The sequence below is a fragment of the Komagataeibacter nataicola genome (genome assembly GCF_003207795.1).
Classification (GTDB): domain Bacteria; phylum Pseudomonadota; class Alphaproteobacteria; order Acetobacterales; family Acetobacteraceae; genus Komagataeibacter; species Komagataeibacter nataicola.
The window spans coordinates 1-56,663 of the sequence record NZ_NIRT01000021.1 but is presented as its reverse complement, the minus strand read 5'-3'; the positions used below and the strand labels follow the sequence as shown (position 1 = coordinate 56,663).

The 56,663-nt window shown below is 64.4% G+C and carries 46 protein-coding genes and 3 tRNA genes; 25 read left to right on the top strand and 24 right to left on the bottom strand.

What is annotated here, in order from left to right; all coding sequences use genetic code 11:
• The first annotated feature begins 146 nt into the window (after positions 1 to 146).
• Positions 147 to 836 (top strand): TetR/AcrR family transcriptional regulator, encoded by a 690-nt coding sequence (locus CDI09_RS11790; RefSeq protein WP_078525138.1) that lies wholly within the window; start codon positions 147 to 149, stop codon positions 834 to 836.
• Positions 837 to 1,111: 275 nt separating this feature from the next.
• On the opposite strand, the gene CDI09_RS11785 is transcribed toward CDI09_RS11790, so the two are convergent.
• Positions 1,112 to 2,167 (bottom strand): YwqG family protein, encoded by a 1,056-nt coding sequence (locus tag CDI09_RS11785; RefSeq protein ID WP_078525136.1) that lies wholly within the window; start codon positions 2,165 to 2,167, stop codon positions 1,112 to 1,114.
• Positions 2,168 to 2,579: 412 nt separating this feature from the next.
• On the opposite strand from CDI09_RS11785, the gene CDI09_RS11780 reads away from it, so the two are divergent.
• The gene (locus tag CDI09_RS11780) at positions 2,580 to 4,799 is read left to right on the top strand and encodes a TonB-dependent receptor (RefSeq protein WP_078525135.1); all 2,220 of its coding nucleotides are present in this window, start codon (positions 2,580 to 2,582) and stop codon (positions 4,797 to 4,799) included.
• A gap of 149 nt (positions 4,800 to 4,948) precedes the next feature.
• Here CDI09_RS11780 and CDI09_RS11775 read toward each other — a convergent pair whose 3' ends face one another.
• The 3 genes from CDI09_RS11775 to CDI09_RS11765 all read right to left on the bottom strand — a co-directional run bounded on the left by CDI09_RS11775 (position 4,949) and on the right by CDI09_RS11765 (position 7,425).
• Positions 4,949 to 5,530 (bottom strand): hypothetical protein, encoded by a 582-nt coding sequence (locus CDI09_RS11775; RefSeq protein ID WP_110571336.1) that lies wholly within the window; start codon positions 5,528 to 5,530, stop codon positions 4,949 to 4,951.
• 183 nt (positions 5,531 to 5,713) lie between these two features.
• Positions 5,714 to 7,090: an ammonium transporter gene (locus tag CDI09_RS11770; RefSeq protein ID WP_078525132.1), complete on the bottom strand. Its 1,377-nt coding sequence runs from the start codon at positions 7,088 to 7,090 to the stop codon at positions 5,714 to 5,716.
• Positions 7,087 to 7,425, bottom strand: coding sequence for a P-II family nitrogen regulator (locus CDI09_RS11765; protein ID WP_061273594.1), 339 nt, complete (start codon positions 7,423 to 7,425; stop codon positions 7,087 to 7,089). Before CDI09_RS11765 ends, CDI09_RS11770 begins: the two co-directional genes overlap by 4 nt.
• Before the next feature lie 397 nt (positions 7,426 to 7,822).
• Between CDI09_RS11765 and CDI09_RS11760 the strand changes: the two genes are divergently transcribed.
• Positions 7,823 to 9,097 carry a chloride channel protein gene (locus CDI09_RS11760; protein WP_078525130.1) on the top strand — a complete coding sequence of 425 codons (1,275 nt, stop codon included), beginning with the start codon at positions 7,823 to 7,825 and terminating at the stop codon, positions 9,095 to 9,097.
• A gap of 164 nt (positions 9,098 to 9,261) precedes the next feature.
• On the opposite strand, the gene CDI09_RS11755 is transcribed toward CDI09_RS11760, so the two are convergent.
• From CDI09_RS11755 to CDI09_RS11730, 6 genes are all read right to left on the bottom strand, one after another.
• Positions 9,262 to 10,611 (bottom strand): GntT/GntP/DsdX family permease, encoded by a 1,350-nt coding sequence (locus tag CDI09_RS11755; RefSeq protein WP_078525128.1) that lies wholly within the window; start codon positions 10,609 to 10,611, stop codon positions 9,262 to 9,264.
• Between the two features lie 27 nt (positions 10,612 to 10,638).
• Positions 10,639 to 12,075, bottom strand: coding sequence for a TolC family protein (locus tag CDI09_RS11750; RefSeq protein ID WP_078525126.1), 1,437 nt, complete (start codon positions 12,073 to 12,075; stop codon positions 10,639 to 10,641).
• On the bottom strand, positions 12,075 to 13,202 hold the full coding sequence (locus CDI09_RS11745; RefSeq protein ID WP_078525124.1) for an ABC transporter permease: 1,128 nt from the start codon (positions 13,200 to 13,202) through the stop codon (positions 12,075 to 12,077). Before CDI09_RS11745 ends, CDI09_RS11750 begins: the two co-directional genes overlap by 1 nt.
• Positions 13,203 to 13,206: 4 nt before the next feature.
• Entirely contained in the window at positions 13,207 to 15,987 is a 2,781-nt protein-coding gene (gene rbbA / locus CDI09_RS11740) for a ribosome-associated ATPase/putative transporter RbbA (RefSeq protein WP_078525122.1), read from the bottom strand.
• Positions 15,984 to 16,970, bottom strand: a complete 987-nt coding sequence (locus CDI09_RS11735) for an HlyD family secretion protein (RefSeq protein WP_078525120.1) — start codon at positions 16,968 to 16,970, stop codon at positions 15,984 to 15,986. The genes rbbA and CDI09_RS11735 overlap by 4 nt, the downstream gene beginning before the upstream one ends.
• Before the next feature lie 151 nt (positions 16,971 to 17,121).
• A complete protein-coding gene (locus CDI09_RS11730; RefSeq protein ID WP_236944647.1) occupies positions 17,122 to 17,631 on the bottom strand; it encodes a MarR family winged helix-turn-helix transcriptional regulator in 510 nt (169 codons plus the stop codon).
• A gap of 193 nt (positions 17,632 to 17,824) precedes the next feature.
• Here CDI09_RS11730 and CDI09_RS11725 point away from each other — a divergent pair, with 193 nt between their 5' ends.
• Entirely contained in the window at positions 17,825 to 20,029 is a 2,205-nt protein-coding gene (locus CDI09_RS11725) for an FUSC family protein (protein WP_078525118.1), read from the top strand.
• Here CDI09_RS11725 and CDI09_RS11720 read toward each other — a convergent pair.
• Positions 20,010 to 20,600, bottom strand: coding sequence for a preprotein translocase subunit YajC (locus tag CDI09_RS11720; RefSeq protein ID WP_078525116.1), 591 nt, complete (start codon positions 20,598 to 20,600; stop codon positions 20,010 to 20,012). The two genes, CDI09_RS11725 and CDI09_RS11720, sit on opposite strands and share 20 nt — an antisense overlap.
• 252 nt (positions 20,601 to 20,852) lie before the next feature.
• Here CDI09_RS11720 and CDI09_RS18195 point away from each other — a divergent pair, with 252 nt between their 5' ends.
• The gene (locus CDI09_RS18195; protein ID WP_167370183.1) at positions 20,853 to 21,029 is read left to right on the top strand and encodes a hypothetical protein; all 177 of its coding nucleotides are present in this window, start codon (positions 20,853 to 20,855) and stop codon (positions 21,027 to 21,029) included.
• A 304-nt stretch (positions 21,030 to 21,333) separates the two neighbouring features.
• Here CDI09_RS18195 and CDI09_RS11715 read toward each other — a convergent pair.
• Positions 21,334 to 21,408, bottom strand: a tRNA-Thr gene (locus CDI09_RS11715).
• A 94-nt stretch (positions 21,409 to 21,502) separates the two neighbouring features.
• On the opposite strand from CDI09_RS11715, the gene CDI09_RS11710 reads away from it, so the two are divergent.
• Genes CDI09_RS11710 through CDI09_RS11700 form a run of 3 tightly spaced genes read left to right on the top strand, consistent with a single transcriptional unit; the run spans position 21,503 to position 25,294 of the window.
• Positions 21,503 to 22,981, top strand: a complete 1,479-nt coding sequence (locus CDI09_RS11710; RefSeq protein WP_078525114.1) for a paraquat-inducible protein A — start codon at positions 21,503 to 21,505, stop codon at positions 22,979 to 22,981.
• Positions 22,978 to 24,642 (top strand): PqiB family protein, encoded by a 1,665-nt coding sequence (locus CDI09_RS11705; protein ID WP_110571335.1) that lies wholly within the window; start codon positions 22,978 to 22,980, stop codon positions 24,640 to 24,642. Before CDI09_RS11710 ends, CDI09_RS11705 begins: the two co-directional genes overlap by 4 nt.
• Positions 24,643 to 24,646: 4 nt before the next feature.
• Positions 24,647 to 25,294: a PqiC family protein gene (locus tag CDI09_RS11700; protein WP_078525110.1), complete on the top strand. Its 648-nt coding sequence runs from the start codon at positions 24,647 to 24,649 to the stop codon at positions 25,292 to 25,294.
• 138 nt (positions 25,295 to 25,432) lie between these two features.
• Here CDI09_RS11700 and nusG read toward each other — a convergent pair whose 3' ends face one another.
• From nusG to CDI09_RS11685, 3 genes are all read right to left on the bottom strand, one after another.
• Positions 25,433 to 25,963, bottom strand: coding sequence for a transcription termination/antitermination protein NusG (gene nusG, locus CDI09_RS11695; RefSeq protein WP_061275675.1), 531 nt, complete (start codon positions 25,961 to 25,963; stop codon positions 25,433 to 25,435).
• A gap of 8 nt (positions 25,964 to 25,971) precedes the next feature.
• The gene (gene secE, locus CDI09_RS11690) at positions 25,972 to 26,247 is read right to left on the bottom strand and encodes a preprotein translocase subunit SecE (RefSeq protein ID WP_167370182.1); all 276 of its coding nucleotides are present in this window, start codon (positions 26,245 to 26,247) and stop codon (positions 25,972 to 25,974) included.
• Between the two features lie 55 nt (positions 26,248 to 26,302).
• Positions 26,303 to 26,379 (bottom strand) — tRNA-Trp (locus CDI09_RS11685).
• A gap of 225 nt (positions 26,380 to 26,604) precedes the next feature.
• Here CDI09_RS11685 and CDI09_RS11680 point away from each other — a divergent pair.
• The 7 genes from CDI09_RS11680 (at position 26,605) to atpC (ending at position 33,496) form a co-directional block, all read left to right on the top strand.
• Positions 26,605 to 26,678: transfer RNA gene (locus tag CDI09_RS11680), tRNA-Gly, on the top strand.
• Between the two features lie 89 nt (positions 26,679 to 26,767).
• Positions 26,768 to 28,198, top strand: a complete 1,431-nt coding sequence (locus CDI09_RS11675) for an MFS transporter (protein ID WP_205836678.1) — start codon at positions 26,768 to 26,770, stop codon at positions 28,196 to 28,198.
• Between the two features lie 300 nt (positions 28,199 to 28,498).
• Positions 28,499 to 29,095, top strand: coding sequence for a F0F1 ATP synthase subunit delta (locus CDI09_RS11670; RefSeq protein ID WP_078525106.1), 597 nt, complete (start codon positions 28,499 to 28,501; stop codon positions 29,093 to 29,095).
• The gene (gene atpA, locus CDI09_RS11665; RefSeq protein ID WP_061275671.1) at positions 29,095 to 30,633 is read left to right on the top strand and encodes a F0F1 ATP synthase subunit alpha; all 1,539 of its coding nucleotides are present in this window, start codon (positions 29,095 to 29,097) and stop codon (positions 30,631 to 30,633) included. Before CDI09_RS11670 ends, atpA begins: the two co-directional genes overlap by 1 nt.
• A 16-nt stretch (positions 30,634 to 30,649) precedes the next feature.
• Positions 30,650 to 31,531, top strand: coding sequence for a F0F1 ATP synthase subunit gamma (locus tag CDI09_RS11660; RefSeq protein WP_078525104.1), 882 nt, complete (start codon positions 30,650 to 30,652; stop codon positions 31,529 to 31,531).
• A gap of 32 nt (positions 31,532 to 31,563) precedes the next feature.
• A complete protein-coding gene (atpD, locus tag CDI09_RS11655) occupies positions 31,564 to 33,039 on the top strand; it encodes a F0F1 ATP synthase subunit beta (protein WP_078525102.1) in 1,476 nt (491 codons plus the stop codon).
• A 31-nt stretch (positions 33,040 to 33,070) separates the two neighbouring features.
• Positions 33,071 to 33,496, top strand: coding sequence for an ATP synthase F1 subunit epsilon (atpC, locus tag CDI09_RS11650; RefSeq protein ID WP_078525100.1), 426 nt, complete (start codon positions 33,071 to 33,073; stop codon positions 33,494 to 33,496).
• Between the two features lie 236 nt (positions 33,497 to 33,732).
• Here atpC and queF read toward each other — a convergent pair whose 3' ends face one another.
• The gene (queF, locus tag CDI09_RS11645) at positions 33,733 to 34,212 is read right to left on the bottom strand and encodes a preQ(1) synthase (RefSeq protein ID WP_078527819.1); all 480 of its coding nucleotides are present in this window, start codon (positions 34,210 to 34,212) and stop codon (positions 33,733 to 33,735) included.
• A gap of 140 nt (positions 34,213 to 34,352) precedes the next feature.
• Between queF and rnd the strand changes: the two genes are divergently transcribed.
• The gene (rnd, locus tag CDI09_RS11640) at positions 34,353 to 35,540 is read left to right on the top strand and encodes a ribonuclease D (RefSeq protein WP_078525098.1); all 1,188 of its coding nucleotides are present in this window, start codon (positions 34,353 to 34,355) and stop codon (positions 35,538 to 35,540) included.
• A 143-nt stretch (positions 35,541 to 35,683) separates the two neighbouring features.
• Complete coding sequence (locus tag CDI09_RS11635; protein ID WP_078525096.1) at positions 35,684 to 36,298, top strand: GcrA family cell cycle regulator; 615 nt, start codon at positions 35,684 to 35,686, stop codon at positions 36,296 to 36,298.
• Between the two features lie 193 nt (positions 36,299 to 36,491).
• Here the strand turns inward: CDI09_RS11635 and CDI09_RS11630 are convergent, their stop codons facing one another.
• Complete coding sequence (locus CDI09_RS11630; RefSeq protein ID WP_078525094.1) at positions 36,492 to 36,980, bottom strand: bactofilin family protein; 489 nt, start codon at positions 36,978 to 36,980, stop codon at positions 36,492 to 36,494.
• A 430-nt stretch (positions 36,981 to 37,410) separates the two neighbouring features.
• On the opposite strand from CDI09_RS11630, the gene CDI09_RS11625 reads away from it, so the two are divergent.
• The 3 genes from CDI09_RS11625 to CDI09_RS11615 all read left to right on the top strand — a co-directional run bounded on the left by CDI09_RS11625 (position 37,411) and on the right by CDI09_RS11615 (position 40,924).
• The gene (locus CDI09_RS11625; protein WP_078525093.1) at positions 37,411 to 38,421 is read left to right on the top strand and encodes an adenosine kinase; all 1,011 of its coding nucleotides are present in this window, start codon (positions 37,411 to 37,413) and stop codon (positions 38,419 to 38,421) included.
• A gap of 188 nt (positions 38,422 to 38,609) precedes the next feature.
• Entirely contained in the window at positions 38,610 to 40,433 is a 1,824-nt protein-coding gene (typA, locus tag CDI09_RS11620; RefSeq protein ID WP_078525091.1) for a translational GTPase TypA, read from the top strand.
• A 224-nt stretch (positions 40,434 to 40,657) separates the two neighbouring features.
• On the top strand, positions 40,658 to 40,924 hold the full coding sequence (locus CDI09_RS11615) for a hypothetical protein (protein WP_110571334.1): 267 nt from the start codon (positions 40,658 to 40,660) through the stop codon (positions 40,922 to 40,924).
• Positions 40,925 to 41,066: 142 nt separating this feature from the next.
• Here CDI09_RS11615 and CDI09_RS11610 read toward each other — a convergent pair whose 3' ends face one another.
• Together CDI09_RS11610 and CDI09_RS11605 are read right to left on the bottom strand one after the other, a co-directional pair.
• A complete protein-coding gene (locus tag CDI09_RS11610; protein ID WP_078525089.1) occupies positions 41,067 to 42,332 on the bottom strand; it encodes a D-amino acid dehydrogenase in 1,266 nt (421 codons plus the stop codon).
• 109 nt (positions 42,333 to 42,441) lie between these two features.
• Positions 42,442 to 43,467: an NAD(P)/FAD-dependent oxidoreductase gene (locus CDI09_RS11605; protein ID WP_078525087.1), complete on the bottom strand. Its 1,026-nt coding sequence runs from the start codon at positions 43,465 to 43,467 to the stop codon at positions 42,442 to 42,444.
• 252 nt (positions 43,468 to 43,719) lie between these two features.
• Between CDI09_RS11605 and tsaE the strand changes: the two genes are divergently transcribed.
• The 5 genes from tsaE to trxA all read left to right on the top strand — a co-directional run bounded on the left by tsaE (position 43,720) and on the right by trxA (position 52,009).
• Entirely contained in the window at positions 43,720 to 44,205 is a 486-nt protein-coding gene (tsaE, locus tag CDI09_RS11600) for a tRNA (adenosine(37)-N6)-threonylcarbamoyltransferase complex ATPase subunit type 1 TsaE (protein ID WP_167370181.1), read from the top strand.
• Entirely contained in the window at positions 44,202 to 44,963 is a 762-nt protein-coding gene (locus CDI09_RS11595) for a nucleotidyltransferase family protein (protein ID WP_078525085.1), read from the top strand. The genes tsaE and CDI09_RS11595 overlap by 4 nt, the downstream gene beginning before the upstream one ends.
• Positions 44,960 to 48,013, top strand: coding sequence for a double-strand break repair protein AddB (addB, locus tag CDI09_RS11590; RefSeq protein WP_078525083.1), 3,054 nt, complete (start codon positions 44,960 to 44,962; stop codon positions 48,011 to 48,013). The genes CDI09_RS11595 and addB overlap by 4 nt, the downstream gene beginning before the upstream one ends.
• Positions 48,010 to 51,600 (top strand): double-strand break repair helicase AddA, encoded by a 3,591-nt coding sequence (gene addA, locus CDI09_RS11585; protein WP_078525081.1) that lies wholly within the window; start codon positions 48,010 to 48,012, stop codon positions 51,598 to 51,600. The genes addB and addA overlap by 4 nt, the downstream gene beginning before the upstream one ends.
• Positions 51,601 to 51,679: 79 nt before the next feature.
• Positions 51,680 to 52,009 carry a thioredoxin gene (gene trxA / locus CDI09_RS11580; protein WP_078525079.1) on the top strand — a complete coding sequence of 110 codons (330 nt, stop codon included), beginning with the start codon at positions 51,680 to 51,682 and terminating at the stop codon, positions 52,007 to 52,009.
• 105 nt (positions 52,010 to 52,114) lie between these two features.
• On the opposite strand, the gene hpnK is transcribed toward trxA, so the two are convergent.
• The 5 genes from hpnK to CDI09_RS11555 all read right to left on the bottom strand — a co-directional run.
• Entirely contained in the window at positions 52,115 to 52,969 is an 855-nt protein-coding gene (gene hpnK, locus CDI09_RS11575) for a hopanoid biosynthesis-associated protein HpnK (protein WP_078525077.1), read from the bottom strand.
• A gap of 70 nt (positions 52,970 to 53,039) precedes the next feature.
• On the bottom strand, positions 53,040 to 54,464 hold the full coding sequence (gene hpnJ / locus CDI09_RS11570; RefSeq protein WP_078525075.1) for a hopanoid biosynthesis associated radical SAM protein HpnJ: 1,425 nt from the start codon (positions 54,462 to 54,464) through the stop codon (positions 53,040 to 53,042).
• Between the two features lie 106 nt (positions 54,465 to 54,570).
• Positions 54,571 to 55,749, bottom strand: coding sequence for a bacteriohopanetetrol glucosamine biosynthesis glycosyltransferase HpnI (gene hpnI, locus CDI09_RS11565; protein ID WP_078525073.1), 1,179 nt, complete (start codon positions 55,747 to 55,749; stop codon positions 54,571 to 54,573).
• 63 nt (positions 55,750 to 55,812) lie between these two features.
• Positions 55,813 to 56,475, bottom strand: coding sequence for an ABC transporter substrate-binding protein (locus CDI09_RS11560; protein ID WP_078525071.1), 663 nt, complete (start codon positions 56,473 to 56,475; stop codon positions 55,813 to 55,815).
• The coding region (locus tag CDI09_RS11555) for a hypothetical protein (protein ID WP_146220876.1) at positions 56,472 to 56,663 on the bottom strand (192 nt) is incomplete at its 5' end. The genes CDI09_RS11555 and CDI09_RS11560, both read right to left, overlap by 4 nt.

Sequence of the window (56,663 nt, the reverse complement as noted above, 5' to 3'; positions counted from 1 at the left end):
ATCCTTCATCTGCCGTCCTTTCGCGCAGTCGTTTCTTCCAACGACCATTCTGGCACATTGCGATGCCGTGCGGGGAGGACGGCAACCACCCCATCTCACGGGGTCAATCGAAAGTACGCGTCAACCGCGGGAGCAGGATGATTTCAATGGGCACCACGCCAGGTCAGTCAGCCAAAATGCACGCCGGTGAGAGTCTGCCCCCGGGCGCCTCCGCTGCCAAGCGGCAGCAGATCCTGGCTGGCGCGGCGCGTGTCTTTGCCCAAAATGGCTACGAGGGGGCCAGCATGTCGGGCATCGCGCGGGATGCCGGGGTGTCAAAAGGCACGCTGTACAATTACTTCGATAGCAAGGCCACGCTGTTCTCCGCCTTTGTGGAGCAGTGCGCGTGCGAGAAGATGCCGCTCCTGTTCAGCCGCATTGATGAAGGAGCGAACCTTACGGAATCGCTCGAGCATCTGGCCGTGGCCATGATCAGGCTGCTCACCTCGCCGCTATCGCTCATGCTCAATCGCATCATCATTTCCGAGGCCGGCAATTTTCCCGAACTGGCCGAGACGTTCTGGAAACATGGCCCGCAGAAGGCCATCAACATCCTTTCAGTCTGGCTGATGCAGCATAATGATTCCGGTGTGCTGAACATTCCCGACCCGGTTTTTGCCGCCGAGCAGTTCTACGCCCTGTGCCAGACCCGCATTACCGCGCGCTCGCGCCTGCAACTGCCGGTCAGCACTGACCAGGCGCATATTGATTTCATTGCGCGTTCGGCAGTGCGTACCTTTCTCAACGCCTATCTGCGCGAAGGGCCGCGCCTGCCGCCGGTGGTGATGCAGGGGTAAGGTAAGGGCGTGCTCTGACAGGGCTTTTTGAAAAAAGCTGCGCCAGAAACATTCCCTGCCCGTGCCTTGCTACGGACCCGGACGATGAGCCTTTTGCGATGGCGTAAAGAGGGGCAGGTAGAAGGGCATTCTGGTTGGTAGTTTCTTTGACCGTAAAATAAGGCTGTGGAATCAGTCTGTTCCACGAAGAGTGTTCCCCGCACACGCGGGGATAAGCCAAAACGCCTTATCCTGCGCCTGAACCGTCAATCGATATTTTCTGCCCCGGCAGGGATCTAGCCGCACTGATAGACGACACGTGCCCGGTCGAACCGGCGGGCCGCGATATCAGCCTCACGCATCATCACGTAATAGGCCCCCACATCCGCAAACCGGGCATGTGAGTCAGCCCCGATCTGTACGACAAGCCGCCATTCCCCTGCGGCTTGCAGCAGCACCTTCGCCTCTGGCGTGTTCCACACAGCTCCGCCCCCGCAGTTCAGGCCGTTGGCGGCAAGCTGGCTGCGGGCCTGAAGGCCGTTCTGTAACGGTTGCGGAAAACCGCCAAACTGGTGGTTATCACGTCCTTTTTCATCGGGCGTGCCGAAGGCGCAGAACCACTCGTCATAGGCCGAGAGTTTCGCATTATCATCAAGGCAGAAGGCATCCCATCCCTTGTCATTGAGCGGCATGGGCGTGAGGACAGAGCGTGGCGTGGTCACGGGGGCGGGGGGAAAGACGCAGCGCCACCTGTCATTCGAAATTGCCAGAAGGGCCTCGGGCACCGGCGCGCGCACCAGTTCAGCCACGGGTGACGGATCCCATATCACGCGCCACCCCACGGCGGCTTCGGGGGTGAATCCTTCCGGCTCTATCCAGTAATCATAGAATACCAGTAGGCGGCCACCAGTCGGGAAAACGGGGTCGAAACCCGGTGCCTGCGCCAGTTCGGCCAGATTGAACTGACCAAAGAAGGCCAGCGGGAAATCTGTCGCCACCGCCTGCGCTTTGGCGCGGTAGTTGCGGCTGAACCATTCGGCTCCCCGGGCGCGTGCCCATGAGGGCGGGTTTTCCAGCAGGTCATCTGCTTTGCGGTTGTAGTATTGCGCCCGCTTGGCAGCATCGGGGTAGGGCGGGCGCAGGGGCCAGGCCATGCCCTGCGGCAGGTCGGGGCGGCCGCCGAGTTTCGAGGCGCCGGGGGCAATGGTGTCCTCATCCCCTGCCGTGGTGGGCATGAGTAAGGCAGGTCGGGCCTGCGCGGCAAGATGGGCCACGATGGCAGCAGGCAGGCCAGTAGCCTGTAGCGATTGCGCCAGAGTCTCGCGGTCAGGAGGGAGCGGGATATCGGCCATGTCAGGTTCCTTTGTTAATATAGTATTTTAAAATAATGCATTGATGAGAATTAATAAAAGTTTTGGGACATCTTTTTTCAAAATACGGCGTTTACTGAAGTGTCGTGAATAATGCTTTACCAGAAAATATCTTTAATTTCAGAATAAATAAAATATGTATATTTAATAATATCGTTTTAAAATAGGATCAAAAACCATAATGAACCACCAGAAGATGGCGCAATAGGGCGGCTTCCCGTTTTGGGGAGAAGCGGTTATGTGCTGTGCCCTTTTGGCCGAACGGTTCTGTTGCATAAATACAACATTTGGCAGGCCCGGCGAAGGCGACGGTTTTTCCATATTGTTATGTTATATTGTACCAAATAAAGCTGCGCCTCCCGAAACCACCTCACCGGATGCGAGCCTTTCCGCCATGACGCGCCTATGGTTTTTTCCCCGTTCCCTTTCCCGTGCCATGCTCGCGGCCATAACCGCGCTGACTCCTGTTACGACCGCCCTTGCACAGGGCGTGCCTGCCACAGTCACAACGCCTGATGACCCGCAGGCCACCACCGAGCAGGCACAGGCGCTCAGCCGCCCCTCATCAGCGCCCGAAGCCATGACCGTCACCGCGCGTCTCGACCGCGCGCGCGTGCAGTTGCAGCCCTCCACGGGGGCAACGGTGCATGCCTTCAGCCGCAAGGCGATCGAGACCATTCCCGGCGGCGACAATGCCGCGCTGAACAGCGTGCTGTTGCAGGCCCCCGGTGTGGCGCAGGACAGTTACGGCCAGATCCACGTGCGTGGCGACCATAACGAGGTGCAGTTCCGCCTTGATGGCGTGCAGTTGCCCGAAGGCATGAACGTGTTCGGCCAGACACTCATGACCCGCTTTGCCGATAACATGTCGCTTTCCACCGGTGCATTGCCGGTGCAGTACGGCTTCCTGCAGGCTGCGGTGGTGGACATCACCACAAAGAATGGCGCCACCAACAAGGGTGGCAACGTGTCCATCTACGGTGGCGCGCGTGACTATTTCTTCCCCTCCGCGCAGTATGGGGGGCAGCATGGCAGGTGGGATTACTTCCTCACCGCCGATTACGTGCATGACCGGGTGGGCATCGAGAACACCACGCCCTCGTTCAATGCGCCGCATGACCTGAGCAACCAGTACCATTTCCTCGGCCACCTGCGTTATACAGTGGATGAAAACACGCGGCTGAGCCTGATTGCTGGCGTGTCGAACGCCGAGTACCAGTTGCCCAATATTGGTGGCCAGACCTTCCCCTGCGCGGGTGATGATTCGGCGTGCGTATCGGTGCCCGGTGCACCGCGCGCCTCCAGCCTCAATGAACGCCAGAAGCAGATCACCGATTTCGGCATCCTGTCGCTGCAGAAGGAGATCGGGGCCTTCTCGCTCCAGACATCGGTGTTCTCGCGCTACAGCAGCCTCGGCTACAGCCCCGACCCCAACCTGGGCGACCTGGCCTATATGGGCATAAGCCAGCATGCCGAGCGCTCGGTCATGTCAACCGGCACCCAGAGCGACGTGACCTGGCGCGTGCGGCCAGATCACACCGTGCGCTTCGGCTTTCAGGTCTTTGCCGAGCGCAACATCACCAAGGCCGATTCACTGGTGCAGAACACCGACACGGGGGCACTCCAGTCCATCCATACCGGCAATGGCCGCACGGGCGATGTTTATGGCCTGTACGTGCAGGACGAATGGCGGCCGCTGCGTAATGTCACGGTCAATTACGGCCTGCGTTTTGATGGCGTGGGTGAATACACCAACGAGCACCAGCTCAGCCCGCGCATCAACGTGGTGTGGCGCGCGTGGAAGGGGGCAACGCTGCATGCAGGCTACTCCCGCTACTTCACGCCCCCGCCCTTCGAGGTGGTGGGGGGGGCCGACTTGCAGCAGTTCGCAGGTACATCGGGCGCTGCGCCCGGCACCGGCAGCAGCACGGTCAAGGCCGAGCGTGACCATTACTTCGATGCCGGGATCGAGCAGGTCATCCTGCCCGGCTGGCGCGTGTCGTTCGATGCCTATTACAAGCTGGCCCATAACCTGATTGACGAGGGGCAGTTCGGCGCACCCATCATCCTCTCGGGCTTCAATTACCGGCGCGGGCAGGTGAATGGCTATGAGGTCTCGACCTCCTACGATCGCGGGCCGCTGTCGCTTTACGGCAATTTTGCGTGGTCGCGCGCCATCGGCAAGGACATTACCAGCGCGCAGTTCAACTTTGCCCCCGATGACCTCAACTATATCAGCCAGCACTGGGTGCATCTTGACCATGACCAGCGCTGGACCGCGTCCGCCGGTGGGTCCTACACCTTCTTCCACCGCACCGGGCATCCCACGCTGCTTTCGGCCACCATGGTCTATGGCAGCGGCCTGCGGCAGGATACCGACACCGTGCCCAATGGCGGCGTGATCCCACAATACGCCACGTTCAACCTGGCCCTTGTGCAGTCCTTCCGTGACCTGTTCCATTCGCGCTTCCTGCGCACCACGCAGCTGCGGCTGGATGTGACCAACCTGTTCGACCATCCCTACATGCTGCGCAGCGGCACGGGCATTGGCGTGGGCGCCCCGCAATACGGGTTGCGGCGCACGATCCTGACCGGTATTTCGCAGAACTTCTGATAAACTGAAGCCTTGCTGAAAGCGTAAAAGTTTCCGGGTGCCGCCTTTTTTAAAAAGGCGGTATTCTTTCGACGCTTTTTGAAAAAGCTTCACCAGAAATTTTTCTTTTTTATCAGTGATCTGTTTTTATTATTGAATAATTGCTTTGGTCAGTCCGGGTGGCTGTAAAACCTGCGAAAATTCTCACACCATGCCGGATCCAGCCTGTCCAATGGACTGACCAGAATTTCTTTTCTGTTCAGGTCATCAGGAAGAATGGCATGGACTAAATATTTATGTTCTGCAAAACATTTTATAGTCTCCATGCCCTTCAGGGCAATAATCGCTATCTCGTTATCTCTTTCACTATATATGAACCATTTCCCAGATGTAGATGACAGGGCATATGCATCGACATTGTGCAGCCACGCAAGCCCATCCTTTCTTTTCTGATTCCAGACCGATCTGTAATCTTTATATTTATCTTTTGTTTCGTTTATATTTATATATGAAACGCTATCTGTTTCATCTTCAGGCAGTGTAATCATATCGACAATACAAAACAGGCTCTCGCCGTTTAAGTCCATAAGTGACCAGATGATCTCGGCGGTCTCGTCCTCTGTCAAATAATCAGATGGATAGAAATAGTAAGCATCCCATTCATCCGCAAACACCATATCGGGCATGTGCTTTCCTGCAACCAGACTCTTTTCCATGCGGTTTATGAGCATGAAACGACATTCATCATTCATGGGTCATCCTACTCCACACCCGATCCTATGGTCATGATATGGATACTATAAGCAGATTTTGCAGCCTTGCAGCACAAAACGTGCCACAGGGTCGGGTGCGCAGCACCGGCCGGGCGGAGGGCACATAAAAAAAGGGCGACCCGCAGGCCGCCCTTTCTACAATGTTGCATGCAGGAAATAAGGTCAGGAATTGATCCGCTCGCCATGCAGGCTCATGTCGAGGCCTTCCATTTCCTCATCACGCGTCACACGCAGGCCGATGGTCAGGTCAATGGCCTTGAGCAGGATGAAGGTCAGCACCGCGCACCACACCACGGTAATGCCCACCGATTCCGCCTGGGCGATGAACTGGTGGAACGACCCGCTCACGCCCTCGGGGCTGCCGTCGGTGGCCGAAAGCGGGCCATAGGCGAACACGCCGGTCAGCAGCGCGCCTACAATGCCGCCAATGCCATGCACGCCAAAGGCGTCGAGGCTGTCGTCATAGCCCATCATGTGCTTGAGGCCCGTGGCGCCCCAGAAGCAGATCACGCCAGCGATCAGCCCGATCATCAGCGCGCCACCGGGCAGCACGAAGCCCGCCGCAGGCGTAATGGCCACCAGGCCACCCACCGCACCCGAGATGATGCCCAGCACCGTCGGCTTGCCGGTCTTGATCCATTCGGCGCACATCCACGACACGCCAGCGGCGGCCGCGGCAATCTGGGTGGTGGCCATGGCCATGCCCGCGCGCCCGTTGGCGCCACCGGCCGAGCCTGCGTTGAAGCCGAACCAGCCCACCCACAGCAGGGATGCGCCAATGATGGCATAGGTCAGGTTGTAGGGTGAGAGGTCGTCCTCCCCATAACCCTTGCGCCGGCCCATCACCAGGGCGGCCACAAGGCCCGCGATGCCCGCGTTGATATGCACCACCGTGCCGCCAGCAAAGTCGATCGCGCCGATCCTGGCAGCCACCCAGCCATCCGGCCCCCACACCCAGTGGGCCACGGGCACATACACGATCAGCGACCAGATGATGGTGAACACGCACAGGGCGCTAAACTTCATGCGTTCGGCAAACGCGCCGGTAATCAGCGCGGGCGTGATGATGGCGAAGGTCATCTGGAAGGTCATCCAGACACTTTCGGGAATGGTCATGGTAGTGGCGGCAGGCGTGCCCGCGGCCATGGTGAAGGCCACGTCACTGCCCTTGCTGATGCCAGCGCCCAGCCCGTTGAGCATCACGCGCGACAGCCCGCCAATGAAGGCGTTGCCCGAGGTAAAGGTCAGGCTGTAGCCCAGCACCATCCACACCACGGTCATGATGCAGCAGATGGAGAAGGACTGCATGAGTGTCGCCAGCACGTTTTTCTTGCGCACCATGCCCGCATAGAACAGCGCAAGGCCGGGGATGGTCATCATCAGCACGAGCGCCGTGCTGATCAGCATCCAGGCGGTATCACCCGTGTCGATGGCGGGGGGGGCATCGGCCGCCATGGCCGGCAGGCTGGCCATCGACGCGCCAAAAGCCGCCGCCGCCAGCCCGGCATGGCGGGCGCTTTTGCCAATCTTCTTGATCACAGCGCGTTTTCTCCGGTTTCCTGTGTCCTGATCCGTATTGCCTGCTGCAGGTCGAGAACGAAAATCTTGCCATCACCGATCTTGCCCGTGCACGAGGCGGACTGGATCACTTCCACCACCTTGTCGCACTGCGCGTCGGGCACCGCGATCTCGAGCTTGATCTTGGGCAGGAACTGGATGTTGTATTCAGCACCGCGATAGATTTCGGTCTGGCCTTTCTGGCGGCCATATCCCTTCACCTCGGTTGCGGTCAGGGCATCCACCCCGATGGAATGCAACCCTTCGCGTACCTCATCGAGCTTGAACGGCTTGATGATGGCAATAACGAATTTCATCTCGTCCCCTTCCTGCCTTGCCCCTGAAACGTCACCTGATGGCTACTGTTCCGTACAGGCAACCATATCGCGAAGCAATATGAAGTTGCTAGCGCCTTTCAGCGCTATTGTGCAGGGGCGGGGTGTTGCCATTATGGGTATGGCGTGTTCGCCATTTCTGACCTGTGGCGCGGCAGCGGGGGCGCAGGGCTGTCAATACGCGGGCCACCGTTCCCGAATCGAAGGGGGGGCGTGGCTGCGCGCGTGATCGCGCCCCGGGCCATGGCGCGCGGGCCGTGGCATCCGCGCCCGTTAAACCGGCTTGGCGCGCCCTGCCTTATCCGGCATATCCCATGCCATCATGACCCAACCCGCTCCCGCATCCGCGCCTCATGGCGCGCCCACCGCATGGCCGGTCATGGCCGTGGCGGTCATTGCAACCGGTTTCCTGTCGGGTGTGGGGGGCACGGTGCTGTCGCTGCTGCTGCACATGATCCAGCATGCCGCCTATGGCTATGGCCAGCCCGGCGGGCCGCATACATTCGTGCAGGGCGTGAGTGCGGCCGCGCCCTGGCGCAGGATTGCCGCCCTGTGCGCCGCGGGCGTGGTGGCGGGCGTGGGCTGGTGGGCGCTGGGGCGTTTTGGCAGGCCGCTGGTCAGCATCGCGGCTGCCGTGGGCAGGACGGGGCTGGGCAAGCCCATGCCCGCGCTCTCCACCACCGTGCACGTGCTGCTCCAGATCGTGACGGTGGCCCTTGGCTCGCCGCTCGGCCGCGAGGTCGCGCCGCGTGAACTCGGCGCGGTGCTGGCCACCGGCACCGGCCGCGTGCTGGGGCTTGCGCCCGATGACCGGCGCATCATCATCGCCTGCGGGGCGGGGGCCGGACTTTCCGCCGTCTATAACGTGCCGCTGGGCGGCGCGCTGTTCATTCTCGAGGTGCTGCTCGGCACGGTGGGGCAGCGCGCGGTGCTGTGCGCGGTGGGCGCTTCGGCCATCGGGGCATTCGTGCCGTGGGCGGTGCTGGGCAACCTGCACCAGTATGACATCGGGCCAATGGTGGTCACGGCCCCCGTGGTGCTGTGGGCGCTGTGCGCGGGGCCGGTCATTGGCATGGGCGCGCAGATGGCCAGGCGGCTGATGGCCGTGGTGCAGAACCGGGCCGCGCGGGGAGGGGCGCGCATTGCGTGGTGCCTTGTGGTGTTTCCGCTGCTGGGCGTTCTGTCGTGCTTCTACCCGCAGCTGCCCGGCAACGGGCGCGGGCCGATGCAGCTTGCGCTGTCGGCACAGCTGGGCACGCAGCTTGCAGCGACCGTGCTGGTGCTCAAGGTTGTCGTCATCATGGGCGCGCTGCGGGCGGGTGCGGCAGGTGGCCTGCTTACGCCCAGCCTGACCATGGGCGCCCTGCTGGCCACCGTGCTGGCGGGGGGGTGGAATGCCTGCCTGCCCATGGTGGATGTGGGCACGGTGGCGCTGCTGGGCGGCATTGCCTTTCTGGGCACGTTCATGTCCATGCCGCTGACGGCCCTGGCGTTGGGTCTCGAGTTCACCCATGTGGGGCATGACATGTGGATTCCGGCTTTCCTTACGCTGTCAGGGGCGCTGCTTGCCTTCCGGGTCTGCGCCACAATGGGCCAGCCGCCTGCGGCCCAGACCCGGCCCGGTGCGCCGGGCAGCATGTCGGCACGGTCCTGAAATAGGGGGCGCTCAAGGGAGCATCCCGCCCGTTGTGCAGGGATGAACGTCTGGCCGAGGCAGGCCAGTGTATCGCCGCAGATGCCGCCTTGCCTGGCGCCGGAAGGTCTCTTCGGGCGGCGATGACCGGCCGATGACCCGTCAGGCCCATGCCAACCCTGTTTTTACAGGCCGCAGGCCTGCAACAGCACGCACATTGCAAGCCCCACCATGCCAATCAGTGTTTCCAGAACGGACCATGTGCGCAGGGTCTGTGGCACGGTCAGCCCCAGCGCATCGCGCACCTGCCAGAAGCCGGAATCATTCATCGGGCCGAACATCACCGCTCCCGCTCCGGTGGCCAGCACCACAAGCTCGGGCGAGATCGCGGAGCCATGCGCCATGATGGGGGCCACGATGCCCGCCGTGGTGCTCATGGCCACCGTGGCCGACCCCACGGCCACACGCATGCCCGCGGCCAGCCCCCAGGCCAGCACCAGCAGCGGCACATGCATGTCGACCGCAGCACGGGCAATGGCGTCGGATATGCCGCTCTCCATCAGTTCCGCGCCAAAGCCGCCACCCGCCCCGATCATGAGCAGCAGCCCCGCCAGCGGGCCAAGACATTCATTGGAGCACGCCAGCACCTTCTCGCGCGTCATGCCGCGCCGCAGCCCCAGCGTCCAGAACGACAGCAGCGCCGCCAGCGCCAGCCCCACATTGGGGTCGCCCGCAAAGCGCAGCGCCTCAGCCCACGCGCCGGGCTGCGGCCCCATAAACCGCGTGGCCGAGCCTGCCAGCATCAGCACCATGGGGGCAAGAATGGTGAACAGGGTCATGCCAAAACCCGGCAGGTCAGAGGGGTTGCGCGGCGTACTGGCATCATGCGCGCGCGCGGCCTGCGCCCCGGCATCGGCTGGCAGGCGGGGCACGATGAAGCGCGTATAGAGCGGGCCTGCAATGATGGCGGCAGGCACGCTGACCAGCGCCCCCATCCAGATCAGGCGGCCGATATCGGCATGGTAGGCCGCCAGCGCGAACATGGTGCCGGGGTGGGGCGGCATGTAGCCCTGCACCACCGACAGCGCCGCCGTAACCGGCAGGGCCACATGCAGGATGGGCATTTTTGTCTGCCGCGCGATGGAAAATGCCAGCGGCACCAGCACCACGAAGCCCACCGTAAAGAACACCGACAGCCCGACCAGCAGCCCGATCACCATCATGGCCCAGTCCAGCCGCCGCGGCCCGGCCAGCGCCACCACGGTCATGGCGATGCGGTCCGCCCCGCCTGACACCTCAAGCATCTTGCCCAGCATGGTGCCCAGCGCGATGACCGAGGCGATCTGGCCGAGCACCTGCCCGGCCCCTTTCTCGAACGTGCTCACCACATGGGGTGCGGGCATGCCAGCGGCAAAGCCTAGCAGCATGGAGGCAATGAACAGTGCCAGGAATGGATTGAGCTTGCACCGCTCAATCAGGAAAACAACAACGCATATGGCCACAACAGCCAGCAGCAGGGCCATTCCGACCGACATCCGACGCCTCTCCTTTTCTGCCCGCGCCTAGTGCGAAACCGGCGTTGCCTCCTGCCAGCCCCCGCCCAGCACGCGGGCCAGCTGAATGGTGGCCTGCGTGCGCGTGTCCTGGTTGGACAGCACCGCTCCCTGCGCATCAAGCGCCTGCATGCGGGCCTGAAGCACATCGCCAAGCGTGCGCTGCCCACCGGCATACAGACCGGCCATATCATGCGCAACCTGCCCGGCCTGCGCCTGCGCGCGCGTCAGCTCTACGTCGCGGGCGTCAAGGCCAAGGCGGTTTTCATAGCTGTCCTCCACCTCGGCAAGCGCGTGCAGCAGGCTCTTGTCATAGCCCGCCACCGCCGCATCGAGCCGGGCGCTCGCGGCATGAATGCGCGCCTGAATGCGGTTGGCGGTGAAGATGGGCAGGTAGGTGGTCAGCGCAATCAGGCCACCCGTGCCCGACAGGCCGGGAATGCCATCAAAATGCAGCCGCCCGTCGCCACCAAAAAATTCCAGCCCGAAGCGGGGCAGCAGATCCGTCTTGGCACTTTTGAGCCGGTTGAGCGCCGCATCCACCTGATCGCGCCGGGCGCGCACATCGGGCCTGCGCTCGAGCACCGTGTCAGGCATCTGCCCCACGGGGGCGGGCGGCACGAAATAGGCCGGGGGGGTGGGCGGTGCCGCCAGTCCCTCCGGTGTCTGGCCGGACAGCACGGCAAGCCTGCGGCGCATGAGGTCGAGCCGGGCTACGAGAAGGGGCCTGCGCGCCTTCATTTCCGAAAGCTTCTGTTCAACCATCCGCACATCCGCCGCCGTGGCCTGCCCCGATGCAAAACGCGCCTGCCCGTAGGCCCGCAACTGCCCCAGCGTGGCGATGCCCTGGTCGGTCAGGGCAATCTGGCGCTGCACGCCCTGCGCGCGCAGGTAACTGTCGGCGGCATCGGCGGCGATGACCATCTGCACGCCGTGGAAATATTCTTCCTCAGCCTTCACGCCATCCTTCGCCGCCTTCGCATCGGCATGGCGGCCGCCAAACAGGTCCGGTTCCCACGAGGCGGTGATGCCCGCAAGGTGGCCATCCGTGCTGCGGTTGGAGTCGGGCAGGCCATCGGCATCGCGCCAGTCAATGTCGCCACCCATCATGTTGCCGGTGGCTCCCACGGTGGGGTAGAGCGCCGAGCGCACCACCGTATGCATGGCCCGCGCCTCAAGCACGCGGTCGCGCGCGATGCGGATGTCGGGGCTTGCGGCCAGCGCGGTCTCGACCGCGTGCGTCAGCCCCGGGTCATGCCATGCCTCCCACCAGCGCGTCATGTCGGTGGGGGGCTGCGCGGCCGTCATGCCCGCCTGCGTGAACTGCCGGGGCACCGTTACGTGCGACGCGGGCGCATGCGTGCGGAAGGGCGAGCACCCCGCCACAAGCCCCACGGCCGCCGCCATGCTTCCCATGCGGGCGGCCCGCGCCAATCTGTTCCTCATCATTCCTGCCTTGCCAACATGGATCTGAAGCGCATGAGCGCGAATACAAGAAATACAATGCCTGTCACGGTCACGGTCAGCAGCGGCAGCGCGATCGCCCCCAGCCCCGCATCGCGGTACAGAATGGCCTGCGACAGGTTGACGAACTGCGTGGTGGGCAGGAAGCGCACCACCACCTGCATCATCTGCGGCATGCTTTCCACCGGCGTTGCCGCCCCCGAGAGCAGGTAGGCCACCGCATAGACCGGCACCACCAGCAGCCCGAACTGCGGCATGGTGGGCGCCACCGTGGCCAGCATGATGCCCAGCGCCGTGGCCGAGAACAGATACAGCAGCGAGCACGCGGCAAACAGCGTAACCGACCCCGCAATCGGCACGCCGAGCCACACATGCACCACCAGCCACAGCGAGATGATGGCGCCGACAAAGATGACAAGCCCGTTGGTCACGATCTTGGCCACCGCGATCTCGCTGGCACTGACGGGCATGACCAGCAGGTGCTCGAGCGTGCCGTGTTCGCGTTCGCGGATCACCGCCGCGCCAACCAGCACGATGGACAGGATGGTGATGTTGGTCACGATCTGCATGACCGAGGTGAACCATTTCGATTCACTGTTGGGGTTGAAGCGGATGCGGCTTTGCACGGCAAACGGCACCTGATCGATGGGCGATGGCACATGCAGCATGTCATCCACCTCGCCCATCAGGATCTCGTTGAGGTATTCCGTGCCCAGCCCGGCCTGGGTCATGGCGGTGGCATCCACGCGCAGCTGCACGGCGGGCACGCGCCCTGCCAGCACGTCGGCCTGGAAATGGGGAGGAATGTCGACCACGAAGATGTAGTCTCCCCTGTCCATGCCCGCCAGCGCCTGCGCGCGGTCCACCATCACGGGCGGCTTGAAATAGGGCGGCTGCACCGCATCGCGCATGCGGCGCGAGAGGGGAGAATTATCCTCGTCGATAAAGGCGATGGTGGCGTTTGACACCTCCACCTTCACCCCGTTGGCCACCAGCAGCACGCCCGCGCTGAAGGCGAACACGATCAGCCCCAGCAACACCCGGTCATGCACCAGGCTGCGCAGTTCCTTGCCGCACAGCAGACCGACATTGAGCAGCCAGCGCATCATATGCTCAGGCTTCCTGTTTTTTCAGCAGAAGACGGGCGGCCAGCATGTAGCCCGCGCCAAAGCAGCCCAGCGCCAGGTACATCGGCCCGAAGCTTGTCACTCCCAGCCCCTTGGTGAAGCAGCCCAGGCTGATGAGCTGGTACCACGCGGCGGGAAAGCCCAGCCCCACGAGGCGGCTGATGCCCGTCAGCGTGGAGGCCGGATAGAGCAGCCCGGAGAAATTGACCGCCGGGATCAGGCAGATGATGGACGTGCCGAAGATGGCCGCCACCTGCGAGCTGACAAAAGTGGAAATGAGCAACCCCAGCCCGGTGGCCGACAGCACGAACAGCACCCCCCCCAGCGTGAGCGCCAGCAGCGACCCCTTGAGCGGCACCCCCATCACCACCACGGCCACCAGCACCAGCATGAAATAGCTGATGGTGGCCAGCGCCACGTAAGGCGCCTGCTTGCCCATGAGGTACTGCCCCACCGAGGCGGGCGAGGCGTAGAGATTGACAATGGAGCCCACCTCCTTCTCGCGCACCACGCCAAGGGCGGTGAGCATGGTGGGGATGAGGATGAGAGCGAGCATGATTACGCCCGGCGTCATGGCGTAGATGCTGCGGAATTCCTGATTATAGGAAAAACGCGGCTCCACGGTGATGGGAATAACCGCCCCCTGTGGCATGGCGCGGCCGAGCGTGCTGGCGTAACCGGCCAGCACGCCGGTCACGTAGGCGCGCACATTGGCCGCAAGGAATGGCACCGCGCCATCGATGATGACCCCGATCTCGGGCCTGCGCCCGGCCTCGAGGTCACGCGCGAAACCTGCGGGTATGTCGAGCGCAAGCTGCGCCCTGCCATTGCGGATCTCGCGGTCCAGCCCGTCGGCATCGGCCACGGGGGCAAGTTCATGGAAATAGGTGGAGCCGCGAAAACTGTCGATCAGGTCGCGGCTGATGGTGGTGCGGTCATGGTCATCAACCGTAAAGCGCACGCCTTCCACATCGAACGAGATGCTCGAGGCCGCCACCACCAGCAGGATCAGCGGGCCAATCAGGGCAAAGGTCAGCCGCAGGCGGTCGCGCAGCAGTTCCACCCCCTCGCGCCGGGCAAAGGCCCAGGCACGTGGCAGCCACGCGCCCCCCAGCGTGCCGAACCGCGCGGCCAGCCTGCCGCCCAGCGCATGCCACCATGTGCGGGCCGCACCCTGCCGCGCGGGCGGGGCGGCCGCATGCTCCTGCGCATCGGTCGCGGCCTCGGCATCCTGTAGATAGGCGATGAAGGCGGCTTCAAGGTTGGGGGCGCTGCGTTTTTTCACCAGTTCGGCGGGCGTGCCCACGGCCAGCACGTGGCCGCGATGCATGAGCGAGATGCGGTCGCACCGCGCCGCCTCATTCATGAAATGGGTCGAGACGAAAATCGTTACATGGTCCTGACGCGACAGGCGGATGAGGTGCCGCCAGAACATATCGCGCGCGGCGGGGTCCACGCCGGAGGTCGGCTCATCGAGGATCAGGATTTCAGGGTTGTTGATGCACGCCGCAGCCAGTTGCAGGCGCTGGCGGATGCCCAGCGGCAGGGCGGCGGGGCTGACATCGGCGCAGGCGCCGAGCTCGAACGACTCGATGGCCTGCGCCACGCGCTGCGCCGCCCGGGCTGCGGGAATGCGGTAAAGACGGGCCTGCAGCATGAGGTTCTGCCGCACGGTCAGTTCCTCATACAGCGAGAACGCCTGCGACATGTAGCCAATGCGCATGCGGGTTTTCATGTCGCCCGCCGTGATCTGCTCGCCAAACAGCTTTGCCGTGCCGCTTGTGGCATCGAGCAGGCCGGTCAGCATCTTCATGGTGGTGGACTTGCCGCAGCCATTGGAGCCAAGAAAGCCGAAAATCTCGCCCCGGCTGATGGTGAAGCTCACATCGCTCACCGCCGTAAAGCTGCCAAAACGACGGGTCAGGTGCTCGGCCTCGATGGCGGGCGGCCCGCCGGGATTGGCATAGGGTGGAATGACGAAGCCGCTGGCCTCCTGCCGCTTGCCCTCGGGCAGGAGCGAGATATACGCGTCCTCCAGCGATGTGGTGTGCGTGCGCTCGAGCACCTTTTGCGTCTGGTCGCTGATCAGCACCTTGCCGTCATCCATCGCCACCAGCCATGCAAACCGCTCGGCTTCCTCCATATACGCCGTGGAGACGATCACGGTCATGGTGGGGCGCTCGCGGCGCAACTGGTCCACCAGCGTCCAGAACTGCTGGCGCGAGAGCGGATCAACACCCGTGGTGGGTTCATCAAGGATCAGCAGGTCGGGGTCATGCACCAGCGCGCAGCACAGGCTGACCTTCTGCTTCATGCCGCCCGAGAGGTGGCCCGCCGCGCGGTCGGGGAAGGGGGCGAGACCTGTTGCATCGAGCAGGCGCTCGATGCGGGCATCACGCTCGCGGGCATCCATGCCGAACAGGCGGGCAAAGAAGTCGATATTCTCCCACACCGACAGGGTGGGATACAGGTTGCGCCCCAGCCCCTGCGGCATGAAGGCGACACGCGGCAGGAACGCCTCGCGCGCGCGGCGCTCACCTATATCGGCACCCAGCACATCCAGCCGGCCCGACTGGAGCCTGCGCACGCCCGCGATCAGTCCGAGCAGGGTCGACTTGCCCACGCCATCAGGCCCCACAAGGCCGATGGTGGTGCCCGCGGGCAGGTCCAGCGTCACATCCGCCAGCGCCGTGACCGCGCCATAACGGTGCGTGACCCCGGCAATGCGGATGCCTGGCGGGCTATTATGGGGCGCGGCCTCGCTCATTGCGGGGCATCGGCCACGTCAAGCGCTGCGGGCCAGCGGGTGGCGGGGTCGGTGCGCACGTAGCCATCGCCCGTCATGCCCGCCTTGAGCACGCTGCCATACCGGGCCGCGATTTCGGGGCTGACCCGCAGCTTGACGCGGTAAACCAGCTTGTCGCGCTCGGTCGCGGTCTCGACATATTTGGGGGTGAACTGTGCTTCGGGCGAGACGAAGGAAATGGTGGCGGGAATGACCTGCTGGTGCAGCGCGTCAAGCGCTATGCGCGCCTGATCGCCTACATGAAGCTGCCCCGCCTGCTGCGAGGGGTAGAACACGGTCAGGTACATATCCGCCGGGTTGAGCAGCGAGGCCACGCGGCCACCGCCGGGCAGGACGGCGCCCTTTTCCACGATGCGGTATTCAATCCGGCCGGCCACGGGGGCGCGGATGGTCATGTCATCCTCGGCGGACCGGGCCTGCGTCACCTGCGCCTGGGCGGCATCCGCCACGGCCTGTGCGGCATCAACCGCGTGTGCAGCCGCCTCGGCCCCCGCAGTGGCGGTGTCGAGACTGGTCTGGTGCTGGGTCAGTTCCATGTCAGAGACGAGGTGCTGGCGGAACATGGCCTGCGCGTGGTCCATGTCGTGGCGTGCCAGGCCCAGCGTTGCCTGCCGTGCATCGTGCTCGGCCTGCGCACGGACCACGTCGGCCTGGGCTGCGCGCAGGTGGGCGCGCGCGGCGTCAAGGCTGGCGCGCGCGCTGATGTCATCCTCGCGCGCCAGCACCTGATCTGCGGCGACCGTATCGCCCTCGTTGAAATCCAGTTCGGTGACGCGCCCGGGATATTTGACCGCCACATCAATGCGGGCGAGTTCCAGCCGCCCATTGGCGCGCGCCAGCCCCGGCGGCAGCTCGCCCTGGTGCTGCACCACGTACCACCCCACGCCACAGCCTGCCGCTACAATGACAAGCCCCGCGCCAATCGCCGCGTCGCGCCACTTCATGCCATCGGCCCCATGCTGCCCGCAAGGCACGGGCCGGTCGCAACGGGGTGGAGCAATACGATCATGGATGAAACCTTTAAAGCCAATGCGGGGACACCAGAATCCTATCTTCTATACAACCCGGCCACACAGTGAACTGATGTACATCAGTTCAGGGCGTGTTATCGCTACAGGGTGCGGCCTCTTCCTCGCGCAGCACGCTCTCCGCGTGGCGCAGCACCACGGCCAGCACATCCATCATGGCCTGCGCCTGCCCTGCTTCCACGCCACCGAGCACACGGGCCTCCATGCCCGCGCAGATCTGGTGAAGGGCTGCGCATTTGCGCGTGCCGCGCGTGGTCAGGTGCAGGGTTTTGGCGCGGCGGTCGGCGGGGTCGGGGCGGCGCTCGACCAGCCCTTCATCTTCCAGCAGGTCGAGCACGCGCACCAGGGCTGAACTGTCGGTGTTCATGGCATGGGCGAGCGCGCGCTGGCTCACGCCAGCGGGCAGCATCATCAGGTAGGCGAGCGGGCGCATCATCGCCATGCTCATGCCATCGGGGCGCAGGGCGCGGTCGAGCACCAGCCGCCAGGTATTGGCCAGCCGCATGGTGAGGAAGGTCATTCGCATGTCCTGGAAACCCGTGCCCTCGATATCGGGCAGTGGTGAACGGTCGGTCATGAGCATTCCCTGTGCTGGTTGGTCAGGCCGTGGCCATGGCGCCTGCTGCGCGATAGCACGCGGGGCGCGCGGAATCATGACCGTTTATGGAGATGGCTGCCCGGCGGCAGAACTGATAGCATCAATATAATTGACATGACACTAATTGTCATACAATAAATTCCGGCTGCGTGCGCCTTTTCCTTTTCACCGTATGGTTTATCAGGTAGCCCCTACGCCGCCGCCGGGAGTTTTTCGCCCAATGTTGTCCAGCCTGAAGCGCATTTTCTCCGATGATGCCCAGTGGGCCGCCACGCGCACCACGGCGGCGTTCTGCGCGCGTGCGCTGCTTTCGGTGGGGATTGCACTGTTCCTGGCCTTCTCGTTCCAGCTCCAGTCACCCATGAGTTCGGTCACCACGGTCATGATCGTGGCCAACCCCACGGTGGGGGCACTGGTTTCAAAAAGCGTGTGGCGCATCATCGGCACCATCATCGGGGCCACGATCAGCGTGGGGCTGATGGCGGTGTTCGTGCAGTCGCCGGTGCTGTATTTCATGGGGCTGTCGGTGGTGGTGGGGCTGGCCTGCATGGCGGCCACCTTCCTGCGGCTGTTCCGCGCCTATGCCGCCGTGCTCACCGGCTACACCATCGTCATCATCTCCGCCCCCGCGTTTGACAACCCCGATGGCATTTTCCTCTCCGCCATGTCGCGCCTTGCCGCCGTGGTGGTGGGCATCGTCACCACGGCGGCGGTGTTCATGGTCACCTCGCCACGCCGGTCGGACACGCTGTTCACCCAGATCCACACCCTGTTCCGTGATACGGTCAGCTACATCCTGGCCTTCCACCAGGGCTACAGCAACGTGCCCGCGCAGAACCCCGATGCGCTGCCCGGCAGCACGTTCCGTGCCCTGCCTTCCACCTTTCATGACAGCCGCGCGGCCATGCTCACCCGCATTGCCCGCCTGTCGGACGCGGTGGAATACGCAGCGGCCGACAATTACGACATCAGCGTGCGCCAGCGTGAGATCAGGGCCGGACTTGCGCGGCTTTCGGGCATCGTGGCCTCGTACCACCCCCACACCATCACCCCCGCTGATACGGAGCAGGACCGCGCGGTGCATGGCGAGATCGAGGCCATGCTGCACACCCTGCTGGACCTGACAAAAGGCCAGTCGCTCGAAGCGATGTGGACGCAGGGCTGCGCGCGCATCCAGCACACGCGCACCATCATGATCGACGAGGCGCGCGCCACCCATTCGCCCCGCTCGCTGCTGTTCCTTGATGACATTCAGGACCTGCTCGGCCAGATCGACACCGCCCTGCAGGACCTCTCGCGCCGGGGCAGTGCGGGGCGCAAACTTCGCCTGCAACCCTATCTGGAATGGCCCACGGCACTGCGCAACGCCGCGCGCGGCGCGCTGACCACGCTGCTCACCACGCTGATCTGGTACGTGCTGCACTGGACGGCGGGGCCAACCATGATGCTCTACGTGGTGGCGGCGGCAAGCCTGCTGTCCACTCTGCCTTCGGCCTCACGCGCGGCGGGGATGATGGCGGCAGGTACGGCGCTGGGCATACCGGCGGGGCTGCTGTGCCATATCTACCTGCTGCCGCAGATCGATGGCTACCCGCTGCTGTGGCTCTCGCTGTGCATTATGCTGCTGCCCGGCGTGTGGTTGCAGTTCCACCCCAAATTCGGCGTGGGCGGTTTTGGTTATGGCGTGTTCGCGACCGTGATGCTGCAGGTCAACAACCCGATTCATTATTATAACGATATCAACCTGTTCAACGGCTGGATGGCGCTGTTCATGGGTTGCATCATGCTGGTGCTGTCCTTCCGTGTGATCCTGCCGCCCAACCACCGGCTTGATGCCGCCCGCCTGGTCATGTCGCTTACGCGCAGCCTGCGCAGGCTGGCGCTGTCGGGCCGCAGGCAGGGCAAGGAATGGCTGGTATGGGAGAACCTGCAACTGCAGAAGGTGATCCGCCTGGCAATGCGGCTGTCGTTCTTCGCCCGGCCTGCCAGCATGCATGAATATATCGATGCGGCGCTGGCCACGCTTTCGCTCGGGCGGCTGATCGAGCGTATCCGCACCATCGCGGGCAGTCCCGACATCATGGGCGCGCAGCAGGCGGCGATCTATGATGCGCTGGGCACCTTTAGCGAACTGGCGCACAACCCGCTGCTCACGGCGGCCAGCCTGCGGCGGGCGGCGACCATACTCTGCCCGCCCGATGCCCTGACCCTGCGCCCTGCCGCCCAGGTCGAGGCCATGGCCTGCCTTGAGCAGGCCGCGCGGATCATCGAGGATATCCCCGGTTTTCTTGACCAGCGCGGCCCGCTGCAATGGGCGGAGGACTATCCCGCCGCCCACCGGCCGCCGCTGGCCGCCGTCAGGACGGAAGTCGGCTGAGCACCGAGAACGACACCGCATCCATCACCGTGGTGTCCACCTCATCGCCGGGCTTGAGGGTCTTGAGGAAGTCCTGCATCGCCTTCTGGCGCACCAGCACCACGCGGGTGATGTCATCAGGATCGACAAACACGACCTGGTTGCGCGTGGTGTCCACGCCGGTCACCTTCACGCGCTCGCGCTTGAAGGACACCATCATGCCATGCGGGTGCGGGCCGGTACGGGTGCCGGCGGCGTTCTCGGTCGATTCCGGCAGCGGCGCGCCCGGAGGGGCGATGGACGCATCAATGGTGCGGACAATACGCAGGCCGATCTTGTCGCCGGGGTTGAGCACCGGCAGCTTGGCGCGCAGGTCGGGGTCGACGCGCACGGTATCGAGGTTGCCCGTCTTGTCGCGCAGCAGGATCATGCCCGCCTCATGGTCCACGCTCTCGACCGTGGCGGTCGCCGTCTGGTTGCCCACGATGACCGGGGCCTGCGCCATGGCGGGCATTGCGGCAGCAGACGCGCCCGCAACCACGGTGGCCAGAGCCAGCGCCACGCGGCGGGATGCAAACAGCTTCACGTTCATATGTGTCGTTCTTCCCTAAAATCTCTTGACGGATGTCAGTCCCTGGCTGGCGGAAATACGCCCGTGCCAGCGCCCTTATCCCATAACGCGCAGAGGCGGTCACGTATCCTACGATGTATGGCTGGCCGCGCACAATCGCACCCCCAACACCTGCGCCCAGCGCATTACCCCCTTCCGCCACGCGGGGCTGCGGGTCGCGCGTGCATGGTGTAAGCCTGCCGCATTGCCAGGCACACAAGTCAGGAACCCGACATGACCGACCAGACCCCGCCCGACGCCTTTGCGCAGGGCAAGGCAGCCGCCACCAAGGGCGAGCCGCTGATCGAGAACCCGTTTGATGAAACCCTGCCCGCCTATGAGGACTGGAACAAAGGCTGGTGGAGCGTGCGCGAGAACGACGGCGACTTCGACCCGTTTGCCGAGAAATAGGCCAGGGGCCACGATGGCGTGAGGTCAGCCAAACGTGAGGCTGCGCCTGTTGTGGCAGGTCAGCGCACATGGAATGAAGGATGCTGACGGTTCGTTGAAATCAAAAACGGCGACTGTCCTCAGAAAAGAGGCGGCATCGGGAACGGTGCCGCCTTTTTTGTGGCCCTTGCGGCAGCCGGGCGTTTGAGGATCGGCCCCGGCCGCAGCAGGTACAGTGACCCTGTCCTGTTGCCCCGCCACGGCGCAGTATGGCGCAGCATTGCTGGGGTAACATTAATAAAATCAACGATTTCAAGAAGGTAGGTGGTGCCGACACTCGGAATTGAACCGAGGGCCTACTGATTACGAATCAGTTGCTCTACCCCTGAGCTATGTCGGCAAACCTGTGGCGTCTGATAAACGATGGGCTGGCATGATGCAATATATCAATTGCGGCATTTCCCATTTTAATTTGGTCTATATGGTGGGGGCAGATGAACAAGTCATTTTCCATCCGGCCGATGCGCTGTGACGATGCGGGCATCGGCCCCGTGCCCCATGTCCGCATTGTTGGCGGCCTGTCGGAATGTCCCGGCTGCGGGCTGTACCAGCGTCTGCCCGAACTCGCGCCCGGCCAGCAGGCCCTGTGCACGCGCTGCGGGCAGAAGCTCGCGCGCAGGCGGCGCACGGCCCCGCTGGCAACGCCGCTGGCCTTCTGCATCAGCTCGGCGGCGTTCTATCTGGCAGCGCTCGCCTCATCGCTCATGACGCTGGATGTGTACGGCAGGCAGCGCACCGTGGACCTGCTGACCGGGCCTATGGAACTCATGCATGAAGGCTGGGGCGAGGCCGGGATTCTGGTGGGTGCCGTGACCGTGCTGGCGCCCGCGGTGGCGATCGGGTTCATGTTCGCCATCCTGTATGCCGCCTCCCGCCCGCAACTGCCCGACTGGGGGCCGCGCATTCTGGTGTGGTATGACAAGCTGCGGCCGTGGTCGATGGTCGAGGTCTATATTCTGGGCATCTTCGTGGCCTACACCAAGCTGACCGACATGGCGCATGTGGATGTGGGGCCCGCGGTGTACCTGATCGGTGCGCTGATGCTGACCATGGCGGCCACCGATTCGACGCTCGATACCGAAATGATCTGGCAGCACCGCCGCATCGATTCCCTCACCCGTGCTGAAAGCGGCGGCAGGGTCGTGGTGGATTACGCGCATGTGGATGACATCGGCATGCCGCCGGTCGACCATCTGGTGGCGTGCAGCTCATGCGGGCTGGTGGGGGAGCTTGCGCACCCGGTCTCGAACCTGCGCTGCGTGGGGCTGTGCCCGCGCTGCGAGCACAAGGTCTGGCGCCGCCTGCCGCAAACGCTCACCCGCACCACCGCCTTCCTCATCGCGGCGGTTGTATTCTATATTCCGGCCAATCTCTATCCGGTCATGACGTTTACGCGCATGGGCGGCGGGGGTGGGCACACCATCATCGAAGGCGCGCTCGAACTGTGGGCCGACGGCATGATCCCGCTGGCGCTGCTGGTGTTCTTTGCCTCCATCACCGTGCCCATGCTCAAGATCGCGAGCCTGGGCTGGATGATCATCCAGACATGGCGCGGCGCGCGGGGGCACCTCGTGGCGCGGACAAGGCTGTTCAGGGTGGTGGACATGGTGGGGCGGTGGTCGATGATCGACGTGTTCATGATCTCGATCCTGGTGGCGGTGGTGCGGTTCAACTTCATGGCCAGTGTCACGGCCAATGCCGGGATGGTGGCGTTTGCCGCCGTCGTGATCCTCACACTGCTGGCCGCCTGGAGCTTCGACCCGCGCATCATGTGGGATGCGGCGGGGCGCAATGGCCCGGTGACCGATGGTCTGCCGCCCGGCGTGGTGGCGGCGGTTGACCATGATGGCCCGGCATCTTCCCTTTCGCCGGCGGAAACACGCCCGGCCAGCATGGAGCCAGATCTGGCGTGAATGACGATTTTCCTCCCGGTAATTCCAATGGCGGCGTGCCGCAGGCCCAGACGCGGCGGTACCGTTTCTCGGTCGTGTGGCTGGTGCCGATCGTGGCCATCATCATCGCGGGCTATCTGGGCTGGCGCGGGCTGACCGGGCGCGGGCCGCTGATTGTCATCAGCTTCGATACCGCCGATGGCCTGACCAGCGGCCAGACCGAAGTCAAGAACAAGGCGGTCTCGCTCGGCACGGTCGATTCCATCCGGCTGAGCGATGACCTGCACCATGTCGAGGTGCGCGTGCGCATGACGGCGGCGGCCGGCCGCATGCTGACCGATCACGCCCGCTTCTGGGTCGTGCGTCCACGCATCAACGGCGCGAGCATTACGGGTCTGGAAACGGTCATGTCCGGCGCCTACATCGCCATGGATGCAGGCGAGGCGGGGGGGCGTTACACCACCCGTTTCACCGGTCTCGAATCGCCGCCAGGCGTGCGCTCCGACCAGCCGGGCCATACCTACACCCTCATCACGCAGTCGCTTGGCTCGCTTGGTCAGGGTGCGCCCATCTTCTTCCGCGACGTGGTGGTGGGCGAGGTGCTCGGCTACACCATGCCGTCCGAAGGGCGCGGGCCGATCAAGGTGCAGATTTTCGTGCAGGCCCCTTATGACAGCTACCTGCGCACCACCACGCGGTTCTGGAACGTGTCCGGCGTGCAGGTTGGTCTTGGGGCGGGCGGGCTCAAGGTCAAGCTCCAGTCGCTTCAGGCGCTGCTCTCGGGCGGGGTGGCGTTTGATCCGCCTGATGAACGCAACGAGAAAAACACCCTGCCCCCCACGGCCGGGCAGGAAACCGCTTTCCAGCTTTATGATAGCGCGGAAGACGCCAATAGCGCAGGTTACCGCGAGCGCATTCCGCTGGTTACGTACCTGACCAGTTCGGTCACGGGGCTGACCAAAGGCGGCCGCCTGACCATGTTCGGCATTCAGGTCGGCATGATTGATGACGTGAAGCTGCAGGTCGATCCCGCCACGGGCAAGGCGCATGTGCGCGTGGCCATGGAACTCCAGCCCGAGCGCGTGCTCGATAACCGGCAGGTGCCCCCCGATGCGCTGGCCGGGCTTTTGCGCATGCAGGTGGCTTCGGGTCTGCGGGCTTCGGTGCAGAGCACCAGCATGCTGACCGGCGAATCCGAAATCGGGCTGACCTTCGTAAAGAACGCAACGCCCGCGCAGGTCGAGATGGAAGGCGATGCCATGGTCCTGCCCGGCCAGGCGGGCGGCATGTCGGGCATCATGGATTCGCTCTCGGTAGTGAGCGACAAGATTGCCGCAATGCCCCTGACCCAGATGGGCGAGAACCTGAACAGCCTGCTGGCCCATGCCGATGCCCGCATCAACAGCCCAGACACCAAACAGGCCCTGACCGCGCTGCGCGGTTCGTTGCAGAACCTGCAGGTCATATCGCATGATGCCCGCACCGAAATGCCGCAGCTGCTGACCGGCATGGACAAGACGCTCAAGAGTGCCAACTCGGTGCTGTCGAGCTATGGCGGCGATACCGACTTCCAGCGCAACCTGCAGCAGATGATGCTGCAGCTTAATGACGCCGCGCGCTCGCTGCGCTTCCTGTCCGACTTCCTGACCCACCACCCCTCGGCACTGATTACGGGACGATAAAAGCATGCAACGCCCCTTCTGGCATTTCATACAGTCAACGCGGCCCATGGCCGCAGGCGTGGCGGTTGCATCGCTGCTCGCACTCAGCGGCTGCGGGTCAACCGACCCCACGCTGTACTCGCTTGCCCCCGTGCCCGCGGCGCAGGCAGGCCTGGTTGGCACAGGCATGCCCGCGGTGATCGAGGTGCGCACGCCAGGTGTTTCGCCCTCGCTCGACCGGCAGAGCATTGTGGGTGTGCAGGATGACTACAGCGTTACGCCGAGTGCCGGGGCGGCGTGGAGCGAGCCGCTCGCCCCCATGCTTGGCCATGTGCTGGCCACCGACCTGCAGCAGCGCCTGCCCGGCGTGAGCGTATTTGCCCAGAACGATGCCACGAGCGCGCCCGCGCAGGGGTTTGTCGAGGTCGAGATTACGCGTTTTGCGCGTGATGCTACGGGCATCGTGCATCTGGCAGGCAGCCTGTCGGTGCACCGGGCGGGTGACCCCGAGCATGCCCTGTCGGTGCCGCTTGCCCTGACCGCCACGCCAGCGGGCAGCGGCATGCGGGCCATGGTGGCCTCGCTCAGCCAGTTGACCGGACAGGTGGCGGATATGGCGGCTGCGCGACTGGCGGCCCTGCCGCCCGCGCCACAGCCCGCCCTGCATAAATAATAAAAGCGTTGAAAGAACGCCGCCTTTGCGGAAAAAAGGCGGTCCCCGGAAATTTATCATGGCTGGTGAAGAGGCGCAGCCATCCGGGCATAAAAAAAGCGCCCGGAGGCGCTTTTCAGTTCAGCGGAGGAAGAAGGCTCAGACCTTCTCCACCTGGCTGTATTCCAGATCGACCGGGGTGGAGCGGCCGAAGATGGAGACGCTGACCTTCAGGCGGCCGCGTTCCTCGTCCACTTCCTCGATCGTGCCGTTGAACGAGGTGAAGGGACCATCGGCCACGCGGATCTGCTCGCCGATCTCGAAGGTAACGGAGGGGCGGACCCGCTCGACACCTTCCTGCGCCTGCTTCATGGCCCGTTCGGCTTCAGCCTTGGGGATGGGCGTAGGGCGGGTCTTGCTGCCGAGGAAGCCGGTAACCTTGGGCGTGTCCTTGACCAGGTGCCACGCCTCATCGGTCAGTTCCATGTTGACCAGCACGTAACCGGGGAAGAACTTGCGCTCGGCATTGACCTTCTGGCCACGACGCACTTCCGTCACTTCTTCCGAAGGGACGAGGATCTCACCGAAATGGTCGGCCAGCCCTTTCTGGGCGGCCTGTTCCGTGATGTGCTGGGCAATCTTCTTCTCGAAGCCCGAATAGACGTGGATCACATACCACCGCTTGGCCATGGCTGAACTCAGCCTCCCAGTCCGAAGAGTTTCCGTACGGCAAGGCCGATCACCTCGTCGACGAGGAAAAAGAAAACCGATGCAAGACCGGCCATGGCCAGCACCGCACCCGTTGTCATCAGGGTGGCGCGTCGTGTGGGCCACGTGACTTTCCTGGCCTCGGCCCGAACGTCTTCAACAAATTTCGCGGGACTGACCGACACGAAATACCCTTCCTGCAACGCCACGGCGCACCAACCGGATGAACCAGCCGGTGCGGGGCCTAAGAAACCGGTGCGGACCATTGTGGCCCGACCCATCGGGTGCCAGGCCGGAAGGGGAATGCCCGACCGGAAAGAATGGCAGGGGTGGAGGGTCTCGAACCCGCAACCTCCGGTTTTGGAGACCGGCGCTCTAGCCAATTGAGCTACACCCCTGCAAAGCCGCCTGCGAAGGCCCGAAACACATGGCGTGGCATCTGCCGCGCCGTTTCGGGTCGTCCATGCGAACCCGGCACAGGAAGCGGAAAAAAGTATGAACCGAGCCGAAAGTCAAGAGGGTGCGCCCATAAAAATACAAGTTTGGTGCGTTTGGCATCCCGCACGCCTTTATGGGCTTGCGCGACAAAGGACGGAAACGGTATGGATGGATCAACCTTATGGGCGGGCGTAGCATAGTGGTAATGCAGTAGCCTTCCAAGCTTCTGAGGAGGGTTCGATTCCCTTCGCCCGCTCCATCAGTCCCCATACAATAAAAATCCGTTTCGGCCCTGACCGGATTCGGGCGCGTGCTGCCCGGGCGGCATGATGGGGCAGGGTGTTTCCAATGGCATTGACCGGCTCTCCCATCCTCCATCCGCGCGTGGTGCTGGCCACCTGCTGCCTCAGCCTGCTGCTGGTCATGATGGATGTCACGGTGGTCAATGTCGTGCTGCCCTCCATCCGCGCGCAGATGCATGGCGGCTTTTCCACGCTGCAATGGGTGGTCGATGCCTACACCCTCATGGTGGCGAGCCTGATGCTGCTCGTGGGCACGCTGGCCGACCGGTTCGGGCGGCGGCGGATGTTCCTCATCGGCATTACGCTGTTCTGCGCGGGTTCGGCCCTGTGCGGGCTGGCGCGCAGCGTGGAGATGCTGGTGTTCGCGCGCGCGGTGCAGGGAATCGGCGGCTCCATGCTCAACCCCGTGGCGCTGTCGATCCTGACAAGCGTGTATGTCGAGCCACGGGCGCGGGCGCAGGCCATCGGCACATGGGGCGCCACGTCGGGCGTGGCGCTGGCGCTGGGGCCGGTGGTGGGCGGCGTGCTGGTGCACTGGGTGGGCTGGCAGGCGGTGTTCTGGGTAAATGTGCCGATCGGGCTGCTGGCCATAGGGCTGACGCTGCGCTTCGTGCCTGAATCCCGTGGCGGGCGTGGCCGCAGCATTGATGCGCCGGGGCAGCTGCTGGCCATCGTGGCGCTGGCCATGATTACCTCGGGGCTGATCGAGGCGCATAATTACGGCTGGTCCTCGCCCGCCATTTCCGGCTTCCTCGGGTTCGGGCTGCTGTCGATCGCGGGGTTCGTCATTGTCGAGCGCCGTGCCGCGACGCCCCTGATCGACCTGCGCTTTTTTGGCGCATGGCCGTTCTCGGGGGCGATCATCATCGCCGTGCTGGCCTTTGCCATGTTCAGCGCCTTCCTGTTCCTCAACACGCTTTACCTGCAGGATGTGCGCGGGCTTGATGCCCTGCATGCCGGGCTGTGCACGCTGCCTTTTGCGACAGGTTCCATGCTGTGTGCGCCGCTTTCGGGACGGCTGACGGGGCGGTATGGCGCGCGGCTGCCGCTGCTGCTCTCCGCCATCGGGTTCGGCGCGGGCGCGCTGCTGCTGACAGGGCTGGACGCCATGACCCCGCTTGGCCTGCTGCTCGCCTCCTACGGGCTGTGCGGGTGCGGGTTTGGCCTGTGCAACGCGCCCATTACCAATGCGGCCATTTCCGGCATGCCGCGCGCGCAGGCGGGTGTCGCCGCGGCCATTGCCTCGACAAGCCGGCAGGTGGGCGCGCTGCTTGGCATCGCCCTGGGTGGCGCGATGAGTGCCTCCAGCGTGCGCGGCGGCGTGGTGCAGTGGAGCGCCTTTCCCCACGCCACCCATGCGGTGTGGTGGAGCATGGCGGTGGGGGCGGGCTGCATCGCGGCACTGGGGCTGGTTTCGACCGGACTCCGCGCGCGGCGCAGCGCCCAGGCGGTCGCGGCACTGCTTGATTCGGAATAATGCATTAGTGATATGCATAATATGCATACCTTGACTGCCATTCCCGCCCGCGCATCGCGCCGGAAGGTGACAAAACCGGCGCTTTCCTGTTTCCGAAAAGGCGCGCGGCATGTATGATCCCGCCAACCTCTGCTAGGGGCGTGCCCATATGCGCGAAAACGGGCGGTTGTGTGGCGTTGCGCCACGCCAGTGGGCCGCCTGTCTGTTGCGTGTGTTTACGCTGCGTGCTAGAGCCGCGCCAGCAGCGCACGGGGCCTCGGTTTCCGGGCAGGTGGCTTGTGTTTGAATCAAGATTCTGGATTGGAAAAGCGGACAGTGGATTCGGGTGGAACGACCTCAATACCGATCGCCTCCATTGCCAATGGCCTTCCCGGTCGTTACGCGACGGCGCTCTATGAGCTTGCGGCTGAACGCCAGCAGCTTGATCCTGTTCTGGAGCAGGCTACGGCCCTTGCCGGTCTGATCGACGGCAGTGCCGACCTGCGTACCGCCCTTGCGGACCGCACGCTCGACATGCGCGATAGCGCGCGGGCGATCGATGCCGTGCTGAACGCCGAGGGGTTCAGCCCCCTCATGCGTGATTTTGTTGGCGTGGTGGCGAATAACCGCCGCCTTCCGCGCCTGCGTGAGATTCTTGCCGCGCTGGCGGCTATCGCTGCGGCCCGGCGCGGGGAAGTGGTGGCGGATGTCGTGTCCGCTCACCCCCTGACCGACCTGCAGCGTGTCCAGCTTCGCAGCCGCCTTGCCGAGGCCGGCTATTCCAAAGTCAATATCCAGGAGCGTGTTGACGCGGCCCTGCTGGGCGGTCTGGTCGTGCGCGTTGGCGCCCGCCTGTATGACACCAGTCTCAGATCCCGCCTTACCCGCCTGCACCATGCCATGAAGGGAGCCGCGTGATGGAAATCCGCCCCTCCGAGATTTCGGATATCCTCAAGCAGCAGATCGCTACGTTCGACAAGGCCGCTGACGTTGCCGAGACAGGAACCATCCTGTCGGTTGGTGACGGCATCGCCCGTGTCTACGGCCTGCAGAATGTCGAAGCCGGCGAAATGCTGGACTTCCCCGCCAGCGGCCAGAAGGGCATGGCGCTCAACCTCGAGAATGACAACGTCGGTGTTGTCATCTTCGGCGATGACAGCGCAATGCGTGAAGGTGACACCGTCGCCCGTACCGGCAAGGTGGTTGAAGTGCCTACCGGCAAGGCGCTGCTCGGCCGCGTGGTCGATGGCCTCGGCAACCCGATCGACGGCAAGGGGCCGCTGGTGGGTGAAGTCATCAGCAAGCGCGCGGAAATCAAGGCGCCCGGCATCATGCCGCGCCAGTCCGTCAGCGAGCCGATGCAGACCGGCATCAAGGCGATCGACGCGCTCGTGCCCATCGGGCGTGGCCAGCGTGAACTCATCATCGGTGACCGCCAGACCGGCAAGACCGCCATCCTGATCGACACCATCGTCAACCAGAAGAGCGTCAACGCCCTGGGTGACGAGAGCAAGTCGCTTTACTGCATCTATGTCGCCATCGGGCAGAAGCGCTCGACGGTGGCGCAGCTGGTCCGCACGCTGGAGGAAACCGGCGCGATGGAATACTCCATCGTTGTCGCCGCCACCGCCTCCGACCCGGCGCCGATGCAGTACCTGGCACCGTATGCCGCCTGCTCCATGGGCGAATACTTCCGTGATAACGGCATGCATGCCCTGATCGTGTATGATGACCTGTCCAAGCAGGCCGTCGCCTACCGTCAGATGTCGCTGCTGCTGCGTCGTCCGCCGGGCCGTGAAGCCTACCCCGGTGACGTGTTCTATCTGCATTCGCGCCTGCTCGAGCGTGCGGCGAAGATGTCCGACAAGTTCGGCGCGGGTTCGCTGACCGCCCTGCCGGTGATCGAGACGCAGGCCGGTGACGTGTCCGCCTATATCCCGACCAACGTGATCTCCATCACCGATGGTCAGGTCTTCCTTGAAACCGACCTGTTCTACCGTGGCATCCGCCCCGCCGTGAACGTGGGTGGTTCCGTGTCCCGCGTGGGTTCGGCCGCCCAGATCAAGGCGATGAAGCAGGTTGCGGGCAAGATCAAGCTCGAGCTGGCGCAGTATCGTGAAATGGCGGCGTTCTCGCAGTTCGCCTCCGATCTCGATCCAGCGACCCAGAAGCAGCTCGCCCGTGGCGCGCGCCTTGTCGAGCTGCTCAAGCAGCCCGAAACCTCGCCGCTGTCGGTCGAGGAGCAGGTTGTGGTGCTTTACGCTGGCACGCGTGGCTATATCGACGCCGTGCCGGTTGCCGAAGTGACCAGCTACGAGAAGCGCCTGCTTGATGATGTTCGCACATCGGGCAAGGATATCCTGGAATCGATCCGGACCCAGCGCCAGCTGACGAAGGACATCGAAAGCCGCCTGAACGATTTCCTGACGACATTCGGCCGTCAGTTCGCCAACTGAGGAAGATCGGGCAACCATGGCTTCCCTGAAGGACCTGCGCGCACGGATCGGTAGCGTCAAATCGACGCGAAAGATCACCAGCGCAATGAAGATGGTGGCGGCGGCCAAGCTGCGTCGGGCTGAAACCCGCGCGGCGGCCGCCCGGCCCTATGCCGATGCAATGCGCCGCATGCTGGCCGAAGTGGCCCGCAGCGTGGCGGGCGAAGGCGGCCAGCCCGCGCTGCTGACCGGAACGGGGCAGGACAAGGTGCACCTGGTGGTGCCCATGTCCAGTGACCGTGGTCTGGCCGGTGCATTCAACTCCAACATCAACCGCACGACCCGCAACCTGGTGCTCAAGCTCCAGGCCGAGGGCAAGACCGTCAAGATCCTGCCGGTGGGCCGCAAGACATACGACTTCCTGTCGCGTGATTTTTCGGACCTGATCATTGATCACCGCCATCTGGCGGCGGGCAAGGAGATTCCGTTCTCCGCCGCGGCTGAACTCGGTGAGCAGATTTCGTCCCTGCTTGAAAAGGGTGAGTTTGACGTCTGCACGCTGGTGTACAACCAGTTCCGCAACGTCATGACCCAGACGCCGACGGAAATGCAGCTGATTCCGCTCGCCCTGCCGGAAAATGACAACGCGGACAGCGCACAGGTCGCGGCCTATGAATTCGAGCCCGATGAGGGCACGCTGCTGTCAAGCCTCCTGCCGCGCAATCTGCAGGTGCAGCTCTATGCCACCATGCTGGAAACGGCTGCGGGCGAGAACGGCGCGCGGATGACGGCAATGGATAACGCGACGCGTAACGCTGGCAAGGCCATCGATCGTCTGACGCTCAAGTACAACCGTACGCGCCAGACCAACATCACCAATGAACTCATCGAGATCATCTCGGGCGCCCAGGCTGTCTGAGGATCGATCGTCACGCTCACAGGAGCTGTCCCATGTCGGAAACCACAACTCAAGAGGCTCCTGTCTCCACGCAGGCGCCCAAAAGCAATGTCGTTGGTCGTGTGACCCAGGTCCGCGGCGCCGTTGTTGACGTACAGTTCGAGGGTACGCTGCCGCATATCCTCGATGCGCTGCACGTTCAGCTCAATGGCCAGACCTTGGTGCTCGAAGTGGCGCAGGAAATCGGCGAACACGAAGTCCGCTGCATTGCCATGGATACCACCGATGGCCTGACCCGCGGTGCGGAAGTGGCCGCTACCGGCAGCCAGATCACCGTGCCGGTTGGCCCGGGCACGCTTGGTCGCATCCTCAACGTCATCGGCGAGCCGATCGATGATCGTGGCCCCGTGAAGTGCGAAGGACGCGCGCCGATTCACCGCGCCGCCCCGGCTTTTGACGAGCAGGCCGCCGCGACCGAAATCCTGCCCACGGGCATCAAGGTTGTCGATCTGCTCTGCCCCTACCTCAAGGGCGGCAAGGTCGGCCTGTTCGGTGGTGCGGGCGTGGGCAAGACCGTCATCATCCAGGAACTGATCAACAACATCGCCAAGGCGCATGGCGGCGTGTCGGTCTTTGCCGGTGTGGGTGAACGTACCCGTGAAGGTAACGACCTGTATTACGAAATGCAGGACGCGAACGTCATCAAGCTTGATGGCGACTCGACCGAAGGCTCCAAGGTTGCGCTGGTCTATGGCCAGATGAACGAGCCGCCGGGGGCCCGTGCCCGCGTGGCGCTGTCCGGCGTGACGGTTGCGGAATACTTCCGCGACGTTGAAGGCCAGGATGTGCTGTTCTTCGTGGACAACATCTTCCGCTTCACGCAGGCCGGTGCCGAAGTGTCCGCGTTGCTGGGCCGCATTCCCTCCGCCGTGGGCTACCAGCCCACGCTGGCAACGGAAATGGGCGCCCTGCAGGAGCGCATCACCTCCACCAAGAAGGGTTCGATCACCTCGGTGCAGGCCGTCTACGTCCCTGCCGATGACCTGACCGATCCGGCGCCTGCCGCGACCTTCGCCCATCTTGACGCGACCACGGTGCTGAACCGTTCCATCGCGGAAATGGGCATCTACCCGGCCGTTGACCCGCTGGACTCCACCTCACGTTCGCTCGATCCCAAGATCGTGGGTGACGAGCACTACCAGGTGGCGCGTGACGTGCAGCGTATCCTGCAGACCTACAAGTCCCTGCAGGACATCATCGCCATTCTCGGCATGGATGAACTGTCGGAAGATGACAAGCTGATCGTGGCCCGCGCCCGTCGCATCCAGCGCTTCCTGTCCCAGCCGTTCCACGTGGCTGAAGTGTTCACGGGTGCTCCGGGCAAGCTGGTCTCGCTGGAAGACACGGTGCGTTCGTTCAAGGCGATCGTGGCGGGTGAATATGATCACCTTCCCGAAGGGGCTTTCTACATGGTCGGCGCGATCGAGGAAGCGGTGGCCAAGGCCGAGAAAATGAAGGAATCGGCCTGAACCCCGGCCCCTGACGCAAGGAAAATAGACCATGTCCATTAAGGTCAAGATTGTCAGCCCGGAGAAAGTCCTGTTCGCGCATGACGCTGATATGGCTGTCATGCCGGGGACGGAAGGCGACATCGCGGCCATGCCCGATCATGCCCCGCTCATGCTGACGCTGCGCGGTGGCGTGGTTGACATCTATGAAGGCGATGTGGTGACGCATCGCTTCTTCGTGGCGGGCGGCTTTGCCGATATCGCGCCAAGCCACTGCACCATCCTTGCCGACCGGGCCACCAAGCTCGAAGACCTGTCGGTTGACGATGCGGAAGCCCGTCTGGCGGGTCTGGAAAAATCCTATGAGGACGCGGACAAGATGAACGTGTCTGCGCTTGATATCCTCATGGGCAAGATGCAGTCGGCCCGGGCCGAGATCGAGGCGGCGCAGTCCGCCATACCGGGCATGTCGCTCTGACACGATCGCCAGCCTGCATCCACTTCCTGCATGGAAGCGGGTGTATTGCCGGACATGAAAAGCGCCCTTACGGGGCGCTTTTCTGTTATGGGGCGACCAGACCGTCAGACCCCGAAAGTATTGCTGAAAACATATAAAAGTTTTTGGTGAAGCTTTTTTCAAAAAGCTTCAGAAGAACGCTACCTTTTTGAAAAAAAGGCGGAATACAGAAACTTTTGTCATTTTCAAACAGGTGTCTAGCCGCGCCCGCGATAGCCCGGCACATCCTGCGCGGGAATCCACACGCCTTCAGGCGGAGTGCTCGTCTGCCAGAACACATCAATGGGCATGCCACCGCGCGGGTACCAGTAGGCTCCGATGCGCAGCCACACGGGTTGCAGCAGATCGACAAGCGTGGTGGCGATCTGCATCGAGCACCGCTCATGGAAGGCGCCATGGTTGCGGAAACTGGTCAGGAACAGCTTGAGCGACTTGCTCTCCACAATCCATTCATCGGGAATGTAGTCGATCACGATATGGGCGAAATCGGGCTGCCCCGTGACCGGGCACAGCGAGGTGAATTCGGGCGCGGTGAAACGCACCACGTAACGCCGCCCGCGGTCGGGGGCGGGCACGCGTTCAAGCCGGGCTTCCTCGGGGCTTGCGGGCTGGGCGCTGTTCTGGCCGAGCTGCGTCAGGAACTGGCTGCCATCATCTTGGGTGGGGCTGGAGGTCATGGGCGGGTCCGTCCGCAGTGAAAAAAAAGGATAAGGGGCTGATGCCGCAAGGCGTTGGGGGGCGTCAATGGAAATGCGGAGAGGGGACATGCGGTTTTCCCTGCTTCCGCAACCCGGTGCAGCCATGATAACTGCACGGAATGGCACGTGTATCCCGACCCGAATTTCCCGCTCCTGTGCTGGTTACCACCACGGCGGCGCTTGAGGCTGTAACCGCGCGACTGCGCCAGGAGCCGTTTGTAACAATTGACACGGAATTCGTGCGCGAGCGCACGTACTGGCCGGAGCTGTGCCTTGTGCAGCTGGCAGGCGAAAACGAGGTGGTGGTGATCGACACGGTCGCCCCCGGCATGGACCTGACCAGCCTTGGCGCGCTGCTCGATGATGCGGCGGTGGTGAAGGTCTTTCACGCCGCACGGCAGGACCTTGAAATCTTCCTGCATCTGTTCGACCGCCTGCCCGCCGCCCTGTTCGACACTCAGGTCGCGGCCATGGTGGCAGGCTATGGCGACCAGGTGGGGTATGACAATCTCGTCTCGTCGTTGCTTGGCGTGCAGATCGACAAGTCACATCGCTTTTCCGACTGGTCGGCGCGTCCGCTCTCGCCCGCCCAGATCGGCTACGCGGCGGCTGACGTCACCTATCTGCGGCTGGTCTATGCAAAACTGCTGGCGCAGCTCGAGCGCGAGGGGCGGCTGGACTGGGTCGCGGCCGAGCTGGCTACCCTGAACAACCCCGTCACCTTCCGCCCCGATCCGCTGACCCTGTGGGAGAAGATGCGCCCACGCACCAATAACCGGCGCATGCTGGGCATCCTGCGTGCGGTCGCGGCATGGCGGGAAGGCGAAGCCCAGCGCGTCAACGTGCCGCGTCAGCGCCTGCTCAAGGATGAGAGCCTGATGGAAATCGCCGCCACGGCGCCCGACACGGTCGATGCGCTGGCACGCGTGCGTGGCGTCTCACGTGGGTTTGCCGAGGGGCGCAGCGGGCAGTCCCTGCTTGAGGCGGTAACACAGGCCCAGGCCGTGCCGGAAGCCGATCTGCCGCGCCTGCCCAAGGGGCGGGGCAAGGATGCGCCACGCCCGTCAGCAGCCCTGATCGCCCTGCTCAAGGTTCTGCTCGCCACCTGCTGCGAGGCCCATCGCGTGGCCCCGAAACTTGTGGCGTCATCAGAGGATCTCGACCGTTTTGCGCTGGATGACGCGGCGGATATCCCCGCTTTTCATGGTTGGCGCAATACCGTGTTTGGCAAGCTTGCGCGTGAACTCAAGGCGGGGAGGCTGACCATGGGTGTCGAGAATGGCAAGGTCAAGCTGATCCACGACTGAGCCCCGCAGGGGGCTCAAGCGGTTTTACATGGGTTGCAAACAGGTTATGGGCAGAACTGTCCACAAGATTCTGTCATTCTGCGGTTGAGATAGATGGCAGATACGCCTAGTTTCGCTCCATTCCGCGTAAGGAGTGCAGAACGATGGCGATGGAATGGACAGAGGAGACGATCGCGCGACTGCGTGATCTGTGGCAGCAGGGATTATCGACCGCTGAAATCGGCCGCCAGTTATCTGTTACCAAAAATGCCGTTGTGGGCAAGGCGCACCGCCTTGGCCTCAAGCCCCGCCCATCGCCTATCCGCCGTGCCGCCAAGGCCACGCCGCCAGCCGATGCCGCCACACAGGCCGCCCCGGTTGCGCCAGCCGCCGCCGTGGCTCCGAAAAAGGAAGCGGCCCCCGCGCCTGTGGTGGCGCCATCACCCGCGCCTGAAAAGGCTCCTGCGCCGGTGAAGGCGACTGCCGCGCCCCTCGAGCCGAAGGTCACCCCCCCGGCACCCGCAGCTGAACCGGCCCCCGAGGCCCCTGCCGCCCGTCCGGCGCGTGCGCCTGCCCGTGCTGCCCGTGCCGCGCTGCGGCCCGTAAGCGAGCCGCGCCGCCGCAGCAGCCAGTCCTGCTGCTGGCCGCTGGGCGATCCGGGCACGCCGGGCTTTCACTTCTGTGGGGCAACGCCGCTGCCGGGCAAGCCGTACTGCGCCGAACATGCGCAGCTTGCCTATGTAAAGCTGCGCAGCGACCGGCGCGATAACGTGGCCTGATTTCCCCACGGGAGCAGGTTCCAGCGCATAAAGAATCTTCTGGTGAAGCTGCTTTGAAAACGCTCGGGAAAGCAGCTCCCGGAAATCTTTCATCAGTCAGTTATGTGCAGGTTACTGCAAAAAAAACGCCAGGGCATTGCTGCCTCTGGCGTTTTTTGTATCCGCCCGGGCAGGCCGGGCGGAAAAGCGTGCCTCAGCCAGCGCTGGCCGGGCGCGGGGGCGCGGGCTGGGCTGCCGGAGCGGGGGCGGCCTGCGGGGCGGCGGGGGTCGTGATCATTTCGAGCTGGCCGGTTACCTGGCCACCATCTTCCACCTTCAGGCGGCGGCACTTGGCCTTGCCGAGCAGGCGGCCGGTGGAGCGGATGGTCAGGCTGCCGCGCACGGTCAGCGTGCCATCGATGGTGCCCGCGAGTTCCGCATCCTCAACCTCGACTTCGCCCTTGAACACGCCGCCCTGCGCGATCTGCAGCTCGGATGCATTGATCAGCGAGGACTCGACGGTGCCTTCCACAACCAGGCGTTCGGCGTCCTGGATGGTGCCCTGCACGCTGATGCCACGACCGACCACGAGGGTGCGGCGCTCATTTTCCTTTTTGACGGGTGCCGCAGCACCCGGCGCACCGGGGCGTGCGCCAGGCGCGGGCGAGGGAGAAGGCGTGGGCGGGAAGGGCGGACGGGCCATGGATGTATTTTCCTTGCTGGCAGAGGAAGAAGATGGAGAGGTACCACCGCCCATGACCGGGCGGCCCGGCTGCTGCGCGGGGGACGGAGTGGGGGCGGGTGGCTTGGTGTCTGCTGGCTTGCGTCGTTTAAACAATATTACCCCGCTTGGTTAGATGCTGCATCAGGGCGCGTGAACGCCCCCGAACGAAAAAGAACGCGTCTCGGGCTGGTTGCAGGCCGCAGCCCCCTATACCCGGTTATACGCCCCCCAAACCTGTCGACAAGGGCGTTAAGGGGCCGGGAGAGGCATAAAAAACTTCATGCATTGCGCCATTTACCCGCCAATGATAGCGAAGGGCGACTTTGGCCCGAAAAAATGGGTTATTTCGTGGCGCACCTGCGCCTTGCCTGCATATTGGGCCTGATCTGCGATGGGAGTGACACAGGATATGGAAAATTCGGGACAGGCGGCAGAATGCCGGTTTGACCTGCTGGGCATCGGCAATGCGATCGTCGATGTACTGGCACCGGTGGAAGCTGCCTTCCCGGAGCGCAACGGCATGACGCCGGGCGGGATGATGCTGATCGACGCGGCCCGCGCCGAGGCGCTGTACTGCCAGATCAGGCGCGAAAAGGAAATGGGCGGTGGCTCGGCGGCCAATACCTGCGTCGTCGCCTCCAACATGGGCGCGCGCGTGGCGTATCTGGGCAAGGTGGCCGATGATGCGCCGGGCAAGGCGTTCGCCACCGACATGCAGGGGGCAGGCGTGTATTTCCCCTCATCGCCACTGCAGGGCGATGCGGGTACCGCGCACCCCACCGCGCGCTGCATCATCGTGGTCACGCCCGATGGCCAGCGCACCATGAACACCTATCTGGGTGCGTGCGTGAATTTCGGCCCCGAAGACGTGCTCGCCGATGTGGTCCAGTCCGCCAAGGTCACCTACATGGAAGGCTACCTGTTCGACCCGCCGGCGGCACAGGAAGCCTTTCGCACTGCGGCCCGCATTGCCCATGAGGCCGGTCGCAAGGTGGCGCTTTCGCTGTCCGACAAATTCTGCGTCGACCGCCATCGCGCGGCGTTCCTCGACCTCGTGCGCGGGCATATCGACATCCTGTTCGCCAATGAAGACGAGATCTGCGCGCTGTACCAGACCGCCGATTTCGATCATGCCGCCCGCCTTGTCGCCGCCGATACGCATTTCGCCGTGCTGACACGTTCGGAGAAAGGCAGCGTCATCATCCAGGACCAGCAGCGCATCGTCATCGACAGCGTGCGCACGCAGGTGATCGACACCACCGGCGCGGGCGATGCCTATGCGGCAGGCTTCCTCGCTGGCTGGACATCGGACCGCACACTTGCCGAATGCGGGCGGCTGGGCAGTGTCGCGGCCTCGGAAGTGATTTCGCATTACGGCGCGCGCCCGCTCATGAACATGCGCCAGGACATGGATTTCTGATCCGCAGGGCATGAAGGCGGGCGTTTGACGGGGTTGTGCGCGAAGTTTCGCGTGCAATCCGCGCCAGTCCGCTTTATCTACGCAGCCAGCAGCCAATTATTCCGCCGCCGCACGCACGGGTGTCGCCCGCATGTGCCGCCGCGCACCCGTATGGCGTAACGCCAAGGAAAGTCAGGTCAAGAGCACTTATGGATATCCGCAATATCGCCATTATCGCGCACGTCGATCATGGCAAGACCACACTGGTCGACCAGCTTCTTAAACAGTCCGGTTCCTTCCGTGACAACCAGCACGTCGCTGAACGCGCCATGGACAGCAACGACCTCGAGCGCGAGCGTGGCATCACCATTCTTGCCAAGTGCACGTCGGTGGTGTGGAAAGATACCCGCATCAACATCATCGACACCCCGGGCCATGCCGATTTCGGCGGCGAGGTGGAGCGTATCCTGAGCATGGTTGACGGTGCCGTCGTGCTCGTCGATTCCGCCGAAGGCGCACTGCCCCAGACCAAGTTCGTGGTGGGCAAGGCGCTCGCGCGCGGCCTGAAGCCGATCGTGGTCGTGAACAAGATCGACCGTGGCGATGCCCGCCCCGATGAAGTGCATAACGAGATTTTCGATCTGTTCGCAGCCCTTGGCGCCAATGACGAGCAGCTCGACTTCCCCATGCTCTACGCCTCGGGCCGCCAGGGCTGGGCCGATACCGAGATCGATGGTCCGCGCAAGGACCTCTCGCCCATGTTCGACCTGATCCTGAGCCACGTGCCGCCGCCGAAGGTCAACAAGGACGCGCCGTTCGCGATGGTCGCCACCATCCTCGAGAACGACAACTTCCTTGGCCGCGTGCTGACCGGCCGCGTCGAGCAGGGCGTTGCGAAGATGAACATGCCGGTGCATGTGCTGCGCCCCGATGGCTCGGTGGTTGAAACCGGCCGCCTGACCAAGCTGCTCTCCTTCCGTGGCCTTGACCGCGTGCCGGTGGAAGAAGTCGAAGCTGGTGACATCGTGGCCGTGGCCGGCCTGTCCGAAGCGACGATTCCCGAGACGATCGCAGCCCTTGAAGTCAAGGAGCCGCTGCCCTCAACCCCGGTTGATCCGCCGACGCTGTCCATGACCTTCCGCCTCAACGATGGCCCGCTTGGCGGCCGCGAGGGCAAGAAGGTCACCTCGCGCCAGATCCGTGACCGCCTGTTCAAGGAAACGGAAGGCAACATCGCCATCCGCGTGTCCGAAAGCCCCGAGAGTGAGGCCTTCGAGGTCGCAGGCCGTGGCGAACTCCAGCTTGGCGTGCTGATCGAGCAGATGCGCCGCGAAGGCTTCGAGCTGACCATCGGCCGCCCCCGCGTGCTGTTCCGCACCAATGAGGAAACCGGCGAGCGCGAAGAGCCGTTCGAGGAAGTCCTGATCGACGTGGACGAGCCGTATTCGGGCGTCGTGGTTGAAAAGATGGCCCTGCGCAAGGGCATCATGCAGGACATGCAGCCTTCGGGCGGTGGCAAGGTGCGCCTGAGCTTCCTCATCCCCTCACGCGGGCTGATCGGCTATCATGGCGAATTCCTGACCGACACGCGCGGATCGGGCATCATGAACCGCCTGTTCCATGGCTACCAGCCTTATGTCGGGCCGATTGCCGGGCGCCGCAACGGCTCGCTGATCTCGTCGGAAGACGGGGCGACCACACAGTATTCGCTGTTCTCGCTGCAGGACCGTGGCACGCTGTTCGTCGATGCGGGCGAGAAGGTTTACGTGGGCATGATCATCGGCGAGCATTCGCGCGAGAATGATCTTGAAGTGAACCCGGTCCGTGAAAAGAAGCTGACCAACATCCGCGCCGCCGGCAAGGACGAGGCCCTGCTGCTGATCCCGCCGCGCAAGATGAACCTCGAGCAGGCGATTGCCTATATCGAGGATGATGAACTCGTTGAGGTCACGCCGTCTGCCGTGCGTATCCGCAAGCGCTATCTCGACCCGCACGAGCGCAAGAAGCGCGAGCGTTCGGGTTCGGTTGACTGATTTCTGCCCGGCGCAGGGGTGGCTGCAATCTTTAGTAACGTTTCAGTTCTTGAGATTGCGGTCGCCTTGCGGCAGAAGTGAGAACATATCCATAAATTTAAGAATTTTAATTCAGGACGACTTTCCTGCTTCATGGTAGAGCAGGGAAGCCAGACCGGCTGGCACGATTCGTCAGCCGATTGGCGTATTGGGACATAGAGTCCTGAGTTCTGGAGTATTTTTATATGATCGTTTCCACCCGTCGTTTCCTGGCTGCCCTGTCCGCTGTTGCCGTCATGGGCGTTGCAGCACCTGTCATGGCGCAGACCGAGCCGACCACCCCGGCCGTTTCCGCGCCGCAGCATGTGCCTGACGCAGCCGAGGGCACGGCTCCGGCTGAAGCTGGCGCGAAAAAGAAGCATCACGGCGGCAGCCATCATAATGGCACGCGTCACCATGGCGCCAAGAAGGACGCGGCGGCTCCGGCTGCTGCTGCTCCGGCCGCCCAGTAATTCCCGCATTCCCGTAACCGGCTCCTTCCTCGGGGCTGGTTACGGCTGCACGAAAAAAGCCCGGTTTACGCCGGGCTTTTTTTTGGGCGCCGCCTTTTTTCAGCGAAGGCGGCGTTTGTGGTGATGAAAGGCCTGCCTGACTTCAGGCCGTGGCGTAGCGGTCTATGGACAGGTCGAGGCAGGGAATCTCGGTGGGCTTGTTGCTCATGCGGTCGGCCAGCACGCGGCCCGAGCCGCAGGCCATGGTCCAGCCCAGCGTGCCGTGCCCGGTATTGAGCCACAGGTTGGCAAAGCGCCCCGCAGGCCCGATGACCGGCGTGCCATCGGGCGTGCTCGGGCGCAGCCCGGTCCAGTAAGCGCCCTGCGACAGATCGCCGCTCGCGCCAAACAGTTCGCTGAACGAAAGCTCGAGCAGTTCGCGCCGGTCGCGGCTCAGGCGCAGGTTGTAGCCGGTCAGTTCCGCCGTGCCGCCAATGCGGATCCGCTCGCCCAGCCGCGTGACCGAGACCTTGTGGGTCGCGTCATTGACGGTGGAGACCGGCGCGCGGGCCGGATCGGTGACCGGCAGCGTCAGCGAATAGCCCTTGGTGGGGTAAACCGGCAGCTTTATGCCCAGAGGGCGTAGCAGCAGCGGGGAATAGCTGCCCATCGACACCACATAGGCATCTGCCGTCATGCGGCCCATGGAGGTGCGCACGCCCAGAATATCGGTGGCCGAGGCATCAAGCGCCTCGATATTGGTCTCGTAATGGAAGGTGACGCCGAGTTCCTCTTCCGCCTTCTGGGCCAGACGGGCGGTGAACATGTGGCAGTCGCCCGATTCATCGCCGGGCAGGCGCAGGCCGCCCTGGAACAGGTGGCGGTTTTCCATCAGGCCCGGCTCGTGGCGGGCGATGTCATCGGGGCTGAGGAACTCGTGGGCAACGCCCGCAAGGTCGAGCAGCTTCATGTCGCGGGCCGCGGCATCCACCTGCTTTTGCGTGCGGAAAAGCTGGATCAGGCCGCGCTGTTCATCATCATAGGTGATGCCGGTATCGCGGCGCAGGGTATCGAGGCAGTCACGGCTGTAGGTTGCAATGCGCAGCATGCGGGACTTGTTGATATCGTAGTCATGCGCGTTGCAGTTGGCCAGAAGCTGCTCGAGCCAGCGCATCATGGCCAGATCGAAGCGCGGGCGCACGACGATGGGCGCGTGGGGGCCGACCATCCAGCGCAGTACCTTGAGCGGCAGCGCGGGCTCGGCCCAGGGAGAGGAAAAACCCGGCGAGATCTGGCCCGCATTGGCAAACGAGGTTTCCATCGCGGCGGCGGGCTGGCGGTCGATGACCGTGACCTCGTGGCCTTCCCTGGCGAGATACCATGCCGCCGTCACGCCAACCACGCCCGCGCCCAGAACGATAACTTTCACGGTCTGTCCCTTATTCTTCCGTCATCAACACATCGGGGATGCGCCAGACGGAAGCAATGGTCAACCGTTTCTGTTATGACAGGACCGGATGGCTGAAATCCGCCACCGCCTAGCCTGCGGGCACGCCCTTGCTGGTCGAATATTCAAAATGCAGCGCCCTGTCAGGGTGCACGATGGGGTGGATGGCATGCGCCGCCATGGCCCCTTCGGCAAAGCCCTGGAGGATCAGCTTGAGCTTGCCGGGATAGGTCGCGACATCGCCTACCGCGAAAATGCCGGCCAGGCTGCTCTCGCAGGTGGAAGGGGTAACGGGAATGGTGCCGCGCAGGGTGTCGAGTCCCCACTGGGCAATTGGCCCAAGGTCGGTCGCCAGCCCGAAAAAGGGCAGCAGGTGGTCACACGCCACATGCCTTACCGTGCCATCGAGCGTGGCAAGGTCCACGCCCGCGAGTTGGCCATCCGTGCCGTGCAGGCCATGCAGCTGGTAGCCGATGATCTTTTCCACTTCGCCACGGCCTACGGCCTCGTCAAGCTGGCGCAGGCTTTCGGGGGCGGCGCGAAAGCGGTCGCGGCGGTGCACCAGCTTCACGCTGCGCGCGACCTCGCGCAGGGACAGCGCCCAGTCCACCGCTGAATCGCCACCGCCCGCAATCAGTACGTCCCTGCCCGCAAAATCGGCGCGGCGGCGCACAAAATACTGCACGCTACCCGTAGCCTCGAAAGCGGCCAGCCCCTCAAGCGGGGGGCGGTTGGGGCCAAACGCGCCAGCACCGGCCGCGATGATGACGGCATGGGCTGCAATCACGTCGCCTTTGTCAGTGCCGAGGCGAAAGGCGCCGCGTGTGCCCTCGAGCCGCTCCACCCGGCGGCCAAGCAGGCGCGGCACGTCAAAGGGCGCGATCTGGCGGTCGAGCGCCTCGATCAGCGCGCCGCCCTCGATTGCGGGGTGGGCGGGAATGTCATAGATCGGTTTTTCAGGGTAGAGCGCTGCGCACTGGCCGCCAATTTCATCAAGCGCATCAATCAGCACGCAGCCAAGTTTGAGCATGCTGCATTCAAAGGCGGCGAACAGCCCGGCAGGGCCCGCTCCAATAATGGCGACATCGGTGGTGTGGGTGGGGGAGGGCGTGATCATGTCCGGCTCAGCTGTCCTGCAGTCCGTGGTCTGGTTAAAGGCATATGTCAGGTGCGGTTTTGCTTGGTTGTGCCCGCAGGCGCAAGCCTCGGGCGCGGTCTGGCGTGTGACGATGGCGTGCGTTGTTGTGCTAAACTATTGAAAAGAAAACCCTCCTTGCGCAACCAGGGCGCAGGATATGAAAACGGTTTTCCATGCGCGCCCCTGCCATCCCCCTTGTGCGCGGAGGCAGGGCGGGGGCACACTGGCCGCATGGATGCAAACCCGTTCGTGCGTGAAATTTCCCTGCCCGACCCTCAGGCCACGCAGGCGCTGGGCCGGGCGCTGGCCGCCGTGCTGCGCCCCGGCGATGTCGTGCTGCTGGAAGGTGATCTGGGGGCTGGCAAGACCACGCTGGCCCGCGCCCTGCTGCGCGCCCTGTGCGGGGATGCGGAAATGGAAGTGCCCAGCCCGTCCTATACGCTGGTGCAGGTCTATGAAGCGCCGCTGGCTCCGATCTCGCATTTTGACCTGTGGCGGCTTGATGGCCCCGATGCCCTGCATGAGCTGGGGTGGGATGAGGCGTGCGAGGGCATCGTGCTGGTTGAATGGCCAGAGCGGCTGGGCAACCTGACACCCCCTGATGCGCTGCGCGTGAGCCTTGTGCCCGATGCGGCGGGCGGGCGCGTGGCCCGGCTGGCAGGTGGTGGCGGGCGGCTGGCGCAGTTGACGAACCTCGATACAGGAGATGCCCCATGAGCGTGAACATGCCCCGTACCGCCATGGTTTTTGCCGCAGGGCTGGGGCGGCGCATGCGGCCGCTGAGCGAAGCGGTGCCCAAGCCGTTGCTGCGCGTGGCGGGTCAGCCGATTCTCGATCATGTGCTTGACCGGCTCGAGGCGGCGGGTGTTGCGCAGGTGGTGGTCAATGCCCACTGGCAGCCCGATGCCATCCATGCGGCGCTGGCCGCGCGGGCGGCTGCCCATCGTGGCCCCCGCACGGTTGAACAGGTGGAGGAAACCCTGCTTGAAACCGGCGGCAGTGCCGCAAGTGCCCTGCGCGCGGGCCGGATCGGGCCGGACCCGTTCTTTCTGCTCAATGGCGATGCCATGTGGCTCAACGGCCCGGTGCCTGCCCTGCGGCGGCTGGCGGCGGCGTTCGACCCTGCCAGCATGGACGCCATGCTGCTGCTTGGCGGCATGACGCGTGCGGTGGGCGAGGTGGGCCATGGCGATTTTGCCGTCGATGCCCACGGCAGGCCGCGCCGCCCGCGCGCGGGCGAGATTACGCCCTATATCTTTACCGGCGTGCAGATCTGCTCGCCCCGGCTGTTCGATGCAGCGCCCGAAGGCGGCTTCAGCATGAACCGGCTGTGGGATAAGGCAATGGAGGCAGGCCGCCTGGGTGTGATCGTGCATGATTCGCTGTGGTTCCACCTCTCACGCCCGGCCGATATCGCGGCCGCCGAGCGCGTGCTGCATTCAACCCTGAACCCCGATTCGGATTCCGGCCTGTGAGCCAGCCCGAAGCCCCTGCCCTGCGCGGTCGGGCGGCCGTCATTCCGCCGCATGTGCCATTTGTGGACCAGATTGCCGCGCGCTGGCTGGCGCAGGCGGGGCATGACGCGCAGGCCTGCGGCACCGGCCTGATCCTGCTGCCCAGCCGCCGCGCCGCCCGCGCCCTGACCGAGGCCTTCGTGCGGCAGGTCGATGGTCGCCCCATCCTGCTGCCGCGCATCGCCCCCATTGCCGGGCTTGATGAGGCGGCCCTTGCGCTCTCGGGTCGCAATGCGCTTGACCTGCCGCCCGCGGTCGACCCCATCCGCCGCCTTGCCACGCTTACGCTGCTGGTCATGCAGGCAGGCCGCGCCTTTGGTGATGTGCAGGGCGTAGACCAGGCCTGGCCGCTGGCCCGCGCGCTGGCTGACCTGATGGATGAGGCGGAATGGGCCGAATGCGACCTGTGCGAGCGCCTGCCCCATGCCGCCGAGGGCGATTTTGCCCAGCACTGGCACCTGACCGTGCAGTTCCTGTCCATCATCACCCAGGTCTGGCCCGCATGGCTGGCCGAGCAGGGGGTGATGAACCCCGTCGCCCGCCAGACTGCCCTGCTGCATGCGCAGGCCGCGCGCTGGCTGGAGGTGCCACCACCGGCAGGCTACCCCATCTGGGCGGCAGGTTTTTCCGATGCCGTGCCCTCCACCATCGCCATGCTGCGCGCCGTGCTGTCGCTGCCCGATGGGCTGCTGGTGCTGCCGGGCGTGGATATGGACTGCGCCGATAACGTCTGGTGCAACTTGCCGCCCGACCACCCGCAGGCGGGCACCGCGCACATGCTGGCCGAACTCGGCCTTGAGCGGGCCTGCATGGAAAAGTGGGAGGATGTGCCACCGGGATGCGTTGCCAGCAGCCCCATCCCGCGCGCCAGCCTGCTGGCCCGCGCCCTGCTGCCCGCCCATGCGCTGGCGGGCTGGCGCGACCCCGAGGCTCCGGTCATGGCCGATGGCCTGTCGGTACTGCGCAGCACCGACCAGCAGGAGGAAGCGGCGGCCATTGCGATGGTGCTGCGCCAGGTGCTCGAGCAGCCCGGCAGGCGCGCCGCCCTCGTCACCCCCGACCGTGCGCTGGCCGGGCGCGTTGCGACCGAACTGGTGCGCTGGGGCGTCATTGCCGATGACAGCGCGGGCGAAAGCCTGCTCACCATACCGCAGACCGCTTTCCTGCGGCTGATCATACAGGCGGTGGATGGCGGGCTTTCGCCCGTGGCGCTGCTTTCGGTCATCAAGCACCCGCTGGCGGCGTGTGGCCTTGCGCCGGGCAACTGCCGCGCCAGCGCCCGCCAGCTCGAGCGGCTGGTGCTGCGCGGCCCCGCCCCGCCACCGGGCATTGCCGGGCTGAGGGGCGCGCTGGCGCGGGCGGCGCAAGACCCGCACGGCGCGCTGGCCGATGCGCCCGACGCGCCGGAGGAAATCACCGGCTTCATCAACCGGCTCGAAACAGCTTTCGGTCCGCTGCTCGCCCTGCCGCGCGCGAGTCTGGTGCCGGTTTCCACCCTGCTTGCCGCCCTGATCGAGACCGCGCAGGCGCTTGCCGCGACCGACACCACCGATGGCGCCGAGCGCCTGTGGGCCGGTGAGGAAGGCAACGCGCTGGGTCAGCACATGAGTGGCATGCTGGCATGGTGCGACGTGCTGCCCGAGGCCCGGCTGGGCGCGCTGGACGGGCTGCTGGCCTCCTCGCTGGCGGGCATGACGGTGCAGGGGCGGCGCGCGGTGCGTGGGCGCGAGGGCACGGCGGTGCATCCGCGCGTGTTCATCTGGGGCCTGCTTGAAGCGCGATTGCAGACGGCCGACACCATCGTGCTTGGCGGCCTGGTCGAGACCGTCTGGCCCCCCGCCACCGATCCAGGGCCATGGATGAGCCGCCCCATGCGCACCCGCGTGGGTCTGCCCTCGCCGGAATGGGCCATAGGCCAGGCCGCGCATGACTTCGTCTCGTGCGCCTGTGCTGCGCCAAGGGTCGTGCTGTCCATGGCGGCACGGCGGCAGGGCGCGCCGACCGTGCCCGCGCGGTGGCTGGTCAGGCTCAATGCCTATCTGGCGGGGCACGGCTACGGCCTGCCGCCGCACCCCGCCCTGCGCTGGCTTGACAGCCTCGACCGCCCGCCCGGCGGGCTGGTGCAGCCTGCCAGCCCGCCGCGTCCGTGCCCGGCAGTCGCCCTGCGCCCTCGCAGCCTGTCAGTGACCGAGATCGAGACATGGATGCGCGACCCCTACGCCATCTATGCCCGCCGCATCCTGCGCCTCAACCGCCTGCCCGACCTTGAGGAACTGGCGGATGCTGCGGATTACGGGCAGATCGTGCACGCGGCCCTTGATGAGTGGTTCAGCGCCCACCCCACCGACTGGCCGGCAGAGGGCGCGACCGAAATGCAGGCCGTCTTTACCGATGTGCTGCGCAGGGCTGAACTGCGCCCGGCCCTTGCCGCCTGGTGGGCGCCAAGGCTGGAACGCATCGCCACATGGTGCGCCCGGACCGAACAGGCGCGGCGGGCCACGGGTGGCGCGCGTGAGGTGCTGACCGAACTGAGCGGACGCATGCAACTCGAAGGCCTGCCCGGCGGCCCCTTCACCCTGCGCGGCCGGGCCGACCGGATTGATCGCAACGGTGATGGCACGCTGAGCCTGTTCGATTACAAGACCGGCACCCTGCCCACGCGGCGCAGCGTGCTGGAGGGCTGGCAGTCGCAACTGGTGCTTGAGGCCGCGATGATTGAAAATGGCGGCTTTCCGCCCCCTATCGCGGGCACGGTGGCGGAACTGGTCTACTGGCGGCTGACCGGCGGCCATGTGCCAGCCCTGGTGCTCGACGTGGCGCGCGGGGAGGAGCTGACCGATCTGATCGCGTCATGCCGCGCGGGGCTGCGTGATCTGGTGGCCGGTTACGACAATCCCGACCAGCCCTATCTGTCGCACCCCTATCCCGGCGAGGAACCCCGCTTTGCCGATTACGCCCATCTGGCCCGCGTTGCGGAATGGAGTGCGGCGCGTGAGGAGAATGGCGGATGAACGTGTTCCCCCCAAAGGCCGACACCACGATGGACGCCATCGGCCTTGCCAATCGCAGCCAGGCGCAGGCATCGGACCCGCAGGCATCGGTGTTTGTCTCGGCCTCGGCGGGTAGTGGCAAGACCAAGCTGCTGATCGACCGGCTGCTGCGCCTCATGCTGCCGCGTGACGTGCCCGACCGTGACGGCGTGCCCACCCGTGTCGCGGGCAGCGACCCCGGTCGCATCCTGTGCCTGACCTTTACCAAGGCGGCGGCAGCCGAAATGTCGATCCGCCTGCAGGACCGGCTGGGCCAGTGGGTCATGCTGCCTGATGCGGCGCTGGATGGGGAACTTGCCCGCCTGTCGGTGCCGGTGGATGAGCGCACGCGCGAGGTGGCGCGTGAACTGTTTGCCCGCGTGCTTGATCTGCCCGGCGGCATGCGCATTGGCACCATCCATGCCTTCTGCCAGTCGCTGCTGCGGCGCTTCCCCATTGAAGCCGCGATCAGCCCGCATTTCACCCTGATCGAGGAAACCGATGCCCGCCTGGCCCAGCGCGCGGCGGTGGAGGACGTGGTGGGCGCGGGCGGCCCCGCCGTGGGGCTGCTGGCGGGTCAGATCGGCATGGGTGACTTTACGTCCCTGATCGCGCGGTTGCAGGCGCATGCCCGCCGCCTGCTGCCGGTGGCGCGGCAGTGGGTGCGCGACCGGGCCAGTGTCGAGGCTGCCCTGATGCGCCTGCTGGGCATAAGCGGGCGCAGCGTGGAGGAGGTGCTGCGCCAGGCCTGCGCCACCATCCCCGATGAGGACGCCCTGCGCGACGGCCTGCGTTACGCGGCGCAGGAAGGATCGCCCACCGTCAGGACGCAGGCCGAAATCATGCTGGCCTGGCTGGGGCAGGATGCGGCGGCCCGCGCGGCACAATGGCCCGTGTGGCGCAAGGCGCTGCTGAAAAACGATGGCGCGCCCCGTCAGCGCGGCGGGCTGAACGCCAAACTTGCCGCCGCGCGCCCGGTGCTGGTCGAACAGCTGCTGGCGGAGGCGGCGCGCATCATCGCCATTGAGCAGCAGATGCGTGCGATCACGGTGTTTGAACTGACCTGCGCGCTGCTCTCGGTCGCGCAGCCGGTGCTGGAGCGTTACGCCACGCGCAAGAGCGCGCAGGGCATGGTTGATTATGATGACCTGATCGACCGCACGCTCGAACTGCTGCGTGACCCCGGTGCGGCGTGGGTACTCTACAAGCTCGACGGCGGCATCGACCACCTTCTGCTTGATGAGGTGCAGGATACATCATTCGACCAGTGGGCCATCGCGGGGGGGCTGACGGCGGAGTTCTTCGCAGGCGAAGGCACGCATGATGACGAGGGCACGCCGCGCACCATCTTCGCGGTGGGGGACTACAAGCAGTCGATCTATTCGTTTCAGGGGGCCGACCCCGAGGCCTTCCGCGCGTGGCGGCAGCGCTTTCGCCACAGTGCGGCGGCAGCCGGGGCCCTGTGGCGCGAACCGGCCCTGACCGTTTCCTTCCGCTCCACCGCCCCGGTGCTCAAACTGGTGGACAGCGTGTTCGCCAACGCCGCCGCCGCCCGGGGCGTGGCCGAGCCCGATGGCACCATTCCCCCCCATGTCACCGCCCGCCCCGGCCAGGGCGGCCGCGTCGAGATCTGGCCCCCCGTGCCGGTGGAGGAGGATGGCGAGGCAGTCAGCCCCTGGCAGGCCCCCAGCCAGAACGCGGGCCAGTCCACTGCCCAGCAGCGCCTGGCCGATACGCTGGCCGCCTGGATTGCAGCCGAACTGCGCAGGCCCCCGGCACCGGGCGAGGCCCCGCTTGCGCCGGGTGACGTGCTGATTCTCGTGCCGCGTCGCTCGGCCTTCGCCCGCGCCCTGATCCGCGCGCTGAAAACGAACGACGTGCCGGTGGCCACCCTCGTGCGCACCGTGCTGACCGACCAGCTTGCCGTGCAGGATCTCATGGCGCTGTGCGCGTGTCTGCTCCTGCCGCAGGATGACCTGACGCTGGCCTGCGTGCTGACCTCGCCCATTGGCGGGCTGGATGATGAGTCGCTCATGCATCTTGCAACGGGCCGCGATGGCAAACCGCTCTGGGCCGTGCTGCGCGCGCGCCATACCGAGCGCCCGGACTGGGCGGCGGCATGGCATATCCTCAACACGCTGTTCCGGCAGGTGGACTACGCAACCCCCTACCAGCTTCTGGCCGAGGCCCTTGGGCCGCTGGGGGCGCGCACGCGGCTGCTGGCCCGCCTTGGGCCGGAGGCGGTGGAGCCGGTGGATGAACTGCTCTCCGCCGCGCTGCGCTTTGAGGAGGCGCATGCCATCTCGCTGCAGGGCTTCCTGCACTGGCTCAATGCCTCGGATGAGACCGTGCGCCATGAGCCTGACGCCTCGGCCAACATGGTGCGCGTCATGACCGCGCACGGGGCCAAGGGGCTGCAGGCGCGGCTGGTGGTGCTGCCCGATACCATCGCCAGCCCCCGCTCTGACACCAACATCCTGTGGAAAAAGGACCAGCAGACCGGTCTCGACATCCCCATCTGGGTGCCCCGCCGCGAGCTGACCACCGACCTGACCGCAGCCTTGCAGGACAAGATCAAACAGGAGGCGGCGGAGGAATATAACCGTCTGCTTTACGTGGCGTTGACCCGTGCGAGCGACCGGCTGGTCATATGCGGCTGGAAGCCCAGCCGGGGCGTGCCCGATGGCTGCTGGTATGACCTGTGCCACCGTGGTTTCGAGCAGGCAGGCGCCGAGGCCCGGCCTTTTGATCTGGGCTGGGAGGGTGAAAGCCTGGTGCTGGAGGAAAAGCGCAGCGTGTCCGCGCCCATGCCCCGGTCGCAGGCCCCGGCGCTGGAGGTGGAACCCGTCGCCTTGCCGGAGTGGATGGGCCACGCGCCGCTGTGGCGGCCCGTGCTGCCCGTGGCGGAAGGCCCGCTGGCCCGCCCGCTTGCGCCCAGCCGGCCCGATGATGTGGCCCTTGGCCCGCAGCCTGCCGTGCGCTCGCCGCTGGTCTCGGCCAGCACGGTGCGCGACCGGGCGGATGCCACGGCCCGGCGCGCCCGCGCCCTGCAACGCGGGCAACTGGTGCATGCCCTGTTGCAGTACCTGCCCGACTGCGCGCCCGATGCGCGTGCGGATCTGGCCCATGCCTGGCTGTCGCGCCCGGCGGCGGGGCTTGCGCCCGAACTGCGTGATGAACTGGTGGCGGAGGTGCTCGCGGTCATGGAGCGGCCAGAGCTTGCGGCCCTGTTTGCGCCTGGCAGCCGCGTGGAGCAGCCCCTGGCCGGAATCGTGGGCGAGCAGGTGATCGTGGGGCAGGTGGACCGCATGGCGGTCAATGCCGATACGGTCATGGTGTGCGACTTCAAGACCAACCGCCATCCACCAGCCGATATTGGGCAGACCCCCGTGCTCTACCTGCGCCAGATGGCGGCCTACCGCGCCCTGTTGCGCGGGGTCTATCCCGGCAGGCAGGTTGTGTGCGTGCTGGTCTGGACCGAGGGCGTGCGCGTTGACATCCTGCCCGCGGCACTGCTGGACCATTATGCGCCGGACCGGGTTGCCTTAAAGGGGTCGGTACGGGCTTGACCGCGTGCCGGGCGATTGCCATGTCAGCAGGACGCAAGGACACAGGCAGCCATGGCTGCCGTAAATGGAGCATTGAGTGATGGGTGAAAACACGATTGCGGTCAGCGATGACCAGTTCAAGACGCTGGTGCTCGACTCGAAGGAGCCGGTTCTGGTTGATTTCTGGGCTGAATGGTGCGGCCCGTGCAAAATGATCGCGCCCGCGCTGGAAGAGCTCGGCGGCGAGTTCAAGGGCCGCATGACCGTGGCCAAGGTCGATATCGACAATAATCTCCGCACCCCCAACGAATATGGCGTACGCAGCATTCCCACTCTGGTCCTGTTCAAGGATGGCAAGCCCGTAGCCCAGCAGACCGGTGCGATGCCCAAGAGCCAGCTCAAGGCATGGGTTGAATCCAAGCTCGGCTGATTATCAGTAAAAAGTTTTTGGGTGCCGCCTTTTTTTAAAAAGGCGGCGTTCTTTTAAAGCTTTTTTGTGAAAAAAAGCTTTACCAAAACCTTTTATTCCGTCCGTTTAACGCCCGCTAGCAACATCGGTCCATGTCGTGGGTACAGCTCCCGCATGAGCCAGCCCCGAGCGAAAGCCCGGCGCGCAGAGCGTGCGGAACTCGGCCTCATGTTCGTAAGTCGGCATGAGCCGCTGTAACAGTCTGTTCTTGGCCGTGGCCGGGTGGAAATAGATTTCCGACAGACCATCAGGCAGGTGGGCGGCCAGCGCCGAGACGCGCTCGGTCGTCATGTGCCCGCTCCATGCCAGGCCAAAGCACCAGTCATTCGTCACCAGCCCGGCCTTATGCGCCTGATGGCGTAAAAGCCCGGTCCACCGCCGCAGGGCGGCATCGCCCAGCGTGTCGGCATAGGTGCCGGCCGCGCGGAGTGGCTCGGGTGGCTCGAGCGGCACGCGCACCGCGCGCAGGCCATGGCGCAGGCCGCTTTCAATCAGGTAGCGCCCCACGGTGGGGTGCAGATGCATGTGCTTGTGCGCGTTGGCGTGGTCCAGCATAAGCCCGGTTGCGGCAAAGGCGCGGAACTGCGCCTCGATCTCGGCAGCCAGTTCACGCCGCACGGCAGGCCGAAAGAAATATTCCACCCCCCGCTTGAGCTGGTCGGAGGGGAACAGACCATCCTGCGGAACCAGCAGCGGAATATCGGCAGGCGGCAGGGTGGCCGGGCCTTCAATGGCTACAAGGTGCAGCCCCACCCGCAGGTCAGGCAGCTTTTTGGCGCGGCGTACGGCATCGGCGGCGGCGGGGCCGGAAACCATCAGGCTCGCGGTTGACAGCAATCCATCCCGATGGGCGATCTCGATGGCCTCGTTGACTTCTTCCGACAGGCCGAAATCGTCGGCGGATATGATGACGCGCTTCATGCTGGAAAACCGGGTGGCTTGAAAAAAGAAATGCCGGAACCCGAAGGTTCCGGCATGGGGCGTGGCGGGATCAGGCCGCGCGGCGTTCGCGCAGGAACTGGAAGAACTCCACCCCTTCGCGCAGGCGGCGCTTCATCATCTGCGGGCTGCGCACCATCTCGTTCAGGATCGAGGCGATCTTGGGCGCACGGAAGTAGAACTTCCGGTAGAATTCTTCCACGCTCTGGAAGATCTCGGTGTGTGACAGGTGCGGGTAGTGCAGCGGTGCGATCTGCACGCCGTTGTCATCGATCAGCTCGGCGTTCTTTTCATCCAGCCAGCCATTCTCGGTCGCCTGCTGGTGCAGGAACGTGCCGGGATAGGGCGCTGCCAGCGAAACCTGCAGCGTGTGCGGGTTGATCTCGGTGGCGAAGCGGATGGTTTCCTGAATGGTTTCCTTCGTCTCGCCCGGCAGGCCGAGGATGAAGGTGCCATGGATCTTGATGCCGAGTTCATGGCAGTTCTTGGTGAACTCGCGGGCCGTCTCGACGCGCATGCCCTTTTTGATGTTGTGCAGGATCTGCTGGTTGCCGCTCTCGTAACCCACGAGCAGCAGGCGCAGGCCGTTGGCCTTGAGCACTTCCAGCGTCTTGCGGGGCACGTTCGCCTTGGCGTTGCACGACCAGGTTACGCCCAGCTTGCCGAGTTCCCTGGCAATCGCTTCGGCGCGCGGCAGGTCATCGGTGAAGGTATCGTCATCGAAGAAGAATTCCTTCACCTGCGGGAAGTACTGCTTCGCCAGGCGGATCTCGGCGGCCACGTGCTCGGGGCTGCGGGTGCGGTAGTGATGGCCGCCCACGGTCTGCGGCCACAGGCAGAAGGTGCAGCGCGACTTGCAGCCACGGCCGGTATAGATCGAGATGTAGGGGTGCATCAGGTAACCGATGAAGTAGTCTTCAATCTTCAGGTCACGCTTGTACACTTCGGTCACGAACGGCAGGCTGTCCATGTCCTCGATCATGGCGCGGTCGCGGTTGTGCACGATCTTGCCATCGGCATCGCGCCAGGAGATGCCATCGACATCCTTCCACTCGCGGCCTTCCGCCATTTCCTTGATGGTGAAGTCGAATTCGTTGCGCGCCACGAAGTCGACTGGCGGGGCATTGAGCAGGCTCTCTTCGGGCTGCACCGCCACCTTGGCGCCAACCATGCCGATCTTGACCTTGGGGTTGGCCTCCTTGAGCATCTGGGCCACGCGCACGTCCGATGCGAAGGAAGGCGTGGAGGTGTGCATGATGACGAGGTCGCGGTTGCGCACGTCTTCGAGGATCGGCTCCATGCCCATGCGGGCAGGCGGCGCATCGATCAGGCGGCTGCCCTCAACCATGGCGGCGGGCTGGGCCAGCCAGGTCGGGTACCAGAACGACTTGATTTCCCGCTTGGCCTGATAGCGGGAACCGGCCCCACCGTCGAATCCGTCAAACGAAGGCGGCTGGAGAAACAGGGTTTTCATCATGCTACGCGTATCCTCGGGTTCTGGCGGGGAACGGGGTTCCCTTAATACCCGTTCTTATTGACTACAGGGTGGGTTTTTAAAACGGTCCGGCGGGCTGGCGGGGGAGTCAGTCACCGGGGGAGGCGGGTTGCGATCGTGGTGTCATGACCGAATGGGGCGTGACATGCATCGTCTGCCCGCGCCAGGCAACCCTTGTGCCCGTCACGCTGCCTACCATGATCGCAGCTGAGATCCAGTCGCGCAGTGGCAGTAGCACTAACGGCAGCAGGCTGCGTTGCGCCAGTGTCCGGTCAAGGATGAAGGAACATACGCCCCGCCATCCCCACGCGCCAAGAAAGAAGAACCAGGTCCACGCCGCATGGGGTGCGAGCAGCACCGCGACCGTGGCCCAGAACAGGGGCAACTGGATGGCTGAGGCCGCATAGCCTGCCGGTTCCAGTGTCTTGACGGTGCGGCCCCAGCGCAGTTCATGCGCCAGCACCTCACGCATCGAGGTTTCGCCCACGGTGGTCCATGTCATGCACGCGGCAATGGCGATGTCCTTGCCATGCTCGCGCACGTAGCGGCCAAGAATCGCATCATCGGCCACATGGGGCACAAGGGCTTCGAGCCCGCCAATGGAGTCGAGCATGGAGCGCCGCAGCGCCATGGTGGCGCCAAGGCAGTCCTGCCGCCCGAGGTAGCGCGACAGCATGACGCCAGGCAGGAAGTTGTGGTTGATCTGGCAGGCCGCGAGCAGGCGCGGAACTGTGTTTGAGGCAGGCAGCCCGGCATAGAGCGTGGTCACGAGTCCCACATTGTCGGGCACCATCGCGCCCACCACGTGGCGCAGGTAATCGGGCGCCACGTGAATGTCCGAGTCGGAAATGACCAGCACATCATGCTTCACGCGGGTCATGATGTTGATCAGATTGCCGATCTTGCGGTTCACCCCATGGAAGGTGGAGTCGATCACCAGCTCCATCGGCACGTCCGGATGACGTTCCATCAGGCGGCGCACGATGGGGATGGCGGCATCATCCTCGGCCTGCACACCAAAGACGATCTGCATATGGGGATAATCCTGCGTGCAGAAGCTTTCGAGTGCTTCCTCAAGCAGGGGTTCATCCCCATGCAGCGGCTTGAGCACGGAGACCGGTGGCAGGGGCACTTCCCGGTCAACGCGTTTTTCCTGCCAGCGGAAACGCGAGACCAGGAAAGTGCCTACCGCTGCCTGCATGCACCCAGCGGCCGCGACAGTCGCAGCCAGTCCGGCGGGTGAAACAAGAGCGTTGAAAACAGACATTATTTTTCCGGCAAGGTCCCGCGCGCAAGGCAAAAATGAAAAAGACGTCAGGGAAGGGTCAGATTACTCTTCCGAGAAGGTCTTGATTTTCTTCTGTAACAGATTTGTCAGTTTTTGGACATTCCCGCCAGACAGGGCTGAGCTGAAATCCGCACGCTGTGCCGCAACCTGGCTGATATGGGCATTGAGCAGCACGTCAACGATCTGCCAGCCCTTGGCATCCGAGCGCATCACGTAATTGATTTCGGTCCCGCTCGGATCATCGGATGAGCCGATGTGCGTTATAACAATGCGGTCGTTACCCACCGGAGAGGGCGTGACAGCAGGATCGATGGTGAAGCGCGCGTCGCTGCCCGGCTTGAAGCTCGAGACATAGCGGGCGATCGTAAACTGGCGGAACGTGGCCAGAAGTTGCTGCTTCTGGTCAGCGGGCAGGGCAGCGTAGCGCGGGCCGATGGAGGAGGCGAGCACGGTCTCCATGTCATAGGCACGGTCGATCGAGGGAGCGAGCATCTGCGAGCGCTGCTCGAACGTGCCGCTGCCTTTGGCCTGCACGCGGTCAAGGGCCGCGTAAAGGGCCTTGATCGGCTCCTGCACCTGCGCGTCGGACGCGCTGGCGGCATGGGCTGCATGAATGGGGAAGACGGCAGGGATGACCGGTGCCGCCATCAGGCCGGCGCAAAGCGCCAGTGCGGTGGTTTTCAGGGCATGTTTCATAATGTTCATGATTTCGGTCCGTTTGCCGTCTTTAGCAAGGGCTTCGTCATGCTGATTCCGACACCCAGCGCATCAAGGGCGGTATTGGTAATGGCCACCGCATCCAGCCCGGCCTCATGGTACTGGGCCTCCTGGCTGTTATGGTCGATGAAGCGGTCGGGCAGGGTCATGGGGCGGAAGCGCACGCGGTCGAGCAG

Excerpts from the sequence above, each read along its gene's own strand:
- CDI09_RS11785 (WP_078525136.1), bottom strand. The coding sequence starts at position 2,167 with ATGGCCGATATCCCGCTCCCTCCTGACCGCGAGACTCTGGCGCAATCG.
- rnd (WP_078525098.1), top strand. The coding sequence starts at position 34,353 with ATGGCACGTGTATCCCGACCCGAATTTCCCGCTCCTGTGCTGGTTACC.
- CDI09_RS11750 (WP_078525126.1), bottom strand. The coding sequence starts at position 12,075 with ATGAGGAACAGATTGGCGCGGGCCGCCCGCATGGGAAGCATGGCGGCG.
- queF (WP_078527819.1), bottom strand. The coding sequence starts at position 34,212 with ATGACCTCCAGCCCCACCCAAGATGATGGCAGCCAGTTCCTGACGCAG.
- CDI09_RS11790 (WP_078525138.1), top strand. The coding sequence starts at position 147 with ATGGGCACCACGCCAGGTCAGTCAGCCAAAATGCACGCCGGTGAGAGT.
- tsaE (WP_167370181.1), top strand. The coding sequence starts at position 43,720 with ATGGATGCAAACCCGTTCGTGCGTGAAATTTCCCTGCCCGACCCTCAG.
- CDI09_RS11760 (WP_078525130.1), top strand. The coding sequence starts at position 7,823 with ATGGCCGTGGCGGTCATTGCAACCGGTTTCCTGTCGGGTGTGGGGGGC.
- CDI09_RS11775 (WP_110571336.1), bottom strand. The coding sequence starts at position 5,530 with ATGAATGATGAATGTCGTTTCATGCTCATAAACCGCATGGAAAAGAGT.
- CDI09_RS11720 (WP_078525116.1), bottom strand. The coding sequence starts at position 20,600 with ATGAACGTGAAGCTGTTTGCATCCCGCCGCGTGGCGCTGGCTCTGGCC.
- CDI09_RS11730 (WP_236944647.1), bottom strand. The coding sequence starts at position 17,631 with ATGACCGACCGTTCACCACTGCCCGATATCGAGGGCACGGGTTTCCAG.
- CDI09_RS11725 (WP_078525118.1), top strand. The coding sequence starts at position 17,825 with ATGGTTTATCAGGTAGCCCCTACGCCGCCGCCGGGAGTTTTTCGCCCA.
- CDI09_RS11755 (WP_078525128.1), bottom strand. The coding sequence starts at position 10,611 with ATGTCGGTCGGAATGGCCCTGCTGCTGGCTGTTGTGGCCATATGCGTT.
- CDI09_RS11595 (WP_078525085.1), top strand. The coding sequence starts at position 44,202 with ATGAGCGTGAACATGCCCCGTACCGCCATGGTTTTTGCCGCAGGGCTG.
- secE (WP_167370182.1), bottom strand. The coding sequence starts at position 26,247 with ATGGTCCGCACCGGTTTCTTAGGCCCCGCACCGGCTGGTTCATCCGGT.
- CDI09_RS11560 (WP_078525071.1), bottom strand. The coding sequence starts at position 56,475 with ATGAACATTATGAAACATGCCCTGAAAACCACCGCACTGGCGCTTTGC.
- CDI09_RS11675 (WP_205836678.1), top strand. The coding sequence starts at position 26,768 with ATGGCATTGACCGGCTCTCCCATCCTCCATCCGCGCGTGGTGCTGGCC.
- trxA (WP_078525079.1), top strand. The coding sequence starts at position 51,680 with ATGGGTGAAAACACGATTGCGGTCAGCGATGACCAGTTCAAGACGCTG.
- atpA (WP_061275671.1), top strand. The coding sequence starts at position 29,095 with ATGGAAATCCGCCCCTCCGAGATTTCGGATATCCTCAAGCAGCAGATC.
- CDI09_RS11615 (WP_110571334.1), top strand. The coding sequence starts at position 40,658 with ATGATCGTTTCCACCCGTCGTTTCCTGGCTGCCCTGTCCGCTGTTGCC.
- CDI09_RS11745 (WP_078525124.1), bottom strand. The coding sequence starts at position 13,202 with ATGATGCGCTGGCTGCTCAATGTCGGTCTGCTGTGCGGCAAGGAACTG.
- nusG (WP_061275675.1), bottom strand. The coding sequence starts at position 25,963 with ATGGCCAAGCGGTGGTATGTGATCCACGTCTATTCGGGCTTCGAGAAG.
- CDI09_RS11625 (WP_078525093.1), top strand. The coding sequence starts at position 37,411 with ATGGAAAATTCGGGACAGGCGGCAGAATGCCGGTTTGACCTGCTGGGC.
- CDI09_RS11605 (WP_078525087.1), bottom strand. The coding sequence starts at position 43,467 with ATGATCACGCCCTCCCCCACCCACACCACCGATGTCGCCATTATTGGA.
- hpnJ (WP_078525075.1), bottom strand. The coding sequence starts at position 54,464 with ATGATGAAAACCCTGTTTCTCCAGCCGCCTTCGTTTGACGGATTCGAC.
- atpD (WP_078525102.1), top strand. The coding sequence starts at position 31,564 with ATGTCGGAAACCACAACTCAAGAGGCTCCTGTCTCCACGCAGGCGCCC.
- CDI09_RS11660 (WP_078525104.1), top strand. The coding sequence starts at position 30,650 with ATGGCTTCCCTGAAGGACCTGCGCGCACGGATCGGTAGCGTCAAATCG.
- typA (WP_078525091.1), top strand. The coding sequence starts at position 38,610 with ATGGATATCCGCAATATCGCCATTATCGCGCACGTCGATCATGGCAAG.
- CDI09_RS11710 (WP_078525114.1), top strand. The coding sequence starts at position 21,503 with ATGAACAAGTCATTTTCCATCCGGCCGATGCGCTGTGACGATGCGGGC.
- rbbA (WP_078525122.1), bottom strand. The coding sequence starts at position 15,987 with ATGAGCGAGGCCGCGCCCCATAATAGCCCGCCAGGCATCCGCATTGCC.
- atpC (WP_078525100.1), top strand. The coding sequence starts at position 33,071 with ATGTCCATTAAGGTCAAGATTGTCAGCCCGGAGAAAGTCCTGTTCGCG.
- CDI09_RS11700 (WP_078525110.1), top strand. The coding sequence starts at position 24,647 with ATGCAACGCCCCTTCTGGCATTTCATACAGTCAACGCGGCCCATGGCC.
- CDI09_RS11635 (WP_078525096.1), top strand. The coding sequence starts at position 35,684 with ATGGCGATGGAATGGACAGAGGAGACGATCGCGCGACTGCGTGATCTG.
- CDI09_RS18195 (WP_167370183.1), top strand. The coding sequence starts at position 20,853 with ATGACCGACCAGACCCCGCCCGACGCCTTTGCGCAGGGCAAGGCAGCC.
- hpnI (WP_078525073.1), bottom strand. The coding sequence starts at position 55,749 with ATGTCTGTTTTCAACGCTCTTGTTTCACCCGCCGGACTGGCTGCGACT.
- CDI09_RS11765 (WP_061273594.1), bottom strand. The coding sequence starts at position 7,425 with ATGAAATTCGTTATTGCCATCATCAAGCCGTTCAAGCTCGATGAGGTA.
- CDI09_RS11630 (WP_078525094.1), bottom strand. The coding sequence starts at position 36,980 with ATGGCCCGTCCGCCCTTCCCGCCCACGCCTTCTCCCTCGCCCGCGCCT.
- CDI09_RS11735 (WP_078525120.1), bottom strand. The coding sequence starts at position 16,970 with ATGAAGTGGCGCGACGCGGCGATTGGCGCGGGGCTTGTCATTGTAGCG.
- hpnK (WP_078525077.1), bottom strand. The coding sequence starts at position 52,969 with ATGAAGCGCGTCATCATATCCGCCGACGATTTCGGCCTGTCGGAAGAA.
- CDI09_RS11780 (WP_078525135.1), top strand. The coding sequence starts at position 2,580 with ATGACGCGCCTATGGTTTTTTCCCCGTTCCCTTTCCCGTGCCATGCTC.
- addA (WP_078525081.1), top strand. The coding sequence starts at position 48,010 with ATGAACGTGTTCCCCCCAAAGGCCGACACCACGATGGACGCCATCGGC.